The sequence below is a fragment of the Rubripirellula reticaptiva genome, assembly GCF_007860175.1.
GTDB classification, from domain to species: domain Bacteria; phylum Planctomycetota; class Planctomycetia; order Pirellulales; family Pirellulaceae; genus Rubripirellula; species Rubripirellula reticaptiva.
On sequence record NZ_SJPX01000006.1, the window covers coordinates 463,445 to 521,115 of the forward strand.

Below are 57,671 nucleotides of genomic sequence, written 5' to 3' on the forward strand. Positions count from 1 at the left end.
CAGGCCGAGACCGGAAACCGGAACACCGACTGATGAGGTGTGCCGCGAGCTTGGGATTAGCCAGCAGACGTTCGACAGGTGGAAGAAAAGTTCGCTGGACTTGGCACCGAAGAACTTCGGCGTCTGAAGCAGCTTGAAGAGGAGAATAAGCGATTGAAGTCGTTAGTAGCGGACTTGAGCTTGGACAACAGATCCTGCAGGATGTCCTGCCAAAAAAGCTCTGAGGCCTGCTCGCCTTCGTGAATGCGTCGGGGGAGCGAAGTCTTGTTACCGAATTAGCGAGCGTCGAGCTTGCGGTTTAGTTGGCTTGGCTCGCTCGAGTCATCGCTACCAGTCCACGAAGGATGATCAGGCCGCACTACGAATGCGTTTGAAAGAACTCGCCGCCACCAGAGTCCACTACGGCTATCGGCGATTGCATATTTTGCTTCGCCGCGAAGGTTGGGATGTCTCGGACAGCGGATGCGAGGCAAAGACGTGGTCGCTGCACTAGAACGTCTTGCATGTGACCGCGCGTTGCCAAATTCGATTCGCGTCGATAACGGCCCGGAGTTCACTTCGAAAGTTCTGGATCAATGGGCGTACGCCAACCGTGTGACGCTGGACTTTAGTAGGCCCGGAAAACCAACGGATAACGCTTTCATCGAATCGTTCAACGGAAGCGTCCGAGCCGAATGTCTCAACGAAAATTGGTTCTTGTCGCTCGGGCGACGCAAAGGAGAAGATCGAAGCTTGGCGAGTTGACTACAACGAACATCGACCCCACAGCGCGCTGGGCAACCTGGCCCCCAAAGATTTCGCTTCATCTGGCCGGGCTAGCCCGGCCAGATGAAGCCCGGTTTTTCTCACTGTGCTTGATACCGAAAAGGGGAGCAGGTCAGTTAGGCATGAACCATTTCTTTATCGACGAATCGTAAAGAGACGGGAAGGCACCTCTCCTGCCAAAGCTCGACTTAGTGCGTGGCTGAATTCGGTTCTTGCCCAACCGTCAAAGCCTCCGCACCAATCAATCGCCGAGCGAGCGTGCCAACGGTCAAGCCTTGAACAATGATCGAGAAGACAACGACGCCATACGTCACCGTAAGAAATAGGTCGCGATTCATATTCGCGGTCAACTGAAGAGCTAGCGCGATTGAAATGCCGCCTCGTAGACCGCCCCAGGTCATGATCGGGAGCGTATGCGGAACAAAATCGAGGCGTTTGGAAAAGAAACGCACGGGCGCGAGTAATGACATATATCGCGAGGCCAAGACCAATAGAATTGCAATCAACGATGCGTACACGTACGCTGGCTCTACCTTCAAAACGAGGACTTCGAGTCCAATCAGCACGAACAAGATCGCGTTGAGCAGGACGTCCAGCATTTCCCAGAATCGGTCGACATACTGCTCCGTCTGTTTCGACATCGCAGTTCCTCGCATGGTGTCGTTACCGACAATCAATCCAGCGACGACTATCGCCAGCGGAGCGGACAGGTGCAAGTATGAGGCCAGCGAGTATCCACCCATCACGCAGGCCAGCGTCATCATCACTTCAATTTCGTAGTCATCAATGGATCGCAGAGATAGGTAGGTGATCGTTCCTAAGACAAGGCCCAGGAATATGCCGCCAAGAACCTCGACACCAAAAAGCTTTGCAATGTCTTGCAAGGTCGTTTTCCCGTTTGTGTCTTCTTTCGTCGTGGTTTCATTCGACGCACTGCCAACCGCTACGGAATCTTGAACGTCCGCTGAATGGATTTCTAGATCCGGTCCCGCGTTATCGGGCTGTTGCCCACCGGCAGCGATGCTGAAGATTGTCAGGAACACGACAACGCCCACACCATCGTTGAATAGCGACTCGCCAACAATCTTTGTTTCCAGCTTCTTCGGCACATTCGCTTGTTTCAGAATCCCCAACACGGCGATCGGGTCAGTGGGGGAAATAAGTGCCCCAAATAGCAGGCAGTGAATAAACAGCACATCCAAACCCAGCCAGCTGAACGCAAAATAAGTTGAAACACCAACCAAAACAGTCGACGCCAACACGCCAATCGTCGAAAAAAGCAACACAGGCCAACGCTGGACCTTCAACTGGTCAAAGTTTGTGTGCATCGCGCCGGCAAACAACAAAAAACCGAGCATGACCTCGAGCAACACTTCTTGAAAGTCGATGTAGCCCATGAATGTCTGAGCCGCGTCAAGAACTCGGCTATCAACGGCTGAACTTGCCAGCAGCAAAAGCGTGAATGCGATCGCGATCACCATCAACCCAATCGTATTGGGAAGCTTCAGAAACCTTGCATTGACAAATCCGAAAACAGCGGCGAGCGTGATGATGATCGAAGCGACTGCGAACCAGTCCATTGCTAACTCAAATCAGTATGGAAGTGATGATTGATTGGAAAGACGTGTGCAATTTAGCCGATCACTGATAGATCGCAAATGCTCTGTTTAGATACAAGCTGAAAGCTCTTCTCGACGTCGAACTGTCGAAATCGTCATTGCCGGAATAGATTGCCCGCATTTCTTTTGAAACGCAATCGTCAATCGATGCGTTGCCGCGAACTCGAGGTCGTTGATGAGAATGAGTTAGCCTCAAAAACCGAACGAGTAGGCCTACACCTTTCAGTGTGTTGCCCAAAGACTTGTGCCGAACATCACCGTGACTTGTGCCGACCATCACCGTGATAGGCATGTCGGACCTAGATGAGAATTCGTGTTCGCCGCGCCGTACAACGCGTCTCGCGATCGTGTGTTGTTGTGATCACCGAGGCAGGCGCTGACGACGCAGATGTTCGCCAGTTATGATCGGTTGGCGTTCCTGCCACAAATTAGGGCGTGCGGCAAAGTGATGATCTCATCAGACAAAGTTTGGATAACCAAGTAGCCAACCGTGACATCTGCATTGCGCGCGACGTCGATGTAAAGAAGGCTAGCTGTTTCGACCATCCGCGTACCCACAGGCGGTCAATCTTTAATCACAGCGATTGTTGACCGGACGGATGTTTTGAGGACGAGTTAGATGATCATCCAATTCGTACCGGTCAAGCCGTTGAGACCGCCGGATCCTGCGAAGATGGAAGTTGGCTGCCTAATGAAGTCGCCCAGACATTCTTCTCTAGCATTGCGGCAGTGCCGGTTAGAGTAGAGAAAGCTACGTCTGCGGCATCGCGTCCAACGCCGATGCGAACCAAACCGAGCGTCGATGCCAAACGTGTTGGATCAAACAAGTACCAGTGGCCATCCAGAAATGCCTCCATAAATCCGTGGTAGTCCGGCGGCTGCAAATCAACTGCGTATCCGGACACGTAACGAGCCGGAATGCCGATGCCTCGGCACAAAGTGATCGCTAGGTGAGCATAGTCGCGGCAGACACCAGTCCGTTGCAGCAGCACGTCAGATGCGGTCGTCGTCGCAGTTGTGCTTCCAGGCGAATATTCGAGGTGACGATTGACCCAATCGCAAATGGCTTGGACTCGGCCGAAGCCTGGATCGAGTTGGCCAAATTCTTCGAACGCGAATCTAGCCAACAAATCGCTTTCGCAATATCGACTTGGGTTCATGTACGTCAGAACTTCAGGCGGCATCTGGGCTGCTTCGGATTCACCAACATCACGTGGGCGTTCGATCTCTGGGGTTAGTTCTGCCGTCGCCTGATAGGCAATCGACAATTGACATGGCTGAACGACTAGCCGGTGCAGCCGATTGCCTTCCAAGCCGACCTGGCATTGCTCGACGTCGATCTGTGGATCAAATGTCAAACTTTCGTCGCTTAGCACTTGGTGCTGCGTGGATGCCGCAGCGATCTTGAGCAGAAAGATCGTAGGTTGACGAACTTGATAGACGAGTTTGCTACCGATCTGAATTTTTGTCATGGAAAGTCCTTTGAAGTGGCGAAAACCTTCGGTCTGCGATCGGGAAAACCGCAGGTTGGAGTCATGCGCCTCGATTATTGCTGGTAGTCATTGAGAAGTGGTGATGCCCATTGCATGGGCAAATTGTGAACGGAATCGGATAATGACCTGTTCCAGTTCGAAATGGTTTCCGCCAAGTCGGCTTCCGTGTAACGATGAAAGCGTGGCGATGAATCATTGTTGCCAAGTACGGCCACGTCGATCGGGTAATCCACGTCCGTCACGCTTGTCCGAGTTGCATCGAAGGCCAGTAATGCTAGCGCGATGGCCGAGGACAGCGGTGTATCGCTGGTCAACAAACGATCAAGTATCGGTTTACCGTAATAAGTGCGGCCGATAATGAAGTAGGGCGAATCGATAGCAACCTCAACCCAGTTACCTTCGGGATAGACGTAAAACATTTGCGGTTTCTCGTCGGCCGGAAGTCTTCCGCCGATGATCGCATGCAGGTTAAATGTGTGATTAGTGGCCGCAAGGGCTGGTCCATCTTCGGCCTTCACTCGCCGCAACTGGTCGCCAAACAGGTTCGTGAATTGATACAAACGATCACGTACGACATCCTCACCGCGAAGAGCTTCATCGACGTAGGTAAGCGTTTTGTCGCGAACCGAGCGAAGCCCGCTGGTCATCGTGAACAATGCCTGGCCTGCATGCTGAAATTCCGCGAGCTTTCGCTTGTTGACTTGCTCACTGCCGCGAACGATCCGCGTGTCGGCAAGCGCCACGATTCCTTCATTCACTTTGATACCGACACAGAAAGTCATAAGTGTGATTCGCAAGGTAGATGGTTGCTGAACATTTCGTTAACGTCGCAAGTGCCCTGGCGACGCCAATATCGTAGCGGTTGGTGGCGAGATTGTTGAAGTGGCAACCAGCGATGCACATCCCGCGCCAAACCCTGCGGCTACCTGCCAATTCGCCAATTTCCGATCCGTTGTAGGCTGGAAGCCTGTGCCACGGATGCTAAATCTCTTCGTCGACGAAGATCACGTGGCGGAAGTAGTTCTGTGACTCGAAACTTGCACCGAGGGCTCCGATCAGCAGTCCGACCGAACCGCTAAAACCGGCCATTTGAAGATAGTCCCAGACCTCGATGTCGCGACTGGACAAGTCCGACGATTCCGCCCAACTTGCAATCAACGGGCGATCAAACAACAGCGAACTGACAACGATGCTTAGCATAAACAGCGACAACCAAGTTACGGTCATCCCGGTTAGCACGATACCCAAAGCAGACGCCGATGTAACGACGGTCTGCTCGCTGCGATTGCTGTTCCGGCGGATCAGTAGTTGTTGCCGGACAATCACATACAGCGTGGTTGCAATCAAGGATGTGGCCGCCAGAGCCCAGACTCGGAATAACGGCTGAGATAAAGCCAAATCCCAGGACTCGGCGGTCATTAACAAAATCGTGACGGTAGAGACCGACGCTAAAGTTAGCCGACTGAGTCGTCGAGGAAACTGCCACGGACGAGCTGCCCAAATCGCTTCGGCGATTTCGCGTCGGTTGATCCACACGGCACGAATGATAAACACGGGATAACTCATGCTCTTCCCGCTGCCTTCCTCCAAACGTTGGTCGGCTATCTCGCTGAGAGCCTCGGTTTGGCGAGCAATCTGATCATCATCCAGCTCGGTCATATCGTCCAAATCTTCTGCCAAGGCGGGATGAAACAGCAAATGATTCGGTCGTGTGTCGCGAGAAAGACCGAGCAAGTGACCGAGACAGTGTTGCATCAATCGAGATACGCGCAATGCAATCCGGTCGACGCGTTCATTCTCAACCGTCTCGGCCCCACCGGCTTGCGGATCTACGAGCGACATCGAAATTACCGCAGAATCGAGCGGGCGACTGATCGCAGCGAAACAAAACGGCGAATAGATACCGATCAGCTCGGATGCCGTGATAACGAACACGAAGTCCCAATGTTTTGCATCGCGGTCCTCCGCGGCTTGCTGCAACAGCACACTCGGTTCGACCCGGCTGCCCTCTGTCAACTCTGGTCGTTTAATCGCACGAAAACGAAACGCAAAGTTTGGGAAACACTTTTCCAACGCCAGTTGCGTCTTCGTGATCGCCATATGCAATGCATCGCGGTCAACTTTATCGAGTGGTCCCGCGACGATGAGGCCAATTTCGATCTCCGTTGATGCTGCTTCGGTCACAGGCGGTAGCTCCCTCACTGAGTGTTGCTTTACAGCAGTCGTTCTACGCACTTTGCGTTCCATCGACTTGACGCAGGCATCGAGAGTGGCATGGGCGTATCCGCAAACCGGAAGCCCGCGGCACATTTTTGGACAGCGCGGATGATTTTCAACCATCGCAAAATGTTTTAGTACTGTTTCAAACCTGAAGCGATGTGTTTGCTCTACGTTACGAGCTTGGCATGCGACTTGCGACTTTGCCGCGACACTTTACGAAAGGTACTCACCGAAGGCAAAGAAATGATCGAGGAACTTAGTGACAGGTACGCAGATATTCGCAACGGGCGATACGATTCTCCCCTCAGAGACGAACCAAATGGAACCAATGACGGTGTCGCCCCCATGGAAAACATGTTGGCATTTGCTGTCGCAGCGGGCACGGCACTGGTTGCTCGCGAATTGCTGAAGGGTGGCTGGCGGGCTGCATTAGGAAGTGAGCCACCGAGGAACCCCGCTTCACACGAAGTGGATTGGCGCGATGCAATGCTCTGGGGCGTGATGTCGGGAGCGATTGTTGGTGCAGCCCGAATCGCTTCCCGCCGCGCGACGTCGTCGGCGTACAACCGGTTTCGAAATTAGCGGCTAGCGGTTCAGGTTTTCATCCGCCATCAACCACCCGCTGGTACCGTCGTGATACTGGAACGGTTTCGCGGACGCCGACTCAATGCCGGGCCCTCCTCGAGCGATAGATTGTAGTGATGCAGATCCGGCTCCGGCAAACAATTGTCCATGTCATGTATCGAGTATTGACTATCGGCGATTTCGGATCCACCTTTTCGTAGGGTAGCTTTTGCGAGTGCGGAATCTATAAAGCCACGATGATCTTCCTAGTGAACCGAAGACATCTTCATGTTTGAAGGATTCGCGGTCGCCTTGAGCGGTGGTCGATCACCGATGCAGTCAGGCACGGTTCAGTCAGGCACGGTTCAGTTGAGAAAACGAAGTGGTCGAACTGGCTAATGCGAAAAAGCTCGCTTTCATTCTCGCGAGTTTTGTTAAGGGAAGTAGTTGTACGGGATCTTTCGACTGATCCGAGTGACGTCCGATGCGGTTCTTCAGCAAGAAGAACTTTGGCATGGAATCTGCGTCTTCGTTCCAGCAATCACAATCACGTACAAAGGGACTAACTGATGGACATTCAAGAGAAACTAATCGATTTGATTCACGACTTTAGTACTGCCATGCTGGTGACGCGTAGCGACGATGGCTCGCTAGACGCTAGGCCAATGGCAGTAGCTCAAGCAGAAGATGACGGTAAAATCTGGTTTGTCACCGATCGCAGCTCGGGAAAAATCGCCGATTTGATGTTTGACTCGGAAGTTGCTGTGACCATGCAAGGGTCAAGTAAATATGTTTCGCTCTCTGGCATCGCCCACCCTGTGGACGATCGCGTGAAGCTAGACGAACTTTGGAGCGAAGCTTGGAAGGTCTGGTTCCCAGAAGGGAAAGCGAGCGAATCGATTCTGCTCTTGATGGTCGAGCCAACGCGTGCTGAATACTGGGACAACTCAGGATTGACCGGAGTGAAATATTTACTGAAAGCTGGAAAGGCCTATTTGCAAGGCGAGCGTCCATCGACCGATGCGTCCACGAACGCGTCGATTTCGCTGTAAGGTTTATCACGAACGTTTCCACGACCTCCTTCGTTGAGATTGACGATGTCCACAGTACGAACGTCCGGTGTACGGTTTCTAGGACGAAAACGACAAGAACCGTCCAATTCTACCGTAACTCAACCGGGCCTCAGAAACATGGTGACGGAGAACGCAATTGTCTTGCGACGAGTCCAACGTGTCGCCCGTTTAATGGACTCGTCGATGACGATTCCGGGTACATCGATTCGCTTTGGACTCGATAGTGCTTTTGGACTGATTCCAGGCGTCGGTGACATTGGTACAGCGGCAGTCGGCGGTTGGATACTCTTGCAAGCCCACCAGTCTGGTTTGCGAAAGCGTCAGCTCGCACGAATGGCCGCCAACATTGCTGTCGACCTCACGATCGGAAGTGTTCCCCTGGTGGGCGACCTATTCGACGTCTATTGGAAATCGAATTTGCGGAACGCCCGTCTACTTGAGGAACATCTCAAGGAAAAACTCGAGCCAGCGAACGCCCAACCATGAGCATAATCGAAGGGGTCGCCACCGGCCAACTGGTGGACACAGACAGTTCGCTGACCGTTTTGGATTTCGTACGCGAATTCTTCAGCAATCCCGCCGAAGTTGCGTCATTGTTACCAAGTTCTTCGTTTCTTCATCGAGAGATCGCGAGGCAAGCCAATCTTAAATCAGCGAAGTATATCGTTGACCTTGGCCCCGGACTTGGCGGCACCACTAGGTCGCTGCTGCAGTGGAGCAACAACCAAGCACGAATTGTCGCGGTTGAGACCAACGAGACTTTCGTCGCACATCTAAGTCAACTCGGTGATGCCAGGCTTTCTGTAGTGCATCGTAGTGCAGCGGACCTACGGCAAATCATCGAGGACAACGACTTACCGCAGGCAGACGTGATCGTATCCGGTGTACCGTTTTCGACAATGGACGCGGCTACTTCCAACGCGATGATTGACGGCATCTATTCGTCGCTTAAACCCGGCGGCTCGTTCATTGCCTACCAACTTCGAGACCGAGTCTGTCAATTGGCCGAACCTCTGTTCGGGCCCGCCTCGATCTCGTTCGTTTGGCGTAATTTGCCACCACTACGAGTCTTTTGCTGGCAAAAGTAGATTAACAAACTAGATAGATAGTGGATCGTGGCATCTCGGTCTTCTAATCACAACGATTCGAACTCGTTTTCGATCTGCGAGACGTAGGTATCAACGTCAATTTTTCGCCTAAGTCCGTCTGCCGACATGTAACGAACCTTGCCAAAGATCGGCCTTTCCTGATGCGCTCGATCATGCAAACCAAATAGCCAGGCGACATTCGCGTAGGAGTTTGCATCGCGTCCATCCAAGAAATACTTGTTATTCAGATCCAACGCGGTTCGGTACGCGTGAGCGGTCGTGTTGGTCCATTGGATAATCTTCTTGCCCCAATACATTCTTAAATGGTTGTGCAAATAGCCTCGATGCTTCATCTCAATCATTGCGGCGTTCCAGGCCGGGTCATGTGTCTCGGCGTTCTCCAATTCAGTCGCCGAGTAATGGTGATTCCGCTTATCGCTCTCGTGTTTGTCGAGAGTGTCCGCCGCCCAACTCGGCAAGCACTTAAGGCTATCGTACTCCTTTTCGTAGTGGACAAAGTTGATCGCCAACTCTCGGCGAACAAGTAGTTCTTCTAGAAAAGCATCTTTGGCATCTGTCGAAACGCCCATCTTCTGCTGCACCTCTATCGCGATTGCCAACGGCGATATTTGACCGAAATGCAAGTATGGACTAAGAAACGAGACTGCGGGATCGAGGACCGAAATCGGATCGTCGTAGCTTCCGAGCGATCGGCTGAGAAATGTCTTGAGTTTCGCTTTCGCTTGTGACGTCCCGCCCTTGAAATCATCGACCGGCCGCACGCTGTCATCGACCGATAGCTGTAGGAGCACGTCATCAATTTTTGTAAGATCGAGTCCATTGACGCTTAGCCTAGTCGAATCTTTCTCAAGCGAAGTCGTCGATAAATCAGTGAAAAATCCTTTTGCGGTCTCGTTAATTTGAGTTCGGATTGTCCGAGCGGCGTACTCTCGTTTATCCGACGCAATTTCAACTGGAACGATGACATCGGATTCAACCTGCCACACTGCACAAGGTGCTTCATTCGCAATGATTTCTCGCCACTCGACTTGATGCCGTAAATAGCCGCGATCGCAAATCAACTCGCATGCGTCTCTCGCCAGATCGGAAACGAGATCGGGTACTTTGCCATTCCGCACGACAAAGGCGATCGAACGACGGTTTAACGCATTCGCAACATTTGCCAGACCTTCTAGCATAAAACGATAGTGTCGGTGGTTCGCGTCTGGGTAGTCCTCCGTCAAACCGAACGCGACAAGCAGCCCGCTCTTGTTTTCGTTTGCTCGCTGTACCGCAAACTCCAACGCATGGTTGCATTCCGATCGCTGTGCCTGCTGCATCCAATACAACGTGTATGCACCTTCCACACAGTCTTTATCGTTAAGCCGCTTGATGCGGTCATCTTGAATTATGCTCGAAGCCACCGGTCAGCCTTCCTCTTCGATCTCGGCGTGTGACTTGAAAATGTGACCGCAAAAGTCGAGAAATACACGCATTTTGGCCAGACATGTTTCAAAGTCGTGTGAATGTTCCGAAAATCCACGCGTCTGCGTTACCTAGTTTAATGGCATCGATCACCAATACGCTGCAAAAAGACTTGCCAGCTTCAGCGGCTCCCATTTTCCTTAGCTAACCTGAGTTACGTTCCAGAGACTCGCCATCAATTGGCGCTGGCTGGTATGACGTCGGTCCTTTCGTCGTCAAGTGCATCTTCGACGACGGCTTCCGCCATCTCGTAGACCCGCCCCTACAAACGGAAAACGAAAATTCGCATCCTCAAGCTTGTCCGATCCCCATTTCGGATCAACCTGTTGCCGTTAGCTGCACTTATTCCGTTCACCCGTTGACCCGTTGCCTCAAAGATACTCAATCGAAATCGTTTGTTAGCACCAAACGGTATCTCGGCGACCCACTTCGCAACTTCTCCATCGCGTCATTGACCTTCGACATCGGAAACTCTTCGATTATAGGCGAGATGCTGTGACGCCCCGCAAATTCAAGCATGTCACGTGTCGTCTGCGGACTGCCGATCGGGGAACCACCGAGCGACTTTTCTCCCATCAGCATTGGAAACCAACTCACCTCGACACTCGGCAAAGCGCCAACGATGTGAATCTTTCCACCCGGCCGCAGAGTATTAACATAAGCGTCCCAATCAAGCGGCGCATTGACGGTGACGAGCACCATGTCGAGCGATCCGGTTGCCGACTTGAGAGATTCGGCGTCTTTCGAGTTTAGGAAACGATGAGCACCCAACTCACGTGCTTCGGATTCTTTTTCTGGACTCGTCGAAAACGCCGTGACTTCGCACCCCCATTTGTTTGCGAATTTGACGGCCATATGACCGAGACCGCCGATACCTACAATGCCCACCCGCTGCGTCGGCTTGATTTCGTTCTTGACGAACGGATTGAACACGGTCAAACCGCCGCAAAACAAAGGGCCAGCAGATTTCGGATCGACTCCCTCTGGCAACGGAATCGCCCAAGATGCTTGACATCGAACATGATCCGCGAACCCTCCGTGTCGGCCGATGATCGTCGCGCCACCGGCTTCTACTTCTTGGCATCGATTGTGATTTCCACTCATGCACTGGTCACAAACCAAACAAGACCGACACATCCAACCCAGTCCAACTCTTTGTCCTGGACCTAAGTGCGACACAGCTGAGCCAACTTGCGAGATCGTTCCGACGACTTCGTGACCGGGTACAAGCGGATAGGAAGTCATTCCCCAATCGTTGTCGAGCATACTGAGGTCACTATGACAAATACCGCAGAACTCGACCTTGATTTCGACTTCATCGGCAGACAGTTCGCCGGGTTCGTACTCGAACGGTTCGAGTGGTTTGCCTTGTTCAAATGCTGCATAGGCTCTGATTGTCATCGGTGTCGTTCTCCATGAGTGACTAAAACTGTTGATACTTGGGGAAGATAGAAGCACCGGAAGGGTTGGTGCTCGCGTTCGATGCCGAGCTAAAAACCTACATGCCAATCATTCTTATCCCGTTTCTACTTCGTCAGTGCCGCCACACGGCGCACTAGGTTGGCGGATTCGACGGGTTTAGCCATGAACTCAGTGCAGCCTACGGCGATTGCGTTTTCAACCTCTTCCGATGTCGCTCCGGCTGTCAGCGCGATGATCGGCATGGTAAAACCTTGGCTTCGAAGTTGTTCGGTTGCGGCTCGCCCATCCAATTCCGGCATTTGCATATCCATAAGGATACATGCAAACGGACGTTCCTCACTTTCAGCTTTCAAAACAGCCCTGACAGCTTCAGCTCCGTTTTGTGCTTGGGCAACTTCAGCCCCGGCACGAGAGAGAATTCGCGTGGTGACCATCCGCACATCGCGAGCGTCGTCGGCGACCAGAACTCGACAATTGAGTTGTTCAAGTTTTCCGGAGCTGGTCGTTTCTGGTTTCAGGTCGGTCGCAGTGGGAGTTATTAAATTCCCCGAACTCTTCACTGGCAACAGCAATGTGAAGCAACTTCCTTTGCCCTCAAAACTCTCGACCGTGATGTCGCCTCCGAGTATTTTCGCTAAACGTTTGCTGATAACCAATCCCAGGCCGGTGCCTTCGACACCTACAATTTTGTCGTCATGGACTTGGCTAAACGTTTGAAACAACCGCGACAAGTTCCGTTGGGAGATTCCGATCCCAGTATCAATGATGCGAAAGCGAAGTTGTTCAGCGGAAGATGGATCCGTATCCACGACGACCTTCACGCTGCCCTTGGGCGTGAACTTAATTGCATTGCCAATCAAATTGACCAATATCTGCTCGACTCGCGAACGATCACTGTGAATTCTTTCGACGACCGGGCCAGCAAATTCAAATGTAAGGGGAATGCCACTCGTATCACTACGGTGCCTCATCAGTTCATTAATGTCCGCCAACATTGGAACCAAGCCGAAACGTGATTTGCGGACAGCTAACTTGCCGGCTTCGACTTTGGATAGATCCAAAATGTCGTTAATGATGCCCAGCAGAAATCGGCCGTTGCGGATGACTGTTTCGAGATGTTCCTCTTCCACCGCCTTGCCTTCGCGTAGGTCTCGCAGCGCGATGTCACTGAAACCAATGATGGCCGACATCGGAGAACGAATTTCGTGACTCATGTTCGTCAAAAATTTGCTCTTGGCCAAACTGGCTTCCTCTGCCGCCGCACGGGCTGTTTCTAAATATGTCTCGGTCTCCTTACGTCCAGTTACGTCGGTCATGTAAAGAGCCGCGCCGCCTTCGACCGGGAAAACCCGAGCGTCATACCAGCGGCTTAGGTGCCGAGAGTAGTATTCCGTCACTTCCCCATGCTGTGAGCGACGAACGCGGTCGAGCGCCGACAGCAACGGGGATTCAAGTTCATCCGCGAACAGGTCTTCATAAGAACAACCGACTAAGTCGCCGGTCTGTTTTGTAAGATTGTGGGCCGCTCGATTGGCCACTTGAATCGTGCCGTCTTGGCTGAAACTGATGAATGGATCATCACTGCGTTGGATCACTTCCGAAATGATTGCGCGTGATGCTGATAATCTCTGTTCGGTTTCCTTTCGTGCCGAAATATCTTCGATCAGCGAAATGCAGCAATCCGGATTCCCATCAACGTCCAACCGCAACGAGGTTGTCAGATTGATCCAGACGATGTGACCGTCTCGATGAAGATAGCGTTTTTCCAACGAATAACCAGGAATCTCGCGGCGTTTCATTTGAGTGAACTGGACCAAGTCTTTGTTCAAGTCCTCTGCGTGCGTGATGTCTTGGAACGTTTTCGAAAGCAGTTCTTCTCGCGTGTACCCGACAATCTGGCATAGCTTCTCGTTCACTCGCAACCAGTCGCCATCGAGACTGATGTGAGCAATTCCGAATGCAGCGTTTTCAAACGTGCTCCGATATTCCTTTTCGCTCGTCTCCAAAATTCGTTTCGCATGAACGATTGGCGTCACATCGTTTTGAGCTCCTACGAAGTGCGTCACTCGGCCTTCTTCGTCGGCGACGGGTGTGATGACCAAATCGTTGTAGAACTCTGTCCCATCGCGGCGAACATTCAGAATCGTCAGCCGGCATTCTCGTTGCTTGGAAATTGCGTCGCGAATTTTCTGGACGTCATCTGGATCGGTACGTGAACCTTGCAAGAAACGGCAGTTCCGCCCAACGATGTCGTCGGGATGAAACCCGGTCAGGTTGTAGAAACCTTGATTTGCGTAAACGATTGGCATGTCTTCTGCTAATGCGTCAACAATTATGAATCCCGTGCTCGCCGCGTCGATCGCTCGCGTTCGTAACCGTAGTTGTTCCTCTGCGGCTCGCATCACTGTGACGTCATAGAGCGTGATCGCGGCGGCGGAGACTCGTTCGTAATCATCCAGTACTGGCGTGACGCGTATCAGCAAGGTGAGCTTCTTTCCGCGTATCGTTACGGCAACTTCTTTCGGAGCAACTTCTCCCTTGCGAGAGAGTTCGCGAACTAACGCATCGCAGGACTGGAATGCCGACTCAGGTAGTACATCCTCAAGCTCGACATTCCTCTCGACGTCCAATTCGGTCCCGAACAGCTTGGTTGCACCTCGATTCCAACTTGTCACGCGACCGGTCAACTCGACACCAATGATCGCGTCCGTACTGTCGGCTACGATCGAGTTCAGTTTGCGCAGCTTCTCGGCTGTATCTTTGACCGACCTAAGGTTTGTGATGGTTAGCAACACGCCAGTGCGGTCACGATACGGAGTCGCTCGCAACAACACTGGGTCACTTCTGCGATCGGAAGCCTCCACCTCCATCGCGTGATTGGTATCGCGGACGCGCTGAGCGATCTCGATCAGATCGATGCCTTCGAGGGCGTGCGCGTAATCCGTTAGCGATTCCCCTTGTGCATCCTTACGGCGGATCAACAGCACGTCTGCCGCGGCAGGAGTAACCCGTCGAATGCGCATCTCCCGATCGACAAGAACCATTCCGACGTCGCTTTCACGCATCACGCTTTCTAAATCATTCGTCAGTTCAGTCAGCATTTGTAGACGACGTGAGCTTTCCGAGTGCGTCGTGTGAAGTTCTTCATTGACGCTGTGCAGTTCTTCGTTCGTGCTTTGCAGTTCTTCGTTACTGCTAGTCAGCTCTTCGTTGCTTGACTGCAACTCTTCGTTGGTCGTTTCGACTTCTTCAATGGTGGCCTGCAGATTCTCACGCGTGTAGTCCAATTCCAGCTCGAGAACTCGAACCTGCTCTCGCAGCATCTCGATCGTTGACGCTTCGCTGCCATCGATGACAGTTAGCTTCGATGCTAAAGACGAAACCTCGGCAACCGACGTTTTCTCCGACTTCTCGGCCGCCGATGGCAAAAGCAACGATTTCTTAATTGGTGGCTCGACTGAGTTAAAACTAAGCAAGCAATGGGTTTCGGAGACATTCACGTGATTGAACATTTTGAGCGTTAGCTCAACTCGCTCACCGTCCAAAACAGTCGACTCACTTTCCGCAATCTTCTCGCTCGATTGCAGTCGTTGCATGAGAACCGTTAATAACAACCTCAGCGGTTCGGCTAACATGTCTTCGACGGTTCCGGTCAACCGTCCTGTCTGGCGGACGGTGTATCGTGTAACGTCGCCGAAGACTTGCAACGGATGCAACGATTGATCGAACAAGATTCCGGGTGGCGCGTACTGTTCCAGAATTCGGTCGTAAGACATCACGAGAGCGGGAGACGGTGACCGCGATGACCGGGGGCGAATCGAAAGAGGCGCGTTGGTCTGGGGCCGCTTGCGAAGCTTTAGGTCCAGTGGCAGTCGTGATTCGCGTTCCTTTTGAAACAGACGCCAGTGTTTGTCGAGTGTCGCAAACTGTTCTTCCACATTGCCGGGTGTTTCGCTCGGACCCAGCCACAAAACTCCCCGTGTCCGCAGGGCGTGCGTGAATGCAGAGAGAACGCGTTCTTGGGCGTCCTCCAGCAGGTAAATCAACATATTGCGACAGGTGACCAAGTCCAGGTTGGTGAACGGAGCGTCCTGCAGCACATCGTGACGTGCAAAGACGATCGACTCACGAACGCTCTTGGCGATCTCGAACCCGTCAGGATGCTGTACGGTGAATTGGTCGCGGAGGTGTTTCGGTATCTCGCTAATCGATTCCGCCGGATAGACACCCTGCTGTGCATATCGAATCGCGTCGGGGTGCACGTCAGTTGCGAAGATCTTTGTGACGAAGCTAACGTTGCGTTTCTGCTTTTCGTCCTGGATTTGCATCGCGATGCTGTACGCCTCCTGACCGGTCGCGCAACCGGCGATCCAAACTCTCAGTTCGTCGCCTTCACTCTTCGATGCAACCAAGGGGCGGATGCAACGACCACACAATCTTTGATAACCGTCTGGATCACGAAAAAAACGGGTCACACCAATCATCAGATCATCGGCTAACCGCGAAACCTCCTTGAGATCACCGTCAAGCAAGTCAATGTAGCTGGCGAGATTGTCTCTCTTGCTTAACATCATTCGTCGCGACAAACGCCGGGAAAAAGTCCCATGTTTGTATTGTCCGAAGTCGACGCCACAACAACTCTCCAGTCGTTTGTAGATCGGCTCGAGATCATTGCGTTCGATCGAAGGGGCCCGGTGCGCAACCACTTCGGCGAGTGATGTTCCCTCCGCGTAAGATGTCAACGCCTCCGCTATTTCTGGAACTGGTGCGACGATGTGGACAGCTTGAGTCTTGATGGCGTTCAGTGGCATGCCGTTGAACTGTGCAGAGTCCTCATCTTGACAGAGCACCAAACCACCTGCCTTTCGAACGTCCTGAATCCCGACGCTACCATCACTGCCTGTCCCCGACAACACTACGGACGCGATTGACCGACCGGACTGCCGGGCGAGCGAACTGAAGAACCGATCGATGGGGAGGTTCAATTCGCCATCGTCGAATCGCTCTAGCAATTTCAAGCGATTACCCTCTAGCTCTACATGCTTACCGGGTGGCATTAAGTAGACGGTGTTCGGCATCAGCGTCGCGCCTTCGGCCATCTGAACCGTAGCCATTTTGGTCCGACGTCCTAATAACTCGGCCATGTGACTTTGGTAGTCCGGTGAAAGGTGCTGTATCACCACGAAGGCTGCACCCGTGTCATCCGCCACCTGCTCGAACAAGCATTCCAGCGCGGTCAGCCCCCCTGCGGACGCGCCGACTCCGATGATGCAATCGGGAGACCTTCCTGCCTTCATAGTCGATCCTGGGTCTGCTGTTTCGGAGGGTTGGATCATTGGGCAAGTGATTTGGGTATTGCGATGTGGCGCAGGCTTCCAGCCTGGACGCCGCAGTATTGCCAAGCTAGAAGCCTACGCCACAGAAGAGCGACTCGTTTTTACACCAGAGCAACTACTGTACCCAACGGAAGGTCGTGTGTTCATCCAGTTGCGTTCGCGATAGTTTAGAGTTCCCGCGATTACACTATCCAGACAACACAAGAATATAAACTTGCCCAACTGGTGCATCGTCAACCAAAGTGGTCGATCGCAGCGCACCGGCTGTATCGACTTGCCCAAAGCCATCATTGGCTGGAAACGGCACACGAGATGCTCGCGTTCATATTCGCCTAACAAGCTTCAACCAAGAATTCACGATATCGCAGGCCAGAAACCTACTCTCATTATGACGGACATCACGATCGCGATCGCTGTGATGATCGCCATTTCGCTCACCTTGGGTCTCTTAACGGCGAAGTTCTTCTATACCGTCAAGGGCCAATGGACGATGCTAGGATTGGCGATGTCGGTGTTGGCGATGGTCTACTTCCTGTTTTACGGGTCGGGTCAGTTGATCTTGGCGAGAATTGTGCCTTCGTCCGCCGCTATTGTCTACACAAACTTCGCAGCCTTCTTTGCGGCGATGGGTGCTGGGTGGGCGTGGCGACTACCCGAGACGCCGATGTGGCGACGAGCAGGACTGAGCCTACTGCTCTGTGGCGCATCATTGGCAGCAACGTGTTGGCCACTACTCTCGATCGCCGTTCGTCCACCACCGAATGGCGGCGACGATTGGGAGAACGGTGTGGCCAGACAGACGTCTTGGGCGACATGTAGTCCGGCGGCAGCCGCTACTTTGTTCCATGGTGAAGGGATCGAGATTAGTGAACGCGAATTGATTCCACTTTGCCTGACCGATTCGAGCGGAACCCCGACGCTCGGATTGTACCGCGGCGTGAGACTAGTCGCCAAAGAATATGGCCGCTCCGTCACAATCGTAGAACCAAGTTTGCAACGACTGATCTCTGATGATGATTGGCCGGTTCTGATCGCTGTTGAATTACCGTTCGGAGTCGAAGACCGTCGCTATGCCGATCAATGGGGATGGATTCCTGGAATGGGCCATTCGGTTGTCGCTCTTGGACGAACCGAGGATGGCGGATTCCTAATTGGCGATCCATCCGTCGGTCTTGAAATCTGGCGCGAAGACGACATGAAGCTTCTTTGGCATGGGAATGGAATTCGAGTTCAGTGACGTTAGTTCGGCCTATGGATTTTCAAGGAATCGTCGTTACGCGTTGAAAGTTCTGCTGGGTTGTCACTAGCTGGGTACTTGAGAGTTGCGATGGCAACATGCCGGAATCGTCGAACGAATTGTCGTGCACGTCACAGCGTGTGATGCTCGTTGGAACGGGCGGAATACAAGCCTACACAACGTGCTCAACGATCTCGTCGTCGGCAACGATCCAAACGCGAGAGTCTTTCTTTGGCTTGACGCAGTGCAATCCGGTGAACTGACCGAAGGCTGGTAAGACAAGGCAACGGTTGTCCATCCAAAAACAAGGCATTCGTCCCAGCGACTGCGTCGCAATCCTGATATTGATTCCAGGGTGAATGTGACCGCACAACACCAGCGTCGAATCGCTGGTTGGCGCACTAGGTTCATGGGTTAGCGTGAACGCCCCCATTCTGATCCCCGGTTCCACAACGTCGATCGGCCATGCCGGCGGAAGCTGACCGACATGAGCATCGTGGTTGCCTCGAACCAGGGTGATGTTCAGCGACGCATGCTTCCGGAAAAAGACATCCATCGACTCGCAGACGTCGCGTGACAGTGACGAACGAGCATGAAATAGATCACCAAGCACAACCAAACGGACTGCGTTTACGTCCGATATGAGGGTGGATAGCGATCGCAACGTTCCATCAGTGCTGCCTCTCGGAACGGGAATCCCGTGTCGTCGAAACGTCGCCTCCTTGCCGAAATGCGTGTCAGCAACAAACAGCGTTTCGCGATCGGGCCAAAAGACGGCACGCGCGGAATGCAGTTGCAATTTGGTTCCGCTAAGCGTCACGTCCAAGATGTGATTCATAGTTCGCCTACGCAACGTTGTCTGCTGCCGTTTCAAGCTGTTGCTGCATTCGTCTGATGCGGTCTGCCAGTGTTTCACTGCTCACGCTTTCGCGAAGCTTATCCACCAGCAGCGGGAACGACAGTGGTGTGATCTTCGGCGGTTTTGTGACTACGATCTCGCTGTTCTCAATTCGATCCAACGCATCAAACATTCGATGCGATTCCAATTGGAATTCCAGCACTTCGCGGCGACTCTGTTGCAACAAAAGATTGTCGGGGTCGTATTCGCAAAACACGTCGAAAAATAAATTACTGCTCGCCTGCACATGGCTGGCACTCTTCCGCTGGCCAGGATATCCCGGATGAATCAGCCCCGCGACCCGCGCGATCTGCCGAAACTGGCGTTTCGCCATCTCAGTCGAATTCATGCTATCCAAGATGTCGCCGACTAAGTTCTCGGTCGAAAAAAGTTTTTGGGCGGCGAGTTTCTCGATGTCAACCTGATGCGGCGATTGCAAAACGATCCCGTAGTCATTGCAGGCCATCGTGAACGTTGTCTTCTGCGATCGAGAAATTCGATACGCGAGCAAAGCCGCCAGTCCCTCGTGAACCAAGCGTCCCTCAAACGGGAAGAGAAACAGTTGATGTCCTCCGCGCGTCTCGATCTTCTCAATAAGAAGTTGATTACTGCGAGGCAGTTTGCTCCAACGCGACTGGATCGCAAACAGACGTTTCAGTGACTTCATTTCTCGTCCAATTAGTTTACCATTGGCCGCTTCTTCCAACTTCTTTCGCAACGCCGCACTCAGTTCGCTCGACAACGGCATTCGCCCGCCCATCCATCGCGGCACTGAATCGGGGGCCCCAGTCGCCCGTCTTACGTAGGCCACGTTGTCCTTGACGCGTACCAGCGAAACTAGCTTTCCCGCAAACAGAAACTTGTCGCCGGAATTCAACTTTGATAAGAACCGCTCTTCAGCCGATCCGAGTGTTTTCCCCTTCAAATACTTCACTTTCATCGAAGCGTCCGAAACAATCGTGCCAATGTTCATTCGGTGCATCGTGATAGTCCGCCTCAAGCTGACTTGGTGGCGACCATCGACGATCTCAACACGATGGAACTCAGGGTACGCCTCCAACGAACTGCCACCTTGCACCACGAAGTCCAATACCCATTGCCATTCCTGCTCGCTCAGCGATTGATAAGAGCGACAAGTGCGAACTTCGTTTAGCAGTTCGATTGAATCGAAGCCGCCGCCGATTGCGATCGTGACTGTGTGCTGGGCCAAAACATCCAGCGGCTTGTTCAGCAATGGTCTCGCCTCCAAATGTCCGCTACGGATGGCATCCTGCGCGGCAGCCAATTCAACCAGCTCCAATGCATTGGTTGGAACGAATGCCAAACGGCTTTCCGCATCCGGTTGGTGACCGCTTCTCCCGGCTCGCTGCAGCAATCTCGCCGCGCCCTTGGGACTGCCAATTTGAAAAACCAAGTCAACCGCAGTGAAGTCAACTCCCAAATCGAGGCTGCTGGTGCAAACGACAGCGCGGAGTGAGCCGTCTCGCAAGGCGTCTTCCACCCAGCGACGAACGGACGTGTCGAGTGATCCATGATGAAGCGCGATCTTGCCCGCCCAATCGGGACGATGCTTTAATAGATGCTGGTACCAGATCTCGGTTTGCGATCGGGTATTGGCGAAGATCAACGCACTGTTGACTTGTTCCAACCGTTCCACAACCTGCGGTACCATTTTCGTGCCGATGTGACCCGACCATGGAAATCGTTCGATCATCGCCGGCACGATCGACTCTAGCTTCAGTCGTTTCTTCTTGTAGCCCTCGACGATACAGGTTGGACCGACCGGTTCGACACCGACAAGAGACTCCATCGCTTCAGGCAGATTCCCAAGAGTCGCCGAGACACCCCAAGTCCGCAGATTCGGATTAAGTTTCCGGAGTCGTGCCAAGGCCAACTCCGTTTGAATGCCACGTTTCGTTCCCAGTAATTCATGCCACTCGTCAACAATCACGCTTTCGACATTCGCTAGTTGATCGAGCAGTTTTTCGTGAGTCAACATCAACGATAGACTCTCGGGTGTCGTCACGAGCGCGGTGGGCAGTTTCTTGAGCTGCCGCGTCTTTGCACTCTGCTTGCTATCCCCCGTTCGCGATTCCAATTGCCAAGGCAACCCGAGGCCATCAATCGGTGCCCGAAGTGAAGCTTCGGTGTCACCGGCGAGCGCTCGTAGCGGGGTGATCCACAGCACGCGACAAGCCGGTGGCCGCTTCGGATTCCACTTCGATGGGTCGGGGTTCTCTTCCAGCCACTTCAAGATCGGCCCCATCCAAACAGCCAGAGTTTTCCCGGTCCCCGTAGCCGAATGAACCAAACCGCTGTTGCCGTCCAAGTAAGCACGCCAAACCGATCGCTGGAAAGGAAACGGTTTCCAACCGATGGAGGAGAAGTACCTATCGACGGTCTGCTTGGAAGTTTTCACTTTGGAACCAACTTCCGTTGCGACTTGTGTTGTATCACTCACTAGGTAACAACTCCATCAGATCGCTCAACCGATTGGCGTCTTGGATTTGCTTGTCATGACGCCAACGCAGGATTCGGGGGAAGCGTGTGGCAATGCCGCTCTTGTGTCGCTTGGAACGTTGCAATCCCTCGAAAGCGAGTTCCATCACCAGCGTTGGCGTGACACTTCGCACGGGGCCGAACGATTCCTTCGTGTTCTCACGCACGAAGCGATCGACTTGCCGAATCTCTTTGTCGTCCAATCCACTGTACGCTTTCGCGAACGGAACCAATTTGTCTTCGTCCCACAATGCAAACGTGTAGTCGGTGAAAAGACTCGCGCGGCGACCGTGACCTTTCTGTGCGTAAATCAAAACGGCGTCGATCGTGTATGGAGCAGTCTTCCACTTCCACCAAGTTCCTCGGACGCGGCCTACATCGTAGGGAGCGTCCTTTCGTTTTAGCATCAAGCCTTCCGAATTCATCTCGCGCGACCGCTCTCGTATTTTCGCAAAGGAATCCCAGCTGTCACCGTTAATCAGTTCGGTAGCAGCTAGATTCGCGTGATCGTGAACGGAAAGCAGTGCTTCGAGTCGCTGTCGTCGGTAGGCGAACGGCATTGCCCGCATGTCTTCTCCATCACACTCCAGCAAGTCGAAAGCATGAAAGACCACGGGCACTTCGGTAAGCAGCTTTTTGCCGACTGTCTTCCTGCCAATCCGGCGTTGCAACTGAGCGAACGGTGAAACTTCGCCCTCATCCGAACACGCGAGAATTTCTCCGTCGATCACAGTCCCATTCGGTATCGTCTTGACGGCAGCTTCAATTTCTGGCCAACGATTTTCCATCAACTCTTCGCCTCGCGACCAAATGAACGTTTGATCGGATCGGCGAATCACTTGTCCGCGGATCCCATCCCATTTCCATTCGACTAAGTAGTCGCTGCAATCCCCAAGTGACTCCGGTCCTTTCTCGGTGTCGAGCGGGTGGGCCAGGCAAAAAGGGTACGGCTGGCTAACGACCGCGTCATGGATGTCGGGGTCGATCAATTGCTGGAAGAAGTGCGAGTTGGGTTCCCAGTTGCCCATCAGTCGATGCGAGATCACGTCGGCACTGATGCCCGAGGTCTGAGCGATCGCACGGGTGACCAACCGCCGACTGACGCCGACTCGGAATGCTCCGGTCACCAACTTCATGATGACGAAACGCATCGACGCAGGCGTCTGCCGCCAGATTTCGATCACGTGCTCTCGTTGCTGCGACTCTTCCATCTTTCGCAGTGGCAGCAATCGCTGTTCGACCCAAGTCGTCAGCGGAACATCCTCAGCAAGCTCACCGGGAGGCACGACGAGCGAGAGCGTTTCGGCCAAATCACCGACCGCGTGATAGGATTCCTCGAAAAGCCAGGCCGGAACGCCAGCTTCCTCAGCCGCCCAGGCACGCAATAGCTTGGTGGGGACAAGTTGCCGGAGTTTGTTGCCAGACAAGAAGTACGTCGCCCAGGCCGCGTCATCAGTCGACACGTCGCCAAAGTAGCTCGCCATCGCAGCGATCTTTTCGTTGGTCTTGGTTGTCGAGTCCAACGCGATATAGAGTTCAGCAAATCGAATCATTGTGCTTCTTCGTGGCGTAGGCTTCCAGCCTGGGATTGTCGGTGCAGTCGGCAGGCTGGAAGCCTACCCCACGTCGTCATCCTCGCTGCGAACACGTGAGTCGATCGCTTGAGCGTCGCGACCACATTCTTGCAAGTAGCGTGCCACGGTCGCACTGTAGCCGTGTGTAACCCAAACCGTTTCTGGGTCGCACAACTCGACCGCTTCGATCAACGAGGGCCAATCGACGTGATCGCTGACAATGAAACCGCGATCGACACTGCGACGCCGACGTGCTCCGCGCACTGCCATCCAACCGCTGGCCATCGCTGTTCGCACCGAACCGAACTTACGCATCCAAGGCGACCCGTGGGCGCTCGGAACCGCAATCACCATCGCGCCGCTCCAATCGTGCTTGCCCTCGATCGAGCCGACATAAGTTGTCTCAGGAAGTTCGACACCCGTCTTTCGATAAGCTTCATTTCCCTTCTCGACCGCGCCATGTGTGTAGATCGTTCCGATGCTTGGATCGAGTCCGGCGAGCAACCGTTGACTTTTGCCGACCGCGTAGCCGTACAACACGCAACACTTACCCTCGTCGCGTGTCGCTCGCCACCAATCGTTGATCGAATCGGCCGTCATTTGCTCGGGCTGCCAGCGGTAAACCGGCAGTCCGAACGTTGATTCAGTCACAAGCAGATGACACTTTACCGGCTGCCATGACTCGCACGTCGGATCAGGCCCGAGTTTGTAGTCACCTGTCACCACCGCAACTTTGCCGCGATATTCCAGTCGCACTTGCGCCGAGCCGAGCATATGACCAGCCGGGTGAAAGCTGACCTCAACGCCGTTGATCGAGATCGAGTCGCCGTACTTTAAAAACTGAAACTCGGCGTCATCACTCATTCGCATTCGCAACAAGTGTTCGCTTGGTGCAGCGGCCAAGTAATTCTTGCAACCCCAGCGGGCGTGATCGGTGTGCGCATGAGTGACCACGGCCCGGTCGACGGGACGCTGAGGATCGACATAAAAACCCCCGGCCGGACAATAGAGTCCGAGGGCGGTCGTTTGCAAAAGTTCGTTCATGTCATGGGGTGCTTTTCCCGTATGCCGCCCGAGGATTCATCGCAGGCTGGAAGCCTACGCGACGGAAAGCCTACGCGACGGATAATCGTAGATCGCCGACTAGTTGCTGCTCCATTTGCTCTCGTCTTGATACGTCGGGCATCCGCAGGATTGCCGCCGGGTGCCAAGTCGCGACGGTTCGCTTGCACCAATCGGTCGCCAAGACTTGGCCGCGACTTTTGGAGATGCGAAAGTCACGCCCCAAAAGTGCTTGAGCGGGCGTTGCCCCCAGGCAAATGATTGCTTCTGGCTGGATCGCTGCCAGTTCGGCTTCCAACCATGGCCGGCAAGCGAAGATTTCTCTCGAATTAGGTTTCTTGTGCAAGCGTCGTTTACCACGCTCGGTGAACTTGAAGTGTTTGACCACGTTGGTGATGTAGACCTCGTTTCGATTGACGCCCGCACGAGCCAATGCGTTATCCAACAGCTTGCCAGCAGGTCCGACGAACGGCCTGCCTTCGATGTCCTCTCGATCTCCGGGTTGTTCGCCAACTAACACAATCCGAGCGTCTTTTGCTCCTTCGCCGAAAACCATCTGGGTCGCGAACTGGTGCAAGTCGCATGCGTGGCAACACTTCGCTGCTTCACGCAGTGAGTCCAAGTCGGACTGTTGTGGCATGTAATGCGTTGCCGTACGGTCGAAACCTTCGTTCTGCTCGATCATTTCGTTGACGCGTTTGGGGGCTTGCTGCAACAAGCCTTCGATCAATTCAGCTTCGGGCAACGTTGGCCAGTGTCGAACCGGCATTTCTCGCTTCATCATCGCGACCTTGACCCGTGCGGGATTGAAGATTGACGCATAGTAGGTTTTCCAAAGTTCCTCCAACACGTCTCCGTCAGGTGCTTCGCTCGCCGGAACGCCAGCACCGTACTGCAATTCGTGCTGATCCCAGGCTACCGATTCGTCCGGCGTCAGGATCGTCCAGTTCATGCCGTTGAATCGTCGAGCGAAAAAGGGTGCAGCTAGGCGAACGATGTGATGATCGGGGCGGTGCCAGGCAATGTAGTTTTCCGATTCGTCCACCGACTCCACTTTACGGAAACGCACAAACGCTTTCATCTTGTGCACATCGCGTTTTACCGCCTTCTGCATTTGCAACAGTTCGTGAATGTCGTCGTCTGTTGTGATCTGTAGCAGGCTTCGCTCGCCATGGGTCAATCGCCACAAGGTGCGGTAAAGCAATTCCCAGCGGTTCGCTTTCCGGTGACATGCAACGTTGCGTGCCAAATCAAGGAACAGCTTTGGAACGTTGTGCGTCGTATTTGCCGGTGACGCTTCCTGTCGATCGTCTGCAAACAACAGAGGTTGATCGCGCGACGATAAGAAGTTGATGTCGAAAGGTTCAACCTCTTGGGCCAACAACAGCCGCGCCTCGGTACGCCACTGGTCAAACGTTTCGATATTTAGGAAGTGTGTCATACGACTCTCATGGCGTCGGCTTCCAACCGGTGGAAATTGCAGATACTGGCGGGCTAGAAGCCTTCCCCAACAATTAGACCTCGCCACTAGCCGCTGAACTGGCCGCGTCGAACAACATCCGTTGCTGCGACTTCGGTTTCACTCGTTTCGCCAAATCGAGCTTGTCCAAGTCAGCTAGGCTGGGATTGTGATCAGCGGTTAAAACAAACACCTTTGCTCGATTCCAGGCAACACGGAGTTTACGCAGATCTTCGCTACGCAGGTTATTGTGCTTGCGGAGACTCAAGATGCGTTTAACGTTTCGCACGCCGATGCCCGGAATTCGCAGCAACTCCTCGCGGCTGGCGCGGTTGATATCGACGGGAAAAAAGTGGCGGTTCGCGATCGCCCACGCGAGCTTCGGGTCAATTTCAAGTGAAAGATTGTGGTCCTTTTCGGCAACGATTTCATCGGCAGAGAACCCATAGAAACGCATCAACCAATCAGCTTGGTAGAGACGATGTTCGCGGATTAACGGCGGCGACTGTCCGGGCAACCGAGCGTCGGCGTGGGGAATGGGGCTGTAGGCCGAATAATAGACACGTCGCAACCGCTGCCCAATGTAAAGTTCCGATGCGGTTTTCAGCACGTCCAGGTCCGGAGTCGGCGTTGCACCGACGATCATCTGAGTGCTCTGGCCGGCGGGCGCGAAACGCGGTGGTTTGAAACCTGCGGCTTGCTCCTGCTTAGTCTCGTCGATCTTCTCGCGGATACCGCTCATCGCTTTGACGATTTGAGGCTTCTTCTTTTCGGGAGCCAGTTGGTGGAGGTCCGCGTCGGTCGGCAGTTCGATGTTGACGCTCAAGCGATCCGCCCATCCGCCCGCTTCGTCAATCAGACCTTGCGAAGCGTTGGGGATCGTCTTCAGGTGAATGTAGCCGCCGTAATGATGGTCGATTCGCAACTTCTTCGCGACCGCGATCAATTGCTCCATCGTGTAATCCGACGTTTGGATGATGCCGGAACTTAAAAACAGCCCTTCAACGTAATTCCGTTTGTAGAACTCCATCGTCAACGAGACGACTTCGTCGATAGTGAAGCGAGCGCGAGGCGTGTCGCTAGAAATTCGATTGACACAGTACTGACAATCGTAAATGCAATAGTTCGTCAGCAGAATCTTAAGCAACGACACGCACCGACCGTCGGGCGTGTAACTGTGACAGATTCCCATTCCCTCAGTGCTGCCAATCTTGCTACCTGCTCGCGTTCCCTTGGAACCGCTGCTTGCACACGATGCATCATACTTGGCCGCATCAGCCAGGATCGCCAACTTTTCTCGCACATCCATTCTATCGGCAACCAATCGTAGTGTGCTTCTAGCCTGCACTGAATATAGATGGCAGGTTGGAAGCCTACCCCACTTGTTTACTTTGCCGCGATCGCTGTTATTTCGGCAACTAAGTCGTTGAGTTCCGACCGATGGCGATCGAAGCTCCTCTTTGCCTCGACAACTCCGTCTCGCCTAGCCATCTCGAGCATCTCATGTACTTCGACGGTTACGCCACCAGTTTCGAAAGTGCTTAGCATGCCTTTCAATTTATGCAAGCCAGATGCGGCTTGTTCTGAGTCACCGACCTGCAACGCCTGATCAGTCTCGTCGATGACCTCAGGTAGGTCCGCCGCAGTAATCGCAGCCATCTCACGAAGCAGGCTTTCGTCCCCATCCAATCTCGCGATCGCCTCGCCGAAGCGAGACGCGAGCTCTTCTGATTTATTCACCGATTGTTCCTCCATAATTTACTCGTAAGTTTGGACTTCATCATAATCCAAGGCTATCAAGGCTTGATCTTCCAGCCCACGATCATTCCAAGCCCGAATGCCCAGACCGTGGCTACTTCCGGATTGTCCCTCGCGTAGTCTTTCGCCAGAGTAAGCAAGTCTTTAGCGGGCTCCGCGATGTAGTGGTCTCTAAAATCACGAGCACCGACGGAGAGGTTGCCGGTCGTGTCGCTGACGAAATCTCTAGCGACGCCCTTGAGCTGTCTGGGGGATTGAGTTGATTCAGGCATTTTTCAGTTTCTGAATGAAGGTAGTAGTTGATCTTGGCTTGCAGCCTAGCCACCTAAACCGCAGGACTAAAGCAGCTTGGATGAGAAAGACGTCTACATTGCGGATAGACAAATTCGCGACCGTACGGAATGCCATTGAAGCATCCGCACCGTCCAATACTCCCTACGCGATCAGCATCACCGCCGATGCTTGGACGCCGATACTTGGGCGACAATTCCTGTGCTGTATCAGCAAACTGCAAGTGTGTACGGAAAATCCTGCCCACGCGATGGTGCTTTACTACTAACGCATGCGAACGGTTCAAAATATTACAGCAAAGTGCGTGCCGAATACCGTTGAAACAATTTCTGTTTCGGAATTACCGGGTGCGGCCATCGCGGCGACAGTTTCTCTGTCAACGTGGTCGACTAGCGACCAACGCTAAAACAACTCGGTCGCACGTCCACCAAATACCGAACCGCACCACCGTAGATGCGGCACTTGATGCCGAGACGACTCTCTTCACATGCAAAGTATCATCCCTCACCCATCACGCCTGCCTCCCTTGTCGACGTGACGGTAGATCTTACTTCAAAGCCAACGCCCTAAGTTTCGCACGACTGTCTTTGACTTGTTGGCTTGTTATTTCCGAAGTAGCACCAAGTTAGGAAATGACAACTGCCCCACAAAAAAACGACCGATCTGAACGATTCAGATCGGTCGTCATAGCCCCAACTGCTAACTCGTGCCCTTACTTTCTAGGCACGAAGCCACGAGTAGACAGACTTTAGTTGGTTGGCAACAAAACCTTGTCGATCACGTGAATAACGCCGTTGCTACACATGACGTCGGCCTTGACAACCTTTGCGCTATTGATCATCACGGTCCCGCCCTCGGTCTTAACCTTGACCATGCTGCCTTCGACGGTTTTCGCTTCGCTGATTGTCATGACCTGCTTTGCGACGACTTTGCCCGGGATGACATGGTACTTCAGAATCGCTTGCAGTTTTGATTTGTTCTCTGGCTTCAACAAGCTTTCCAGCGTTCCTTCTGGCAAAGCCGCAAACGCCTCGTCCGTAGGCGCAAGCACGGTGAAAGGTCCTTTGCTTTTCAAGGTTTCGACTAGGTCGCCGGCCTTGACGGCAGCTACTAGCGTGTTGAACTTCGCTGCGACCGCCGTGTCGACGATGTCCTTCGTTTTCTCGTCGTGCTGATCTGCGTTGACGAATGGCATACCTGCGAAGGCGAGCACGGCGAAACAGGTGAGAAATGTGAAACGGTTCATCTGAAAGTTCCTTGGGAGAGAGAAAGTGTTACTTGCTTCAACTGTAGGCATTGGTCAACACGTCAATCCCGAAAAATTGATTTTTCGCCGGCAAGCATTCAACTGAAAATTCGCCCGGCACAAGTTGCTAGTTTTGCGATCAGCGTGAACGAAAATTGATCGCTCGGCCGGAACGCGAAACTTGGATTAAGAGTCGCATACCGTTTCCATCATCCGCATCGTTTGGCAATTCGACGACACCGGCTTGTTGCTCTCTATCTTTGGTCGACTACTCCCTGAAACCAGGACGCATTCGAATGCGTTACGAAACAAGGACAGAGTTGAAAGTGGTACACGTTCGTTGGATCGGCCAGAAGAAAGCACAGAGAGGTCCCGGATCACCGACTGGCTAGCAAGATAGTGACGTCAGCGAGGCCTCTAGTCTATTTCGTTCGAAGGCTGGCCAATCGAGAGAATATTTCAAAGTGCGTTTGAACGGGTTTTGCGATGTGTGGTTCGTGGATCAGATAAGTGGATCAGATAAGTGGATCAGATAAATAGCAAGACCGAGAACGCGACCAGTCGACCTGCGAGGGCATGGAGCAGGTCTGCGAAGCCACGTTACAGCTCGCCGACTATTTGGCGACAAGCAGGTCACGTCATACCCCTTAGTAGATTGCGGGGTACGCTGGCAATGGACCGCCGTTGGACGTCTTACCAGACACTTTGAATAGGGCACGCCGTGAACTCTAGATGACGTGCCGCAAGCCTTGGAATCGCTGAGTGTTGGACGGAAAGCATGACGTGGGTATTTAGTCTGTCATTATTGCTGGCTATGAATTTCGTGTGGGTCGACTAATACTCGATGAGCCGTTGCACATCCAGCGGAACTCATACAGACGCATGCATTACGCATCGACGGCGACGACGCCGCGAAGGAATCTTGGTGCTGTGCAGCAACATCTGTCAGAATCCGTAGACCAGGCGATGAGCCTAAGGATTGCTTTCTAAACGGAATCGTCGCGATCGTTAAATCGAGCCGGAGGGCTGGTTGCCTCGATCGCAATGATCGGCTCAACGATTCGGTAGCGATGGAGCGTGCCTGCCGGCACTAGCCAAGAGTCGCCGCGAGCAAGCGTGACCGACTCGCCATTGAGATCGACATCCATCAAGCCGCTTAATAAGTAGCCGACGGTCTCGTAGTCGCGGCGCCGCGGATCGCCAAAATCACCCGGGCCTTCTTCCCACCTCCGCAGCGCAACCTGCTTTCCAGTTGCAAGATAAGCTTGGCCCATCTCGCCCGTCTCCGCATCTAGTTTCGATGTGACTTGGGGAATATCCACGTGGTCTCCTTCTCTGTGATGTGTTCGCGGTCGGACAATTCAAATTTGCAATTGAAACATGACTAAATTCCGCGATATAATTGCAGTAGCCACAAGTTGCTAACCTGTGGCCACGTCTGTTCTTCATCCTGCCTATTCACACGTTTTAGCAGTTGCAAGACGACTCAAACTCTTTCACCTGTTTCTCAGCTTCATCCTTGGCGATGCCGTATCGTTCCTGGACTTTTCCGACGAGCTCTTCTCGCTTTCCGTCGACTTTATCAAGGTCGCTATCGGTGAGGTCACCCCATTTCTGTTGGACTTGACCTTTGGCTTGCTTCCACTTGCCTTGAATTTGATCCCAGTTCATCGTTCAGTTTCCTTTAAGTAAGAAGATTTTTGCTCTCGTGAGCGTTGCAGCAGAATTGAGGAAGCAAGTGGTGCGCCAACGCCTATCAGTTGGCGAAATCTGATATCAAAAATCGAAGTTTTCGCAGTCGGCGCGGCAAAGTACTTAGCTACAACTGCGAATGACTTCGGAACGGGGTGGTCGGTTGGCAGCCGCGACGGCAGTTTCTCGTTCATTGCGTCACGAGTGTCAGCCCTGCTCGGTAGCAATTTGCTCGAGTTCGATTAAAGATGCCGTGACCATTTCAAATGGTCGGATTGCAATGGGTGTCACGATCATCAATCTGAAAAACAAGCGTGTCCAGCGGCATGCATGCAGTGTGAATACGTTTCCATATCCGATGTTGGAAATCGGACATCTCGTCAGCGGAAATGTCGCCAGGCAAAGTTGCCTTGCACGCGATCGGTGGTACTCAATTGCAAAAATCTGTCCCGTTTCGTTGCAGTCAGAGTCACGTCGCTGTTGCCGTCGCCTTCGCGTACGCCAACGATCGAAACGTTCAGCAACCTGTATCGACGTTCAGTCGACTGCAACAAAATTCTTTCGAGTAACGGTTTGAAAGCGTGACCATGAAACCAGCACTCATTACCCGACGGATTCTGACCGCACGTCTGATTGACCATAAAAGGAAAGTCGCGTTCAATCACGAGTGTTGGGTTGTTTGTAAGGTTAGCACGGAGAGGACGTATGTCAGTCGACGAAAGGCAAGCAAAGCCGCGTTTCATAGACATGCTGCGAGTGGGCGAAGCGGCGGATTTTTTGGGCGTGTGCAAAGAAACACTTCGCAACTGGGATCGCTCTGGAAAGCTGGTGCCGAAACGCAATCCGGTCACCGGCTACAGGTATTACAAGCAAGAAGACTTGGAAAGGTTCTTCAAGAAGGTCGTGGAGGAACGCGGCGATGCTTAGCAACCTTGACCACCTGTGCCACAGGAATCCAGCCTGCGTGTTACTTTCGATCGCAGCCTGGAAGCGTACGCCACTTGTTACAGAGGTACACCAATGAATCATTCTCCGCTGATTGTTGCAGTCGGTGCCTCGTCTGGTGGAATAAAAGCGTTCTCCGAATTCGTCAAAGCTATCGAGGATGCACCTGGGCTGGCGATCGTTTTTGTGCACCATCTCGATTCGCGAACACAATCGGTGCTTTCTGAGACGCTTGCCGATTTAACGTCCATGGCGGTCGTCGAAGTTGTTGGTCGCATGCAAGTCGAAGCAAATACGATTTACGTTTGCCCTTCCTCGAAACTGCTTTCACTACATACTGGTTCGCTTGTCTCCCAAGACGCCCCAAGCAAACAGCACCAAACAACGTCAATCGACTATTTTTTTCATTCGATCGCCGAGAATCAAACCGACCGTGGGTTGGGCGTCGTTCTGTCGGGAACCGGGAGTGACGGGACATTAGGATTGAAGGCGATCAGTGATAGCGGAGGAATCACGTTCGCACAGGATTCAGATTCAGCCAAATACGATTCGATGCCTCGCAATGCAGCAACGACGGGCGTCGCCGACCACGTCTTGCCTCCGGCAGAGATCGCAGCCGAATTGTTAAAATACGCCGTCTATCTGAATGCCGCGACGATGCAACAGCAGGGCAAGCCGATCCTGGAGCATGTCGAGCAAGCAATCTCTGAAATTGCTGATCGACTGTTGAAAGTGTCGGGGCACAATTTCCAGCATTACAAGCTCAGCACTCTTGGACGTCGCATCCAACGTCGCATGCAGGTACTTAGAATTACTCGCATTGCTGACTATCTCAAGTTGCTTGATTCGGAAGACGACGAGCCCCAGAACTTGTTTCGCGAACTGCTGATCGGTGTAACTGCATTTTTTCGTGATCCGATATCGTTCAGGCGGTTGGCTGAAGAAGTTCTGCCGAGACTGTTCCAAAATCGCAGACCTAACGATCCGGTGCACATTTGGGTATCGGGATGCGCGACCGGCGAAGAAGCTTACACGATCGCCATCTTGTGCCAAGAATTCCTCGATACCTGCGAGCCGACGGCGTTGGCGGCGGGTGGCCCGTCAACTGCAGATGCAGGTTCTAGCGTCAACGGCACCCGTGCAAAGCCTACCTTCCAAATTTTCGCCACTGACATTGACGAGCATGCCCTTTCAATCGCTCGGAGAGGCATCTATCCCATTGGGATTTCTGAGAATGTCAGCGAAGAGCGATTAGAAAAGTTCTTCGTTATGAAGAGCAAACGTTATCACGTAAAAAAGGAAATTCGCGAAAGGGTGCTGTTTTCGACGCACAACCTGATTAGCGATCCCCCATTTTCGCGACTGGACCTGATCGCGTGCCGCAATCTGCTGATCTACCTAGGTCCGCACTTGCAAAAAAAGCTGGTGCCTTTATTTCACTACTCGCTTAGGCCGAACGGTTATCTATTCCTTGGTCCCAGTGAGAGTATCTCATCGCACGGAGAGCTATTTCGCGCGGTCGACGCGACGCATTGCATCAGTCAGCGGAAAGGCACAGCGATTCCACGCAGCAAACCTCTCTCTCTGCATACTCCAGCAGGCCGATTGATTCAAACACCGGGAAGCTCGCCAATAGACAACGACATGACGGATGTCGTCCAAGTCATGCAGCGGATCATTCTGGACGAGTTTGCGCCCAAGTCGGCGGTTGTTGACGACGACGGAAAAGTGATCTGTTTGTCGGGCGAAACCGACAGGTACCTCTCGACTGGCGAAGGAGCTTACGAAAACAGCATCGTGAAGATGGCGCGACGAGGATTACGGATTGGTTTGCGAGCGGCGCTGTTGGAAGCGAAAACGAAACGCCGCCGTGTGACTCATGAAAATGTTTCGGTCGAAACCGAGGATGGCAGGCAGCGGGTCATGCTGACCGTACAGCCGATGATGCGACTGGGGGAAGACACAGGGCTATTCATCGTCGTCTTTCATGACGTCGGTTTGCCACTAGATCTAAGCGTCAATCCACCAGGTGTAGAGGATGAATCGCCAGCAGACGGAACGAACATCCGGCAAGCCGGGTTGATGCTTGAACAACTTGAACGAGAACTGGCAACCACGCGAGACGATCTTGACAACACAATTCAGGCGATGGAGACGGCGAACGAAGAGCTAAAGTCGTCAAACGAAGAGTTGTTGTTGATGAACGAAGAACTCCAATCGGCGAACGAAGAACTTGAAAAATCCAAAGAAGAGATTCGCAGCGGGAGTGATGCGATTGCGCGAGCCAATAACGATCTGGAAAATCTGCTCCGCAGCACCGGTATTGCGACGATATTTTTAGACGACGATCAAACGATTCGTAGTTATACGCCTACCGCATCGGAAATCTACGGATTGATCCCAACGGATGTGGGGCGGCCATTGACGCAGATTGTTCCCAATATGGACGAAATTCCAGAGATGCCGCAAGGCAAGTCGCTCAGCGGCGACGAACCGGTCGAAGACACGATCATTGCGGACAACGGCAGAGCTTACATCCGTCGCGTCTTGCCATACCAAACTCATTTGGGCGGTCACGAAGGCATCGTTGTTACATTCACCGATATCACGGAGTTGCAACAGAGCAGAGAACAACTGGCTCAGCGAGAATCGCGGCTATCCTCGATCTTAAACTCCACCGCCGAGGGGATTTACGGCATCGATTTGGACGGAAACTGCACCTTTGCCAATCCAGCCTGCGTGCAGTTTCTTGGCTACGACAGCCCCGATGAACTTATCGGACGCCAGATGCACGATCTGATTCATCACACTCATGCCGATGGATCGCGATATCCGCATACGGAATGCCCGATCTACAAGGCGTGTCTAAAAAGCGAGCGGGTTCATGTCGATGACGAAGTCTTTTGGCGAGCTGACGGAAGTTGCTTCGATGCAGAATATTGGTCGTCCCCCAAGATGCGCAACGAAGAAGTACTTGGTTGCGTCATCACGTTCCTAGATATCTCGGCGCGAAAAAAGACCGAGTTGGAACTGGCCGACGCGAGAACTCGCCTTGAAATTTCTTTGCAGGTCAGCGATGTGGCACCCTGGGTTTGGGACGCTCAAACAAGTGGCCCAGCTCCTCATCCGACGCTCAATCGGCTGTATGGATTTGAAGAAAATGCTCATCCAGCGTTGGACGATTTCCTTGGCCGAATCGACGATTCGGCCCGCGAAAGAGTATCGGCGGCAATCGCACGCTCGATGCAAACCGGCGAAGTCTACGACGAAGAGTACCCGGTCCGTTGGCCTAGCGGAGAACAACGCCACGTTCGCGCTCGAGGTCGAGTCCGCACGAATCATCAAGGCGAGGTCGAGGATTTTTTTGGTGTTGCGCTCGATATCACCGAGCGAAAGGTTCGTGAACTTGACATTGCCGAACGAGAAGCCCACTTACGCCGCGTGATTGATAACCAGCTCGGATTCGTCGGTGTCCTGGACTTGGATGGAACGCTTCTGGAAGCCAATGCGACCGCGCTGCTTGCAGCGGGCCTTAACCGAGACGAAGTGATCGGAAAAAAATTCTGGGACTGTTATTGGTGGAACTACGACGAGGACGTCACAAAACGACTGCACGACTCCTGCCAGCTAGCTTTGGCTGGTGAAGACGTTCGCTACGATGCAGTCATTCGTGTCGCGGGCGATGCCAGAACGGCGATTGATTTCATGATTCGTCCGGTACGCGATGCGGAAGGCAGGATCACGCATTTGATCCCTTCAGGTGTCGATATCAGCGAACGCAAGCAGACCGAGATTGCTCTGCAAGAAAGCGAGCAAGTGTTACGCGTAGGCATGTCGGTTGCCGAGTTTGCGTTGGCCCGAATTGAATATCAAAGTGGAACCATTCATCTAAGTCCTGAGGCAGCCCTGCTGTACGGCATCGGCAAAGAGGCAGTCACCGTCACACGCCAAGAACTTCATGACACGTTCCACGAGGACGACAAGCCAATGGTCAACAATGCAATCAGTGCTTGTATTGCCAATCAAAATGACGGCCTGATGTCCTGCGAACACCGTGTCGTCTTAGCGGACGGAATCATTCGTTGGCTGGACGTCCGCAAACAGGTCTATATGGACAACACGACCGAGCCACCGACTCCAACCCATGGGATTCTTGCTGCGCAAGACATTACTGCCTCCAAATGGCTCGAGCAATCACTCAATGAGTCACGCGAAGCGGCTGAAGCGGCGAACGAATCGAAGAGTGAGTTTCTGGCAAACATGTCTCATGAAATTCGCACGCCGATGACAGCGATCCTAGGATACGCAGATCTTGTTTCCGATCTTGTCGACAACCCGGAAGCTCTCGAGCACTTGCGAACCATTCGCCGCAATGGCGACTTCCTGTTGGATATCATCAATGACATTCTCGACTTGTCAAAGATCGAAGCGGGCAAGTTGGACATCAGCGAGGAACGTTTTTCACCACAACGTCTGGTCGAAGACGTGCGAAGTATCATGGAGGTCCGTGCAACCGAAGAAAATTTGCGTTTGGATGTGGAGTATCACGGAAAAATTCCGTCAGTGATTCAGAGTGATGCCAAACGCTTGAAGCAGGTTCTGATCAATTTAGTCGGCAACGCGATTAAGTTCACCAAAGAAGGTGGCGTCAAGGTGGTCGTTCAGTGCGAACCGCAGCAGTGTCAAATACGATTCTCGATCGTCGATACGGGAATCGGAATGAGTGAAGAGCAGCAAAAAAACCTGTTTCAGCCGTTCTCTCAGGGCGATGGCAATGTGAATCGAGAATTTGGCGGAACCGGGTTGGGGCTAGCGATCAGTAAACGATTGACCGAATTGCTTAGCGGTGAGATTAGCCTGGAAAGCAATCTTGGCGAGGGCAGCACGTTCGTCGTTACAATTGGAACAGGAAGCCTTGATCATATTGACATGATCGATCAGTCCAGCGAGATCGATGCAAAGCACCCCGTTTCGATTCACGATGAAATCCGACTCAGTTGTCACGTATTGGTCGTCGACGACCGACGCGACATTCGTTTCCTCAGCAAGCGTTTCCTAACCGCTGCCGGCGCGACCGTAGCAGAGGCCGAGGACGGCGAGTTAGCGGTCGAGGCAGTAAAAAAGGCCCAGGAAGCAGGCAAGGCGTACGACCTAATCCTGCTTGACATGCAAATGCCGAAATTGGACGGTTATGAAACGGCAAAAGCCTTGCGTAGACTCGGCTACACCGGTCCGATCATCGCACTGACCGCCGACGCAATGCAAGGCGATATGAATCGCTGTATCGAATCAGGCTGCAACGATTACCTTAGCAAGCCGATCGACAAACGACTCTTGCTGCACAAGGTAAAAACCTACGTTGCGATTTAACCGCAACTTGGCGGGTTGTGACTAAATGCGACATTGCAGCGAACGTCAGATAACAGGTTCGCCGCGCCCCAGCACCAACCCGATGATGAACAGCACCAAGAACACGACAAACAGAACCATGGTAATCGCAGTCGCAATTCCGGCACTTACACCAGAATGAACAAGTCAGCCGCCGGCGTAATTACGAAGATTGTCAAACCTCAGCTTGACAATTTACGCTCCCAAATTTAATTGGTGTGCCTCGTAGCCGTGAACACCGCTGTCTAGTGAGCGACGAATTCATGGAAGCGATTGTCGTGCAATGATCGATAACAGGCAACGTTTCGTTGCACGACTAGGACTTCGCGGAAAAGTGTCGATCCGTTTCTGCAGGGCGGCCGCAAGCCGAACGTCAGTTTTGGTTTGTCGAATTCGAAGCCGCGTGAGATGTGCTACGTCTACCGTAGTGCTGCCGCGTTAAAACTTACGTTATTGCCCCCCCAAACTGCGTGAAACGGCATGTCGTTTGCTTCACGTGGTTGTGTCTAAAGCCCTTCACCAAACGCGAGTATAGAGATGAGCGAAACTAGAAAACCATTGAAGATCGGCGACATGTTTCGCTGTGCCAAGTGCGGGTTAGAAATTCACGTTACCCAAGGCTGCGATTGCAAAGACTGTCGAGCTGATTTCCAGTGCTGTGGTCAGCCGCTTGAGAATGTCACGGCTGTGACCGTTCGAAAAGCGCAGTCCGAACTGAACTAAAAGTCCTAAGCAGAAAACGATCGCTGGTCGCGGAAAACGGTGTTACCACCATGCGACAATTGTTTCTCGCGAGTTCGACCATTTGGCTTACGACAAGATTGATGAAGTGCTTATCGATTTGGCCAGCACATTGCCGAGCCAGCTTGGTCGCGCCGAAGTCGACTTCCAAAACCAATTCAAGCATTCCGAGCAAGCGTGCCCCACGAAGAGCAGACCATTGGATACCCAAGATAGTTTTGACGCCGCTGGCACGAGTGACATCGGTCAGAAGCGTGCTGAAAATCAAGACCATTTTTTAGTCGCAAGTTTGCGGCGACAGATGGTTGTCGATCAAACGGATGTCCCCGCCAAGCAACAGGAAGAACTCTATGGTTGCCAGGAAGGTCGGCTATTGGTGATTGCCGATGGTATGGGTGGGCATCATGGAGGCGAACAGGCTAGCCGGACAGCGGTTGAGTCGTGCGCTCAATACGTTTTGGACATGATGCAATGGTTCTTGAAACTGGCCCCTGGAAGCGAAAAGGACTTCGAGGACGAGCTATCGGATTGCTTGAAGTCCGTTCAGCAGAAGATTTGGGACAACAGCGTCGCCGGAGGCAGGCGAATGGGAACGACGGTAACAATGGCTTACGTGTTGTGGCCGAGAATGTTCGTCGTTCATGCAGGCGACAGTCGTTGTTATCTGCTTCGAGATGGTGAACTCAAGCAGCTAACAACGGATCACACCATCGCTCAGCAGCTGGTGGACTCAGGCGGGATGACCCCGGATGACGCGGCTCTCTCAAACTGGCGACATGTCCTATGGAATTGCGTCGGCGGGGGTGAAGAGCAAGTCCGACCGGAAGCGGTACGATGTCAGCTTAAAGACGACGATGTGATCGTTCTTTGCAGCGATGGCTTGACTGGAATGGTCGCGGATTCGGAAATTGCCTCAATCATCGGCAATGCATCATCAAGCGAGAAGGCAACGCAGGATCTAGTCGACGCAGCCAACCATGCGGGCGGCAATGACAACATCTCGGTGATCGTTTGCCGGATCGTAGAATCTAGTAAATGTGACGAACAAGTTTCTGATGGGTTAGCGACCACCAGAATCTTGTAATTCAGGCACCGTTGTCGCGAACGGTTTTCAGCCTGTGATAAGAATTCCGACTCGGCCGCAAGCTAAGCGATTCACGCTAGGCTGATTACTCCCCATCCTTTTTTACAATCAACTCCGCCGCATACGCCAGAACGTCGACAGCAATGTCGGCGACGATCGCTCGGCCCTTCGCTAACCAGGCGGCAGCGAATGACCAGACCGCAACCCATTCCATCCAAAATAAAAAGTTGTAGTCATTGAAGATTCGTTTCCAATCGTCGCTAAGCAAAAACAAGTAGCCGCCCATCAACACGAGGCTTAACAGAATCACACTTCCACTGAGGCGATATATCCACGTTCGTTCTCTCAGATGCGGCTCCTCTTCCCGTCGGGAGTCACGCGGGAAGTGATAGAGAGAGTAGAACGCGAGCGTCACGAAGAACACACCGCCACTGAAGGTATGCAGATAACCTGTCAACGATTTTTGAAACAACGGATCGCTATTGAAATCCAACGGGAAAAGAGCGACGCCAAGGGCAGAGACGCAGCCAAGGTTCGCCGTCCAGTTTTCGATGCGATCGTAGCCACGGTAACAAAACAAGAAGATTCCGATCGCGCACAGGGTACCAACAAAGATGTCGCGCATGCCTGTGTGATAGTAGCTGCTCATGTTGTCTTGCACGGGCACTCCCGAAAGCAGACCGCCAATCAATAACAACACGGGCAATAGCAATCCGCTTACCCCGATCGCCCGGCGAATGGTGATATAGGAAACGACGAGGATGCTAGAGTTGTCAAGCACAAGTTCACTTGTTATCGGATCGGGTTCGGAGAAGGTGTCATCGAGTTCAGCCTCGGGATAAAGGTCACAAGCCGGAAGCCTATTTACTCCATGGATTAGTCGATGAACTTCCCTCGACGAACTGAGATCGCGAGCAAGATGATCGCTCCCAAGATGGACCCGATCCAACCGCTGGACTGGATGATCGATCCACCTTGAAGTAGGTAGCCGATCGCCCCGCCGACAAACGAACCTGAGATACCGAGAATGATGGTTCGCATACAGCCCATCGGCTGTTGGCCCGGAACAACTCCCCGAGCAATCAGTCCAACCACGAAGCCGAAAACAATCCAACCGAGAATCCAAAACATTGCGTGTGACCTATGAGTGGGGCGTCGAGATATATCGTGGCTCAGGCTTCCAGCCTGCGACGGTGAAGATCGCAGCCGGGAAGCTTAAGCCAGGATCGGGTTTTGCAAACCCCGTACCAGACCGACCCCGTCCCAACGCGACCCCGTACAAACGCGAAAGGTACGGCGGTTCCGACATCAGGCTGATCGACATTCGTCCATTTCTGCACATCGATTAAAAATACCGACAATTCGTCAACGCCAATTCCATCCGTGAAAAGCTGAAACCTCAACATTGATGGCTCGCCAAAAAACCATTTCTCAATCCAAATGGTCTAGAACCGTGCCAAGCGTCCTCGTCATCGATGATGACCGTTCCATCCTAACGCTTGCTGAGAAAACGCTGTCGGCAATCGCCAGTGTCGAAACAGCCGAGACAGCTGGCGAGGGACTTGAGAAGCTTCGCAATGATGATTTTGACACCGTATTGCTAGACATACAGCTCCCCGATCAGAACGGATTGGCCGTCTATTGCGAGATACGCGAGCACGATCGCCGAATCCCCGACGTCTTCATGACGATCGAGGCGGCGAGCAGTACGGCAATCGAAGCGATGCAATTGGGTGCGTTTGATTACATTGGAAAACCGCTGTCGGTCGAGCCGCTGCGTCACCTGATCGAGAAAGCTACTGAGCAGCGACAAGTCAGTAGCGTGCCTGTTGCGATCAGTGCCGATGAAGACTTGTCGGGCGGAGACGCAGAGCTACTCATTGGTCGCTCGCCGGCCATGCTGGACCTTTTCAAAGCAATCGAAAAGTCAGCAAGCAGGATGTCCCGATCTTGAGTAGGGGCGAAGGCGGAACAGGAAAAGAACTTGTCGCCCGCGCTCTCTTTTAATACAGCCAACGGAGTGACGAAACGTTTCTCGCGGTGAATTGCCGAACGAGATCACCAAAGGCAAAACCGTCAGTGACTCATCCACCAATAAAGACACCGAACGCATTGAAGGAACGGATCTACCGCAACTCGTTAAACGACTGCTCGCAGGAAAATCCACGGATCTCTATGCCCAAGCAACTCTATGCCCAAGCAACCGAGCAAATGGAAAAATACGTCATTACCGAAGGTTTCAAATCAACCGAAGTCAAGCCGCTGGGATCCTCGGCATTACCCGAGGCAAGTTGCGAGATCGGATCTCGACGTACAACATTTCACTCAGTAGCCAAATTCAAGTTGGCTAATCCTGCATCGCTGCAATGTTGAGAACGCAGCAGTCACAATTCTGCGATCGGCGTCCTGCTACCCGGTCAATTTGCACTTCTTCATGATCGTTTCGTCCTAGAAAATGCCGACAAAAGTCTGCTCCAATTCTCTTACGTTGCGTTGACTCGTATCCTCGTTACGGATCAGGTCTTAGCAGGAAATTCCGTGCTTTTCGATCATGCGGTACAGTTTGCGGCGTTCGATGCCTAGTGCTTTGGCGGCTTTGGATTTGTTGCCGTTCTCGCGCTGCAAGACCTCGGCGATGTGTTGGCACTCGAGCGTGATTAGCGAGCCGAAAAATGGAATTGGGATGGCAGCCATCGGTGTCATCGGAGTGCGGACCTCTTCTGGAAGGTCACTAATTGTAATGTGCCCGTCGTCGGCGAGTATCTTGGCTCGTACCAACGTGTTGATGAGTTGGCGAATGTTTCCGGGCCAAATGTAGGCGACCAGAGCTTGTCGAGCGTCGTCGTCTAGTTCGTGGTCTTTATCCAAAATATGGTTGAGCAAAAGCTCGATGTCACCATTACGCTCTCGAAGTGGCGGCAAGTCCAAGGCCATCACGTTGATTCGATAATACAAGTCTTCGCGGAAACGGCCTTCGGCAACCTCGGTTTTCATGTCGCGGTTCGTTGCTGCGACAATGCGAACGTCAACACGGCGTTCTTTGTGCGATCCGATCCGGCGAAGTGATCCGTCTTCGAGCACTCGCAAAAGTTTCGGCTGAAGTGCAAGTGGCAATTCTCCAATTTCGTCGATGAACAATGTGCTGCCGTCGGCTACTTCAAACAGCCCAGGTTTCATTGCCGTTGCGCCCGTGAACGATCCTTTCTCGTGACCGAACAGTTCACTTTCGACAAGGTTCTCGGGCAGGGCGGCACAATTGAGCGTGACGAGCGGACGTTCGCTACGAGAACTACCAGCATGAATCGCTTGGGCGACCAGTTCCTTTCCAGTTCCGCTTTCACCTTGGATCAGAACCGCTTTGTCCGTTGGTGCGACTCGGTCAATCAACCGTCCGAGACGCTGCATTGGTTCCGAAGTACCAATCATCGCCGTGGCTTGTTTTCTGTTTCGTGTGATGACTTCGCGAAGTTGTAAGTTTTCCTTCCTTAGCCTCCGTCGTTCAATCGCGGCGATGCAACGACGTTCTAAGTCGCCCATCGCGAAGGGCTTCGTCTGAAAGTCGAAAACGCCCAACCTCATCGACTCGACAGCGTTATTGATCGTCCCTTCGCCGGTCAGCACGATGACTTCCGTTTCGGGATTCGATTCACGCATCCGCTGGACTAGTTCGATTCCACTAAGTCCCGGCAGGTTCCAGTCCAAGATGACGGCGTCAAAGTCATGCTTGGAGCATTGGTCGATACCGTCTTGGCCGCTAGTCGTTTGCGAGACCCGGTGCCCCTTCTTTTCGAACCAACGAGAGCACCCCTCGATGAAGTCGATGTCGTCATCGACAAAAAGTAACTCGATTGGTTTGGACATTATTGTGGCTTTCCTGAAAGCTGACGTCACCAAGACCTGCGACTTTCCTTACCGCAACGAAAGTCTTGGCACCTTACGCTACAGTAGCGATGCCCGCATGTGCGCACCAATCGTGCAAATTAAGGCAAACGAATTCCATCGACGCGCGGAAATCGATTGTTTCGATGCCTTTTATGACCAACCTCGCGCCGACGCACCGGTTGATTGTTTGAATGCAGCTAAGCGAGTACCAATTTGCCAATCACACACGAGGACATAGCCATCTCCACCTTTGATCCTCAACCTCCGAAGCCGCACTCACTCGGCGACGATCCTGGTCAGCCCCAACGCACTTCCATCGAATCATCCGAGGCGATGATGCGTGCGATCGTCGACGGTGCCGTCGATGGAATCATTACGATTGATCAACAAGGAATGATTGAATCCTGTAATCCATCGGGCCTTTGCATGTTCGGCTATGAGGCTTCGGAACTGATCGGTCAAAACGTGAGTTGCTTGATGCCGAAGACTTTCGCCGTCGATCACGATCGCCATCTCTCCGATTATGCGCGTACCGGGGAAAAGAAGATCATAGGCGTTGGACGCGAACTGGTCGGCCAAAAGAAAGATGGAACCACCTTTCCAATGAAACTTTCGATCAGCGAGATTCGTGTCAGTGGTCGAAGACTGTATGTAGGCATCGTTCATGACCTGACCGAACGCGACCGCTTGCAGAGTCAACTGCGTGGTCGCAATCGCGTACTAGAGAATCTGGCGAAGGGCCAGTCCCTGGAAGAAGTGCTGGGCGACTTGATCGAGGTTGGCGGGGCATCGCGGCCAGATCTGATCGGTTCCGTTCACGTGCTGGATCAACGAACCGGCTGTTTGCGGCATGGAGCGTCACGACGTCTGCCCGCATTCTATTTGGAAGCGATCGACGGCATTGTCCCCGGCCCAAAGGTCGGTTCGTGCGGAACGTCAGCGTTTACCGGCCAGCGAGTGATTGTCGAAGACATCAATACCGATCCGTTATGGGAAGATTATCGTGATTTGGCCGTACGCGCGAACTTGCGAGCGTGTTGGTCGGAACCGATATTTGATTCAAGCAAAAAGATTGTCGGTACGTTTGCCATTTACTATACCGAGCCTCGGACGCCAGACACCACCGATCTCGATTTCGTCCTAGACTCCGCGAAACTGGCAGCGATCGCAATCGAACGGGCATGCTCAGACGACATGCTACGTCAGATGGCGACGATCCTCGATTCAACCGAAGATGCCATCATTTTGAAGAATCTCGACGGCGTTATCGAGAAATGGAACGAAGGTGCCGAACGTCTCTACGGCTTTTCGAACGACGAGGCCGTTGGCCAGTCGATCAAGATGCTTATACCGGAAGACCGAACCTACGAACTCGACGCAAACGCCGAGCGGCTTCGGCAGGGCGAAAGAATCGAGCACTTTGAAACCGTACGCGTGACCAAGGATGGGCGCCGCATCCATGTATCGTCGTCAATCTCGCCTGTTCGGGACTCCGCAGGAAACTTGTCGCACGTCGTAGAAATTCAAAATGACATCTCGTATCGCAAACGCTCTGAAGCAATCATTCGAGAGAATGAACGCAAGTTATCGACTTTGTTAAACAGTCTGCCGGGCGCGGTTTTCCGCGTCGCCAACGATGGCGACTTTACTTTTGAGTTCGTGAGTGACGGATGTTTGGAAGTATTTGGATACGCAGCATCCGAACTGACAAATGCAAGAATGGTCATTCTTCCCGAGGACATGCCCAAAGTGTCGGATACGATCGCTCGCAGCCTAGAAGAACGCAAACCTTTTGATTATGTCCACCGAATTCGTCATCGAAACGGCGAAATCCGATGGGTTTGGCCGAAGGGACAAGGTGTATACGACGACAACGGTGAATTGTTGGCGATCGAAGGGTTCATCTCCGACGTAACCGAACTGCATGAATCTCGCGAACAACTTGTTCAGTCTGGTCGACTCGCCGCAGTCGGACAAATGATTTCCGCCATCGCGCACGAAAGCCGTAACGCGCTGCAGAGAATCCAAGTCGGAACCGACATGCTTGAATTAGAGTTTGGTGACGACTCCGACGCGCATGATGATCTCCAGCGAATCAACCGCGCCAAGGATGACTTGCTTCATCTCTTTGAAGACCTTCGCACCTATGCAGCGCCCATCCAACTTGACGTTTGCCCAACGAACGTCGCCGAAGTATGGCAACAAGCCTGGACCAATCTGGAGGTGTCACGCGCAGGCCGCAACGTAGAACTTATTGAGGAGTCGTGCGATGTTGACTTGACATGTTGTATTGACGCGTTTCGTATCCAACAAGTTTTTCGCAATCTCTTCGAGAACGCGTTGGCCGCATGCAGTGATCCGGCACGAATCATCGTTTCTTGTCATGATTCAGATCTCGAAGGTGCGCAGGACGTGTGCATTACCGTGCGCGATAACGGTCCCGGATTATCGGACGAACAGAAAAAGCGGATATTTGAGGCCTTCTTCAAGACAAAGTCGAAAGGCACTGGGTTAGGCATGGCAATTGCTCAACGTATCGTTCAAGCACATCAGGGGAAAATTGCGGTTACAGAAGCCAAGGATGGCGGAGCCGAGTTCCTGATCATTTTGCCACGGATATTTAAGTGATACCTCCCTTACGAATTGCCATTGCCGACGACGAAGCCGATATACGGCAGTACTTTCGTCGGCTCTTGCCTCGACTCGGCTATCGGTTGGTTGGTGAAGCGCAGAACGGTCTCGAGCTGGTGAAACTTTGTCTTAGTGAAAAGCCCGATCTCGTCATCACCGACGTGATGATGCCTGAGATGTCGGGTATCGAAGCGGCAGTGGAAATCAATAAGACGCAAAACGTTCCTGTCATCATTTTGTCGTCCCACGAACGACCGAGCTGCGAAGACGAAGGACAGACAGAAACCACCGGCATCATCGACTATCTTCAAAAGCCCGTGAGCCTATCCGACCTGAAAGCAGCCATCCTACGGGCCTGCCCCGCAGCGTGAGTGACTAGCATGTCTGACTCTTGTGCGCACCCGTCGCAAAAAATTTCCACTATCCGGCATGTGAAACGAAATTGATGCGTGGACAAGAAATGTTTTGCGTTCAACAGACAAGACAGTTCGAAACGTCTACTGCTCGATGATCCTTTGAACTATTTGCTTTCTCTTCTTCTGTACTTCGCGACGTATCGGAAACGTCGACTACTGCGGCGGTTCAACAGATAAGGATTTCCTTCTCGTTGTAGCTAGGCATTCATGATTCGTTTCCACCGTTCCATGACTCGATCGCTGGCACGTTGCTGTCTTCGTGTTGGTAACACAGGATGCTCAGCGATGCTGTGTTAAGAATCAGATGCTCGCCGACTTGAACAGGCAATTCGATCCATCTTGCCCCCAGCACTCGCCCGATGTGGCTGTGTGCAAACAAGGCAACGTTGCCATCAAGTTTCTTGAGTCGCCTGATCAGCCGATCAGCACGAGCAGAGACTTCATCAGGCATTTCGCCACCGGGACATCCATCGCGAAAGAGATTCCAATCAGGCCGTTGCGTGTCGACATCTGCATGCGTTTGCCCTTCATAGTCGCCATTGTCCCATTCAATCAGATCGGGCTCCGTCTCGGCGCCTTCGCTGCAAGCAGCCAGTTCGCAAGTCTGGCGGGCTCGCTTAAGCGGACTGACTAATACGTGGTCAAACGTGATCGAACGAATTCGCTCACCAAGTCGCCGGGCCTCTTGTTGGCCGTTTGCGGTCAAAGGAATATCAGCACGGCCAGTGTGCTGACCTGACTTGGACCACTCCGTCTCGCCGTGTCGCATGAAATATAGTCGTAGTGTCATTGTTCATTCCTGTTGTCTTCCAAACAAACCACGATCGCTTCGACGACCCGCTTGGTTTGCTGTGGGTATTTGACTTGGATCGATACCACACCAGCCTATTTTGCTGGGTAGTCATTTGCGTCTGGAAACAGGGCATCGCCGACGAAGATCATTTCGCTGAATTGAACGCCAAAAATTTCGCGAATCTTCCGGATGCTATACGCTTTGTCGGTGCCCTTCTTGGTCACGTCAATGGACGAGATGCCTCCGAGCCAGATAGAGTACTGAGGCAACGATTCATCCAGTTTAACTTTCATCTATTTTCGTTTTGCAAATTTCGCATCGCAATGCTCTTTCGCTTCGATGCAACCGTAGTTGGATCTTCCATCGCCGATGGTGATGACCGCGAGCCACTTGGCAATGCCAGCCTCGTCTGTGCGCACACTGCCAGCCGTCTTCGTTAACCGTCCACCCGTTCCGTGATCTTCTCACCCGAATGCCGAGCCAAGTCTTTGGTGCACGTGTCCACTTTAATGCCAGGAATGATGCCGGTTACGGCGAGGGCTTTGGCAAAACGGAGTTTCGTCGGTCAAAGCTGGCGGATGGTTTATTCATCGACGATCATGCCACTAATGCAATCACTCAAACCCCGGGTCGTGACGATCATATCGCGGTAGTCATGACGGCGTTTCTCCATTTGCGGGATGCCTTGTGCCGAAAATCGTTTGCTGCAAGTCGCATCATTTTCATCCATCGCCAGCATTCCCTTGCCGTCGGCGAACATCGCTTTTGCGGTTTCAATCCGCCGTTTGACAGTCATTGATTGCAATTTCCTTGCTCCATTTCCACTCGCGAATCTCCGGCATGTCGAGGCCGTGTTTGCGGATATACGTGTAGTGTTCTTGCAGCTTGTCGATGAGTTGTTTTTTCAATCGAGCGCCCGCATTGCCGGTCTGCGGCAAGCGGTCGATGGTGTCCATCACCAGATGAAACCGGTCGAGATCATTCAGAACAGTCATGTCGAAGGTCGTCGTGATCGTCCCTTCTTCCTTGTAGCCGCGAACATGTAAATTTGTGTGATTGGTTCGTCTGTAGGTCAGCTGGTGAATCAATGACGGATAACCGTGAAAGGCAAAGATGATCGGCTTGTCGCAAGTGAACAACGCGTCAAAATCTTTATCACTCAGCCCGTGTGGATGTTCGGATGCCGGTTGCAACTTCATTAGGTCAACGACGTTCACAACGCGAACTTTCAGGTCGGGCAAGTGTTCCCGCAGAATAGAAACCGCGGCCAAGGTCTCAAGCGTCGGCACGTCACCACAGCAAGCCATGACGACATCCGGTTCGGCGTCGCCATCGTTGCTCGCCCAATCCCATTTGCCGATGCCAGCGGTGCAGTGCTTGACCGCGTCCTCCATTGACAACCACTGAGGTGCTTTGTATTTACCCGCAACGACCACATTTACATAGTCTCGACTCCGCAAACAGTGATCCCACACGGACAGCAAACAATTCGCGTCGGGCGGCAGATAGATACGAACCACTGACGCTTTCTTGTTCGCGACGTGGTCGATGAATCCCGGGTCTTGATGCGTGAAGCCGTTGTGAGCTTGCTGCCAAACGTGCGAAGCGAGCAGATAGTTCAGCGACGCAATCTTTTCACGCCACGGTATTTCGGCTGTGATTTTGAGCCACTTTGCGTGTTGGTTGAACATCGAATCAATGATGTGAATGAACGCTTCGTAACTGTTGAAGAGCCCGTGTCTGCCCGTCAGCAGGTAGCCCTCAAGCCATCCTTCGCATTGATGCTCGCTGAGCATTTCCATGACACGCCCGTCATTGTCCAAGAACTCGTCATTGTCTTTTGTGCGAGCTTCCCACTGCCGATCTGTGACTTCAAAGACCGAGTTCAAGCGATTGGAAAGAGTTTCATCCGGCCCGAAGATGCGAAAGTTTCGTTGCTTGCGATTGAGCTTGACGACGTCGCGAAGAAACTCACCCAGGACGTGCGTGTCAGCGGCTTCTACAGCACCAGGAGCCGGCACCTCAACCGCATGCTTCCTGAAATCTGGCATGATCAGATCCTTTAACAGCAATCCGCCATTGGCGTGTGGATTGGCTCCCATCCGCCGCGCTCCAACCGGAGCCAATTCGGCTAGCTCCTCAAACAATCGCCCCTGTTCATCGAATAGCTCTTCCGGTCGGTAGCTCTTCATCCATTCTTCAAGTTGTTCCAGATGTCCCGGGTGATCATCGTCAATGTGCAGTGGCACTTGATGTGCCCGGAAGGTTCCTTCGACTTGCAAGCCATCAACGAATTTTGGCCCGGTCCAACCCTTAGGCGAATTGAGCACAATCATCGGCCACCGTGGTCGGGACGCATCGTCGTTATCGCGTGCATTTGATTGAATGTCGCGAATTTCTTCAATCACCTTGTCCATCACCTGTGCCATCTGCTTGTGCATCGTCTCAGGATCGTCGCCTTCGACGAAATACGGCTTCCACCCACAGCCCTTGAAGAACTGTTTCAATTCCTTATGAGGGATGCGGGCAAAGACCGTTGGATTCGCGATCTTGTATCCGTTCAAATGCAAGATTGGCAGGACAACGCCATCGGTGATCGGGTTAAGGAATTTGTTCGAGTGCCAAGACGTGGCAAGCGGCCCAGTTTCCGCTTCGCCGTCTCCTACCACACAGGCCGCGATCAAATCCGGATTATCAAACACCGCCCCAAAAGCATGGCTGAGCGAGTAGCCAAGTTCGCCACCTTCATGGATCGAACCAGGACATTCGGGCGAAACGTGGCTGGGGATACCACCAGGAAATGAAAACTGTTTGAACAGTTTTTTCAGTCCAGCTTCATCCCGCGTGATCTCGGGGTAGACTTCGCTATAGGTCCCTTCGAGATACGTGTTCCCAACGATTGCTGGCCCGCCATGCCCGGGACCGGAGACGTAAAACATGTTTAAATCGAACGCTTGAATCACACGATTCAAATGCACATAAATGAAGTTCTGGCCCGGCGTCGTCCCCCAGTGGCCGAGCAGTGTTGGCTTTACATGCGATCGCTCCAGCGGTCGCTTCAGCAGCGGGTTGTCGTACAAATAGATCTGGCCAACCGACAAGTAGTTTGCCGCGCGCCAGTAGGCATCCATCTTGTGCAGCAGTTCGGGTGTGATTTTTCGTTCTTGTTGCAGCGCAGCCATGGTTAGGTTCCCTGTTTTTGATACCGGAGTTCGTTGTGACTTTCGACGTCAGTTGACTGATACTCGTTTCGAGTCGTGCAACGCTTTGTCGGTTGATAGAATTCGCCACTCATCGCTGCCACCGGATCAGATCGAGTTCCAATGGAACACTAACGCTGTCATGGTTCGGTACAATGCGTGGTGTGAAGTGGGCGGGCGGGCGTGTTGCTCTGACGGATACGTGATAAGTCGCCCAGTGTGACTCTGTTTCATCGGGCGTTTCTGTTCGAGACATCGCTTGTCGAACGGATGCTTCGTCAGAAACTGCGTTGGCGTATATCTCCACTCGCACAGAGTTCGGATCCAGCCCATCGAAGAAAACATCGACTTCAAAAACATGCTCTTCATCGGTGGACTCTACTCGCACGTCGCCGAACTTCAGGGAGGACCACTTGTCACGAAGCGAATGTTGCCAGTGAACAATATTGGTCCCTACGGTGCCGCCGAGTGCCGATCGGTTGCGATAGTCGAAGGCCGCAGGTAGGTAGTGCTCGTCGGTGTATTCACGCACTGTGCGGACGGCTGAGAACAGTGGCGTCAATTGCGACATACTGGCCCGCATGCGTGAGAGCCATCGAGCTGGGATTCCTTGTTCGTTGCGGTCGTAAAATTCGGAGACGACTTCGTTTTCGAGCAGGCTATAGAGCTGTTCGGCCTCGAAGGCATCCCAGGCTGGATCGTCACCGTGTTCTTGACCATCGCCTATCGCCCAACCAACTTCGGGCGTGTAAGCTTCGGCCCACCAACCATCTAGCTCGGACAAATTGATGCCGCCATTGACGAGCACTTTCATGCCGCTAGTTCCGCTGGCCTCCCAAGGACGACGAGGCGTGTTGATCCAAACGTCGACGCCTTGAACCAAGTGTTCGGCCAGCAACATGTCATAATCGCTCAAGAAGATCACGTGACTGCGCGCAATCGGGTGTCGGATGAATTCGATCCACTTGCGAATCAAGTCCTGTCCGGCAACGTCCGCAGGATGAGCCTTGCCAGCGATGATAAGTTGAACAGGACGTTCGGAGTTGGCGAGCAAACGCAATAGCCGATCGGGGTCATGCAACAACAGGTTGGGGCGTTTGTACGTTGCGAACCGACGGGCAAAGCCGAGCGTCAAGGTGCTTGGGTCAAGCAGATGCTTGGCTGCTTCGACTTCTTCGGGCGATGAACCCGAAGCCGCCAATTGCCCCGACAATCGTTCGCGGGTGTATTCGACGAGTGAGTGCGATGAATCAACGCGGAACCGCCATAGTTGTTCGTCGGATACGCGATAGATATCGCACTCGAGCGTTTCGCTCATTCCAAGCCAACGATTCTTTCCACACGAATGAGTCCAAAGCGCATCCGCCGCCGCCGAATCCCAACTTGGCATGTGGACGCCGTTCGTTACGTGCCGCACAGGAACTTCTTCTTCGGGCCATTTCGGGAACAGAGGCTCAAAAATGTGGCGGCTGACTTGTCCATGCAAACGACTGACACCATTAACGCTACCGCTGCCACGGATCGCCAAGTAGGCCATGTTAAATGGCTCCGAAATGTCGTTGCGATTCTGTCGACCGAGTGCGAGCAGTTCATCGACGGAAATACCCAGCCTCTGCTCGGCGTACCGACCGAGATACTGCTTGATCAAGCTTGGAGAAAACCGATCAAAACCCGCCGTCACCGCAGTATGCGTTGTGAAAAGATTTCCGGCTCGCGTCACCGCAAGTGCCACCTCGAATGACTGTCCCGATGCATCCATGTAGCTGCGTGCGCGTTCCAAGATGGCAAAGGCGGCATGGCCTTCGTTCAAGTGACATACTTCCGGTGCGATCCCAAGTGCCGCCAGCAATCGCCAGCCGCCAATGCCGAGAATCATTTCTTGTTTGAGACGTAACTCTGGTCCGCCACCATACAGTTCGCTGGTAATGCCTCGGTGTGCTGGGAAGTTTGCGGCATCATTGCTGTCTAGCAAATACAGCTTCACTCGACCAACCTGAACTTGCCAAGCTCTTAGCCACACCGAGTAGCCCGGCAACTCAATTTTCAAACGCAACCATTCGCCGTCCTCGCCCCGAAGTGGACGAATCGGCAACTGGCCAGGATCGTTGTAGGGATACAGTGCGTGCTGTTGCCCTTCGATGTCAATGGTTTGCCGAAAGTAGCCTTGTTGATAGAGCAGCCCTACCGCGACAACCGGCACGCCCAGGTCGCTGGCTGCTTTGAGTTGATCGCCGGCGACATTGCCAAGACCACCGGAATAGATTGGCAATGCTTCACTGAGCATGAACTCCATACTAAAGTACGCGACGCAACTGAGCGGCGAGTCAGCATGCGTTTGTTGAAACCAAGCTGGTTGCTCTGCCGTTTGTCGGCGAATGCTGAGCAATCCATCAACCTTTGCACGAAAATCAACATCGCCAAGCACTTGCTCCAGTCGCTGACGTGACACCGTTTGCAGCACCACCCACGGATTGTGCGTATTCTTCCACAATTCGGCATCCAATCGACGCCAAACTTCATCGGTCGCGTGATTCCATGATGACCGCAAGTCGAGCGCCAACTCGGCCAGCGAATCGACACCGTCAATTTCGATGGGAAAGAGATCATAGATCGGATGCACATGACGCGGGTTAACCGTCATGACTATTCCACAAGCCATTGGCGAGCTGATTCGATGTCGCTTTGGTCAAAGTACTTGATTTTCGCAGTCGTGAATGGCTTACAGAAAACGGCCATGCCATGTTCCCACTTCGTCTCACCAACGATCGCTAGACGTTCAATGTCGTTAAAGTGCTTTGCATCAAACTTGATGTCTTGCCACATCGCACCTGCATCCCATCCATGAAAATCATGCATGGAAAACAGTATCCGAATCTTCCCGAACTCTTCGATCTGGCGTTCGACCGAAGGCAAGAACAATTTGTAAGCTTCTGTATCGAGCTTCCCGGTAATTCGAATCTCCAACACGTTTCCGTTTTGGACTTCGCTCAATTCGACAGACATCTCAACACCTTCCGTTTCTTAGCGACAAATGATTGCGTCCGCTTGAACGCTGCAGAAGACTCTTGCAAGTTAAGTGCCAAGAATCGAATGTCTTACTTTCAACCGTTTGCTGACGCTGGAGGGCATTTCGCTCTCTGATTCAATGCAAGCCAATTGCTTGCTGGAAACGATGTCATCCATCGCACACTCCTATGCCCATATGTGCACGGTTGCCCCACGTTCCAAAACGTCATCTTGGTCGACCTTCATTCGATAGGTCTAAATGCCGCGTCCCGTGGATGCGCCCGACGAGTCTAAGTTACTTCGTTGTTAGCGGATCGCTTATTCAGCAGTGCCTTTAGCCAAGTCGAAATGGCGAGCATCAGCACAGCAAGGACTGCCGCTCCGATCATCAGCTTCGGGTCGACTTTTGCCGCCGCGGCACCGAGTCCGATAAAGACCACAGAGTTCATCACATGGCAGAACCAGACAATGAACATGTAACGCCGAAACGGCAGGTTTGTCAGTGCCAAAGAATACAGCTTTAATGCATACGGCAATCCCGGCACGGTCACAAACAAAGCGGTGAACCAGATCTGATGCCGCTCGGGAATTGTCGGCAGTTCGAAACGAGTCTGGCTAAGCCATGCTTCCAAGCGTCGACGATGATTTCCATGCGCAATATGCCACGCAACGAATGTGTGAAACGCCATACCCACAAAAGCAATCAAGATGGACAACGCAAATCCGTATTTCAGGCCACTTGCCAGCAGGGCGACACTGATTGGAAATCCGAACAGCGGCAGAACGAGATAAGCGGGAAGAAACAACCAAGTCGGTAACGCGGCCCCGAATTGTTTTAGGCTCTCCTGAGTCAACTGGTCTTGCCAATACAAATAGGCCATCAGCGTCAGAATGCTCCCTGCAAAGAGCATTCGCAATTTTCGGTTGACGGAACGCGACGGTTTAGCATCAGCAGATTCTCGTGCCTGAACATCTTTTTGTTCGAGCGAAGTGTCTGCCTCGGCAGTTGTCATCAGTTTTACTTTTCGATTGCTGCGTTCGGATTGACGTCGGCGGGTAAAGCCGAAAAAGATCCTTCCTCATATTTCGGCGGATAGCTGTTCTCGCCCGCCGTACGAGGATTGGTTTCGAAGAAGCCACACTCGCCACCGATCGATCGGCTAGGACCTACCATTCGTCACGACTTCTCCCGATGTAAGGCCGCCTGACAAGAGATTTCCAGCAACTCTCATGGTTTTTGGGTGGGAACAATCATCGCCAAACAAGACAAGTTCCGCGCACACTGGCAGGTGATCAGACGCCACGACCGCCGTATGTGTCTTTGGTACGTTGACGCGTTCCACTCGAAAATGGTGACTGACCAAGATGTGGTCGATGCGTCGCATCGGCATGACGGAGGCAAACGTTTTTTGAGGTTGATGGTCTTCGGCCAGCGTCTGAGCACAATGCATCAGTTTCGTCAGTCGCTTCATTGTCTGTGACGTCGGACCAGCGTTCAAGTCACCGGCAAAGATGACGGGTTCTTTCTTCGGCAGGTCACTCAGCCACCGTTCGCTGAGAAGCTCGTCAACTTGTTTGCTGCGTTCCTTCTGCGTCAGTCCCAGGTGAGTATTTAGAACATGGACGCGACCCGCGTTGGTTTCAATCGACACCCAGATGGCTCCGCGGGCTTCTCGTTTGTCTCGATGATCAAAGTCGGTGAGAACTTTCTGCTGCACGACAGACATCGGAAAACGGCTGATGATCGAAAGGCCGTATTGCTCCGCATCCGATAACCAGACTGGAAAGAAGCAATGAGACATTCCCAGGTGAGCGGCGATGAAAGCCGTTTGATCCTGCGAACCGGATCGTTGTCGATTCACGTCCATCTCCTGTAACGCAATAATGTCAGCGTCAACACTGGAAATAACATTCGCAATTCGAAGAGGTCGACATTTTCCATCCATGCCGATGCAATGGTGCGTGTTGTACGTCATTACACGAAGGCTAAACTCTTTCTGTCCATCCAGTTCATTCTTCGCAGCAACAACGTGCCGATCTTTCGCCGAGCGATTAGCATCATGCTTCAGTTGGGCCTCATCGGATTCCCATTTTTTTAGAAATCTTCCCGCTCCGTCATATAGATCCACTCCACGAATGTACTTTTCTCCTGCAAAGGTCGTTCTCGCATGGTGTTTCATCATCGTGGGCAACAACGCGAAGCCTCGCGTTTCTTGGGCTCCTATACTGCCGTGAGCTCCATTTTCCCGCACAAACGTCAGTGGTGGCAGTTTTGGATCCCAACCACAGATAACCACGTCACCTGAATTTTCGTTTTCCGTCAGCGCCGCCAGATCGTCGGCCACTTCATGTGCGAATGGATGGCTATCACCGCAAACCTGCTGAATGTCATCCGGCAATATCCACAGGCCTCTAGCGTTCCGCGCCAACACCTTGCCATCGTCGGTTCGATATACAACCAGCGGAACTTGTCCCCGCGTCACGAGATCTTCCGCACAGGTAGCCTTTGCCTCGTCCGGGACGAGCACCGGAAAGTAAACATGTCCGATCGGTCCCTGAGCAGTGACGATGACTTGTTCTGCCAGTTCGCTCTCTGTGATCTTTGGAGCTTCTGTTCGCCCCCGTTTGATTTTCATCAGTTGACGCATCCGCTGGTCCAGGTGTTTTTCACCGTTCGTTGGATCGAGACTTCGAACCATATGATGGCCCAGCGGTCCGTCTCTCAAGGCGTCCGCGACCGCGTTCTGAATGGTCTGACCAGTTTCGAATTCGTAAATACGAGTTTCTTCCTGACCGTGGTCAGAAAACACAACGACTTCGTAGTCTCGCGCGTCCGATAGTTTGGCCGTCTTGAAGATGTCTTCAATCGTCTTATCAATGCCCTTCAAACCCCAGTGTGCGAACGCGGATGAGGGGCCTCGGCGATGGGACTGCTCGTCGTAGCCCAGCAGGTTCGCATAGATGACGATCGTTCCTTGGGCCACCGATAGTTTGACGGCGATTCGCACCCATTCGCGAAGCACGATTGACACGAGCACCCGGGCGGGGACGAACTTGATCTCACTGATCCATTCGCGTCGCGCGAAAATTCCTTGGATCATATCGGCGAGTCCGATGATCACTTCGACACCGGTCAACAAAGCGATCCGCAACAACGTGAAGAAGTAGAGGAAGAAAATGGACATCAATCGCAGGGGATTCAACGCCTCTAAAACGCGAGGGACGTCCGTCGTTTCGAAACAGCAACGAGCCTCCTTGGCTCCACCGGAATAGATGTTGGAATAGCTCGCTCCGCTCTCTAACAACGGCTTTGCATCGTCCAGAAACTCCTCGACGACCGTTTTGACGGCGTCGTGGTCATACATTCGAAACACTTTACCAGACTTCCGATGCAGAAACTGAAACGCCGGTACAGCTCCCTTCACTCCGTACATGACTTCCGCCTGCACGGCTGGCGTCGTTGACGGGATACCCGAATAGAAACTCAGACGGTGAAAATAGCGGCGCTCAATCAGTTCCTTCAGAAACGGCAAACGCTTCTTTTCAATTGCGGCCTCGAATTGTTGACGCGATAGACCATCGAGCTGCAGGATGATTAGTCCGGGTTTGTGCGATTCGGATTTCGCGACACCATACCCCAACCACCGACTGAGCAAATGACTTCGGCTGAGCCCGCGACGAAGGCGGCGATAGGTTTTTCCGAGTTTGGTGAGCATGGTAGACGGGATTTCTGGAGCTTGCGCTATGTCGGTTGACCTGTGACACTCGGTTTGTGGGGTAAAAGAAGGAGTTCTACGTCAGCGTTGCTCTTGTCGCTTCTGTTTCGATGACTGCTGCTGACAACGCCGACGCTTTCTCTTCCATCAGATTCCATTCCGCTTCCAATCGTCCTTGAATCAGCTCCCACGTCGTGAGATCGTGGTCGTGCTTGGATTCGTACTGACCAATCAGCGTCGTGTACAATTCTGCTAGCCGATCGGCACAGGACTTCAGTCCGTAAGACTCGACCGACAGCCGAGCGTCCTCCGCGATCCGTCGCAGGCGTTGTCTGTTTTCGGAGAGCAGCGTCAACGCTTCAACGAAATCGGCTTCCGTCGCATCACCTGCCAACAGTCGACCATTACGTTCGTCGACAATTTCTCGAATGCCCGGCCCGTCCAAGGCGACCACGGGAGTGCTCGCGGCCATGGCTTCGGCAATCACTAATCCCTGTGTCTCCGATTGCGACGCGAATGCAAAGACGTCCATTGCGGCATATGCGTCGGCGAGATCCTGACCGGTTTGTCGACCAACGAAGACAATCTGATTCGGTGCAGCGACCGATTCAAGAATCTGCACCATTTCACGGCGTGCGGGCCCATCACCTACCACCACAAACACAGCGTGTTCATGGTCCGCAAGATATTTGCCAAGGGCATTGGTCAGGAAGGTTAGATTCTTTTCAGCCGCCAAACGGCCAACATGCCCGACCACCAGTGCATCCTGCGGGATACCAACTTTCTCTCGAAAACGTTGCTGGTTTCCGCCGCCAAAGAATTTCAGGTCAATGCCCGTGGGAATGGTCGTAATCGGCACGTTAACACCGCGTTTTCGCAGCAATGCTTCGATACTTTCGCTGGGAGCAATCACGTGATGACACAGATTGCAATATTCCGTCGCCATCTGAATGGCCACGCGTTTCATGGCATCCGAATCCAGCGGTACGTAGTGCGTGTACTGTTCGTACATGGTGTGATGAGTAAATACCAGCGGCAACTGACGTTCGTAGGCGGTTCGTAGCGCCGCATCGCCCAGCAGAAATGGG

46 protein-coding genes and 1 pseudogene (2 of these 47 running past the window's edge) are annotated in these 57,671 nt (G+C 52.9%); 16 read left to right on the forward strand and 31 right to left on the reverse strand.

Annotated elements, in window-relative coordinates; all coding sequences use genetic code 11:
* Positions 1-832, forward strand: a pseudogene (locus Poly59_RS27380) (integrase core domain-containing protein); it begins 48 nt to the left of the window's first position.
* A gap of 121 nt (positions 833-953) precedes the next feature.
* Here the strand turns inward: Poly59_RS27380 and Poly59_RS27385 are convergent.
* The 4 genes from Poly59_RS27385 to Poly59_RS27400 form a co-directional block, all read right to left on the reverse strand.
* Positions 954-2,345, reverse strand: coding sequence for a cation:proton antiporter (locus tag Poly59_RS27385; RefSeq protein ID WP_146537265.1), 1,392 nt, complete (start codon positions 2,343-2,345; stop codon positions 954-956).
* 680 nt (positions 2,346-3,025) lie between these two features.
* Positions 3,026-3,856, reverse strand: coding sequence for a transglutaminase-like domain-containing protein (locus Poly59_RS27390; protein ID WP_146537266.1), 831 nt, complete (start codon positions 3,854-3,856; stop codon positions 3,026-3,028).
* Between the two features lie 74 nt (positions 3,857-3,930).
* Positions 3,931-4,659 (reverse strand): proteasome-type protease, encoded by a 729-nt coding sequence (locus Poly59_RS27395; RefSeq protein WP_146537267.1) that lies wholly within the window; start codon positions 4,657-4,659, stop codon positions 3,931-3,933.
* Between the two features lie 199 nt (positions 4,660-4,858).
* Positions 4,859-6,061 (reverse strand): hypothetical protein, encoded by a 1,203-nt coding sequence (locus tag Poly59_RS27400; RefSeq protein ID WP_246151978.1) that lies wholly within the window; start codon positions 6,059-6,061, stop codon positions 4,859-4,861.
* Between the two features lie 192 nt (positions 6,062-6,253).
* On the opposite strand from Poly59_RS27400, the gene Poly59_RS27405 reads away from it, so the two are divergent.
* The 4 genes from Poly59_RS27405 to Poly59_RS27420 all read left to right on the forward strand — a co-directional run bounded on the left by Poly59_RS27405 (position 6,254) and on the right by Poly59_RS27420 (position 8,822).
* The gene (locus Poly59_RS27405) at positions 6,254-6,679 is read left to right on the forward strand and encodes a DUF4235 domain-containing protein (protein ID WP_246151979.1); all 426 of its coding nucleotides are present in this window, start codon (positions 6,254-6,256) and stop codon (positions 6,677-6,679) included.
* A gap of 551 nt (positions 6,680-7,230) precedes the next feature.
* Positions 7,231-7,713, forward strand: coding sequence for a pyridoxamine 5'-phosphate oxidase family protein (locus Poly59_RS27410; protein ID WP_146537268.1), 483 nt, complete (start codon positions 7,231-7,233; stop codon positions 7,711-7,713).
* 45 nt (positions 7,714-7,758) lie between these two features.
* Positions 7,759-8,220, forward strand: a complete 462-nt coding sequence (locus tag Poly59_RS27415) for a DUF4112 domain-containing protein (RefSeq protein ID WP_222436183.1) — start codon at positions 7,759-7,761, stop codon at positions 8,218-8,220.
* A complete protein-coding gene (locus Poly59_RS27420) occupies positions 8,217-8,822 on the forward strand; it encodes a class I SAM-dependent methyltransferase (RefSeq protein ID WP_146537269.1) in 606 nt (201 codons plus the stop codon). The genes Poly59_RS27415 and Poly59_RS27420 overlap by 4 nt, the downstream gene beginning before the upstream one ends.
* A gap of 47 nt (positions 8,823-8,869) precedes the next feature.
* Here Poly59_RS27420 and Poly59_RS27425 read toward each other — a convergent pair whose 3' ends face one another.
* From Poly59_RS27425 to Poly59_RS27435, 3 genes are all read right to left on the reverse strand, one after another.
* A complete protein-coding gene (locus Poly59_RS27425) occupies positions 8,870-10,246 on the reverse strand; it encodes a deoxyribodipyrimidine photo-lyase (protein WP_146537270.1) in 1,377 nt (458 codons plus the stop codon).
* Positions 10,247-10,688: 442 nt separating this feature from the next.
* Complete coding sequence (gene ahr / locus Poly59_RS27430; RefSeq protein WP_146537271.1) at positions 10,689-11,708, reverse strand: NADPH-dependent aldehyde reductase Ahr; 1,020 nt, start codon at positions 11,706-11,708, stop codon at positions 10,689-10,691.
* A 125-nt stretch (positions 11,709-11,833) separates the two neighbouring features.
* Complete coding sequence (locus Poly59_RS27435; RefSeq protein ID WP_246151980.1) at positions 11,834-17,065, reverse strand: PAS domain S-box protein; 5,232 nt, start codon at positions 17,063-17,065, stop codon at positions 11,834-11,836.
* A 388-nt stretch (positions 17,066-17,453) separates the two neighbouring features.
* On the opposite strand from Poly59_RS27435, the gene Poly59_RS27440 reads away from it, so the two are divergent.
* Complete coding sequence (locus Poly59_RS27440) at positions 17,454-18,302, forward strand: cysteine peptidase family C39 domain-containing protein (RefSeq protein ID WP_146537272.1); 849 nt, start codon at positions 17,454-17,456, stop codon at positions 18,300-18,302.
* A gap of 172 nt (positions 18,303-18,474) precedes the next feature.
* Here Poly59_RS27440 and pdeM read toward each other — a convergent pair whose 3' ends face one another.
* The 8 genes from pdeM to Poly59_RS27480 all read right to left on the reverse strand — a co-directional run bounded on the left by pdeM (position 18,475) and on the right by Poly59_RS27480 (position 27,824).
* A complete protein-coding gene (pdeM, locus tag Poly59_RS27445) occupies positions 18,475-19,140 on the reverse strand; it encodes a ligase-associated DNA damage response endonuclease PdeM (RefSeq protein WP_146537273.1) in 666 nt (221 codons plus the stop codon).
* Between the two features lie 7 nt (positions 19,141-19,147).
* On the reverse strand, positions 19,148-21,619 hold the full coding sequence (locus tag Poly59_RS27450) for a ligase-associated DNA damage response DEXH box helicase (RefSeq protein ID WP_146537575.1): 2,472 nt from the start codon (positions 21,617-21,619) through the stop codon (positions 19,148-19,150).
* 34 nt (positions 21,620-21,653) lie between these two features.
* The gene (locus Poly59_RS27455; protein WP_146537274.1) at positions 21,654-23,252 is read right to left on the reverse strand and encodes an ATP-dependent DNA ligase; all 1,599 of its coding nucleotides are present in this window, start codon (positions 23,250-23,252) and stop codon (positions 21,654-21,656) included.
* 63 nt (positions 23,253-23,315) lie between these two features.
* Positions 23,316-24,317, reverse strand: a complete 1,002-nt coding sequence (locus Poly59_RS27460; protein ID WP_146537275.1) for a ligase-associated DNA damage response exonuclease — start codon at positions 24,315-24,317, stop codon at positions 23,316-23,318.
* A gap of 70 nt (positions 24,318-24,387) precedes the next feature.
* Positions 24,388-25,776 carry a UdgX family uracil-DNA binding protein gene (locus Poly59_RS27465; protein WP_146537276.1) on the reverse strand — a complete coding sequence of 463 codons (1,389 nt, stop codon included), beginning with the start codon at positions 25,774-25,776 and terminating at the stop codon, positions 24,388-24,390.
* A 73-nt stretch (positions 25,777-25,849) separates the two neighbouring features.
* Positions 25,850-27,118: a putative DNA modification/repair radical SAM protein gene (locus tag Poly59_RS27470; protein ID WP_246151981.1), complete on the reverse strand. Its 1,269-nt coding sequence runs from the start codon at positions 27,116-27,118 to the stop codon at positions 25,850-25,852.
* Positions 27,119-27,180: 62 nt separating this feature from the next.
* On the reverse strand, positions 27,181-27,534 hold the full coding sequence (locus Poly59_RS27475; RefSeq protein WP_186776558.1) for an Hpt domain-containing protein: 354 nt from the start codon (positions 27,532-27,534) through the stop codon (positions 27,181-27,183).
* A 56-nt stretch (positions 27,535-27,590) separates the two neighbouring features.
* A complete protein-coding gene (locus Poly59_RS27480; RefSeq protein ID WP_146537278.1) occupies positions 27,591-27,824 on the reverse strand; it encodes a hypothetical protein in 234 nt (77 codons plus the stop codon).
* A gap of 80 nt (positions 27,825-27,904) precedes the next feature.
* On the opposite strand from Poly59_RS27480, the gene Poly59_RS27485 reads away from it, so the two are divergent.
* Positions 27,905-28,111, forward strand: a complete 207-nt coding sequence (locus tag Poly59_RS27485) for a hypothetical protein (RefSeq protein ID WP_146537279.1) — start codon at positions 27,905-27,907, stop codon at positions 28,109-28,111.
* Positions 28,112-28,591: 480 nt separating this feature from the next.
* Here Poly59_RS27485 and Poly59_RS27490 read toward each other — a convergent pair whose 3' ends face one another.
* The 3 genes from Poly59_RS27490 to Poly59_RS27500 all read right to left on the reverse strand — a co-directional run bounded on the left by Poly59_RS27490 (position 28,592) and on the right by Poly59_RS27500 (position 30,760).
* Positions 28,592-29,089 (reverse strand): fasciclin domain-containing protein, encoded by a 498-nt coding sequence (locus Poly59_RS27490; protein ID WP_146537280.1) that lies wholly within the window; start codon positions 29,087-29,089, stop codon positions 28,592-28,594.
* A gap of 986 nt (positions 29,090-30,075) precedes the next feature.
* On the reverse strand, positions 30,076-30,411 hold the full coding sequence (locus Poly59_RS27495; protein WP_146537281.1) for a cupin domain-containing protein: 336 nt from the start codon (positions 30,409-30,411) through the stop codon (positions 30,076-30,078).
* 145 nt (positions 30,412-30,556) lie between these two features.
* Positions 30,557-30,760, reverse strand: coding sequence for a CsbD family protein (locus Poly59_RS27500; protein ID WP_146537282.1), 204 nt, complete (start codon positions 30,758-30,760; stop codon positions 30,557-30,559).
* 726 nt (positions 30,761-31,486) lie between these two features.
* Between Poly59_RS27500 and Poly59_RS27505 the strand changes: the two genes are divergently transcribed.
* The 4 genes from Poly59_RS27505 to Poly59_RS27525 all read left to right on the forward strand — a co-directional run bounded on the left by Poly59_RS27505 (position 31,487) and on the right by Poly59_RS27525 (position 38,939).
* On the forward strand, positions 31,487-31,708 hold the full coding sequence (locus tag Poly59_RS27505) for a MerR family transcriptional regulator (RefSeq protein ID WP_146537283.1): 222 nt from the start codon (positions 31,487-31,489) through the stop codon (positions 31,706-31,708).
* 93 nt (positions 31,709-31,801) lie between these two features.
* Positions 31,802-37,096 carry a chemotaxis protein CheB gene (locus Poly59_RS27510; RefSeq protein WP_146537284.1) on the forward strand — a complete coding sequence of 1,765 codons (5,295 nt, stop codon included), beginning with the start codon at positions 31,802-31,804 and terminating at the stop codon, positions 37,094-37,096.
* A gap of 555 nt (positions 37,097-37,651) precedes the next feature.
* Positions 37,652-37,837, forward strand: a complete 186-nt coding sequence (locus Poly59_RS27520; RefSeq protein ID WP_146537285.1) for a hypothetical protein — start codon at positions 37,652-37,654, stop codon at positions 37,835-37,837.
* Positions 37,838-38,054: 217 nt separating this feature from the next.
* Entirely contained in the window at positions 38,055-38,939 is an 885-nt protein-coding gene (locus tag Poly59_RS27525; protein WP_186776559.1) for a PP2C family protein-serine/threonine phosphatase, read from the forward strand.
* A gap of 85 nt (positions 38,940-39,024) precedes the next feature.
* Here Poly59_RS27525 and Poly59_RS27530 read toward each other — a convergent pair whose 3' ends face one another.
* The gene (locus tag Poly59_RS27530; RefSeq protein ID WP_246151982.1) at positions 39,025-39,720 is read right to left on the reverse strand and encodes a hypothetical protein; all 696 of its coding nucleotides are present in this window, start codon (positions 39,718-39,720) and stop codon (positions 39,025-39,027) included.
* Between the two features lie 95 nt (positions 39,721-39,815).
* A complete protein-coding gene (locus tag Poly59_RS27535; protein ID WP_146537287.1) occupies positions 39,816-40,070 on the reverse strand; it encodes a GlsB/YeaQ/YmgE family stress response membrane protein in 255 nt (84 codons plus the stop codon).
* Positions 40,071-40,392: 322 nt separating this feature from the next.
* Between Poly59_RS27535 and Poly59_RS27540 the strand changes: the two genes are divergently transcribed.
* The 3 genes from Poly59_RS27540 to Poly59_RS29855 all read left to right on the forward strand — a co-directional run bounded on the left by Poly59_RS27540 (position 40,393) and on the right by Poly59_RS29855 (position 41,312).
* Positions 40,393-40,893 (forward strand): response regulator, encoded by a 501-nt coding sequence (locus Poly59_RS27540; RefSeq protein WP_246151983.1) that lies wholly within the window; start codon positions 40,393-40,395, stop codon positions 40,891-40,893.
* A complete protein-coding gene (locus tag Poly59_RS30310; RefSeq protein ID WP_246152023.1) occupies positions 40,890-40,946 on the forward strand; it encodes a hypothetical protein in 57 nt (18 codons plus the stop codon). The genes Poly59_RS27540 and Poly59_RS30310 overlap by 4 nt, the downstream gene beginning before the upstream one ends.
* 168 nt (positions 40,947-41,114) lie before the next feature.
* A complete protein-coding gene (locus Poly59_RS29855; protein ID WP_186776560.1) occupies positions 41,115-41,312 on the forward strand; it encodes a hypothetical protein in 198 nt (65 codons plus the stop codon).
* Positions 41,313-41,462: 150 nt separating this feature from the next.
* Here the strand turns inward: Poly59_RS29855 and Poly59_RS27545 are convergent, their stop codons facing one another.
* A complete protein-coding gene (locus Poly59_RS27545) occupies positions 41,463-42,800 on the reverse strand; it encodes a sigma-54-dependent transcriptional regulator (RefSeq protein ID WP_146537288.1) in 1,338 nt (445 codons plus the stop codon).
* Between the two features lie 234 nt (positions 42,801-43,034).
* Between Poly59_RS27545 and Poly59_RS27550 the strand changes: the two genes are divergently transcribed.
* Together Poly59_RS27550 and Poly59_RS27555 are read left to right on the forward strand one after the other, a co-directional pair.
* Entirely contained in the window at positions 43,035-45,449 is a 2,415-nt protein-coding gene (locus Poly59_RS27550; RefSeq protein ID WP_186776561.1) for a PAS domain S-box protein, read from the forward strand.
* Positions 45,446-45,823, forward strand: coding sequence for a response regulator (locus Poly59_RS27555; protein WP_146537290.1), 378 nt, complete (start codon positions 45,446-45,448; stop codon positions 45,821-45,823). Before Poly59_RS27550 ends, Poly59_RS27555 begins: the two co-directional genes overlap by 4 nt.
* Before the next feature lie 250 nt (positions 45,824-46,073).
* Here the strand turns inward: Poly59_RS27555 and Poly59_RS27560 are convergent, their stop codons facing one another.
* The 10 genes from Poly59_RS27560 to Poly59_RS27605 form a co-directional block, all read right to left on the reverse strand.
* Positions 46,074-46,658 carry a histidine phosphatase family protein gene (locus Poly59_RS27560; RefSeq protein WP_146537291.1) on the reverse strand — a complete coding sequence of 195 codons (585 nt, stop codon included), beginning with the start codon at positions 46,656-46,658 and terminating at the stop codon, positions 46,074-46,076.
* Positions 46,659-46,753: 95 nt separating this feature from the next.
* Positions 46,754-46,954, reverse strand: a complete 201-nt coding sequence (locus Poly59_RS27565; protein ID WP_146537292.1) for an HAD hydrolase family protein — start codon at positions 46,952-46,954, stop codon at positions 46,754-46,756.
* A gap of 290 nt (positions 46,955-47,244) precedes the next feature.
* Entirely contained in the window at positions 47,245-47,457 is a 213-nt protein-coding gene (locus tag Poly59_RS27575) for a class I fructose-bisphosphate aldolase (protein ID WP_146537293.1), read from the reverse strand.
* Complete coding sequence (locus Poly59_RS27580; protein WP_146537294.1) at positions 47,435-49,843, reverse strand: phosphoketolase family protein; 2,409 nt, start codon at positions 49,841-49,843, stop codon at positions 47,435-47,437. Before Poly59_RS27580 ends, Poly59_RS27575 begins: the two co-directional genes overlap by 23 nt.
* A 109-nt stretch (positions 49,844-49,952) precedes the next feature.
* Positions 49,953-52,502, reverse strand: coding sequence for an alpha-glucan family phosphorylase (gene glgP / locus Poly59_RS27585; protein WP_146537295.1), 2,550 nt, complete (start codon positions 52,500-52,502; stop codon positions 49,953-49,955).
* A 2-nt stretch (positions 52,503-52,504) separates the two neighbouring features.
* On the reverse strand, positions 52,505-52,864 hold the full coding sequence (locus Poly59_RS27590) for a SpoIIAA family protein (protein ID WP_146537296.1): 360 nt from the start codon (positions 52,862-52,864) through the stop codon (positions 52,505-52,507).
* Between the two features lie 293 nt (positions 52,865-53,157).
* The gene (locus tag Poly59_RS27595; protein ID WP_146537297.1) at positions 53,158-53,880 is read right to left on the reverse strand and encodes a TVP38/TMEM64 family protein; all 723 of its coding nucleotides are present in this window, start codon (positions 53,878-53,880) and stop codon (positions 53,158-53,160) included.
* Between the two features lie 5 nt (positions 53,881-53,885).
* Positions 53,886-54,041: a hypothetical protein gene (locus Poly59_RS29860; protein WP_186776562.1), complete on the reverse strand. Its 156-nt coding sequence runs from the start codon at positions 54,039-54,041 to the stop codon at positions 53,886-53,888.
* Positions 54,028-56,583 (reverse strand): endonuclease/exonuclease/phosphatase family protein, encoded by a 2,556-nt coding sequence (locus tag Poly59_RS27600; protein WP_146537298.1) that lies wholly within the window; start codon positions 56,581-56,583, stop codon positions 54,028-54,030. The genes Poly59_RS29860 and Poly59_RS27600 overlap by 14 nt, the downstream gene beginning before the upstream one ends.
* 76 nt (positions 56,584-56,659) lie before the next feature.
* Positions 56,660-57,671: the 3' portion of a glycosyltransferase gene (locus Poly59_RS27605; RefSeq protein ID WP_146537299.1), read on the reverse strand. It continues 275 nt past the right edge of the window; the window shows 1,012 of its 1,287 coding nt (coding positions 276-1,287); its start codon lies off the right edge, out of view; its stop codon occupies positions 56,660-56,662.

What these genes read in the sequence shown, in the direction of transcription:
- Poly59_RS27385 (WP_146537265.1), bottom strand. Translation starts at nt 2,345, where the DNA reads ATGGACTGGTTCGCAGTCGCTTCGATCATCATCACGCTCGCCGCTGTT.
- Poly59_RS27390 (WP_146537266.1), bottom strand. Translation starts at nt 3,856, where the DNA reads ATGACAAAAATTCAGATCGGTAGCAAACTCGTCTATCAAGTTCGTCAA.
- Poly59_RS27395 (WP_146537267.1), bottom strand. Translation starts at nt 4,659, where the DNA reads ATGACTTTCTGTGTCGGTATCAAAGTGAATGAAGGAATCGTGGCGCTT.
- Poly59_RS27405 (WP_246151979.1), top strand. Translation starts at nt 6,254, where the DNA reads ATGTGTTTGCTCTACGTTACGAGCTTGGCATGCGACTTGCGACTTTGC.
- Poly59_RS27410 (WP_146537268.1), top strand. Translation starts at nt 7,231, where the DNA reads ATGGACATTCAAGAGAAACTAATCGATTTGATTCACGACTTTAGTACT.
- Poly59_RS27415 (WP_222436183.1), top strand. Translation starts at nt 7,759, where the DNA reads ATGTCCACAGTACGAACGTCCGGTGTACGGTTTCTAGGACGAAAACGA.
- Poly59_RS27420 (WP_146537269.1), top strand. Translation starts at nt 8,217, where the DNA reads ATGAGCATAATCGAAGGGGTCGCCACCGGCCAACTGGTGGACACAGAC.
- ahr (WP_146537271.1), bottom strand. Translation starts at nt 11,708, where the DNA reads ATGACAATCAGAGCCTATGCAGCATTTGAACAAGGCAAACCACTCGAA.
- Poly59_RS27435 (WP_246151980.1), bottom strand. Translation starts at nt 17,065, where the DNA reads ATGATCCAACCCTCCGAAACAGCAGACCCAGGATCGACTATGAAGGCA.
- Poly59_RS27440 (WP_146537272.1), top strand. Translation starts at nt 17,454, where the DNA reads ATGACGGACATCACGATCGCGATCGCTGTGATGATCGCCATTTCGCTC.
- pdeM (WP_146537273.1), bottom strand. Translation starts at nt 19,140, where the DNA reads ATGAATCACATCTTGGACGTGACGCTTAGCGGAACCAAATTGCAACTG.
- Poly59_RS27455 (WP_146537274.1), bottom strand. Translation starts at nt 23,252, where the DNA reads ATGATTCGATTTGCTGAACTCTATATCGCGTTGGACTCGACAACCAAG.
- Poly59_RS27460 (WP_146537275.1), bottom strand. Translation starts at nt 24,317, where the DNA reads ATGAACGAACTTTTGCAAACGACCGCCCTCGGACTCTATTGTCCGGCC.
- Poly59_RS27465 (WP_146537276.1), bottom strand. Translation starts at nt 25,776, where the DNA reads ATGACACACTTCCTAAATATCGAAACGTTTGACCAGTGGCGTACCGAG.
- Poly59_RS27480 (WP_146537278.1), bottom strand. Translation starts at nt 27,824, where the DNA reads ATGCCTGAATCAACTCAATCCCCCAGACAGCTCAAGGGCGTCGCTAGA.
- Poly59_RS27485 (WP_146537279.1), top strand. Translation starts at nt 27,905, where the DNA reads ATGAGAAAGACGTCTACATTGCGGATAGACAAATTCGCGACCGTACGG.
- Poly59_RS27490 (WP_146537280.1), bottom strand. Translation starts at nt 29,089, where the DNA reads ATGAACCGTTTCACATTTCTCACCTGTTTCGCCGTGCTCGCCTTCGCA.
- Poly59_RS27500 (WP_146537282.1), bottom strand. Translation starts at nt 30,760, where the DNA reads ATGAACTGGGATCAAATTCAAGGCAAGTGGAAGCAAGCCAAAGGTCAA.
- Poly59_RS27505 (WP_146537283.1), top strand. Translation starts at nt 31,487, where the DNA reads ATGTCAGTCGACGAAAGGCAAGCAAAGCCGCGTTTCATAGACATGCTG.
- Poly59_RS27510 (WP_146537284.1), top strand. Translation starts at nt 31,802, where the DNA reads ATGAATCATTCTCCGCTGATTGTTGCAGTCGGTGCCTCGTCTGGTGGA.
- Poly59_RS27520 (WP_146537285.1), top strand. Translation starts at nt 37,652, where the DNA reads ATGAGCGAAACTAGAAAACCATTGAAGATCGGCGACATGTTTCGCTGT.
- Poly59_RS27535 (WP_146537287.1), bottom strand. Translation starts at nt 40,070, where the DNA reads ATGTTTTGGATTCTCGGTTGGATTGTTTTCGGCTTCGTGGTTGGACTG.
- Poly59_RS29855 (WP_186776560.1), top strand. Translation starts at nt 41,115, where the DNA reads ATGCCCAAGCAACTCTATGCCCAAGCAACCGAGCAAATGGAAAAATAC.
- Poly59_RS27545 (WP_146537288.1), bottom strand. Translation starts at nt 42,800, where the DNA reads ATGTCCAAACCAATCGAGTTACTTTTTGTCGATGACGACATCGACTTC.
- Poly59_RS27560 (WP_146537291.1), bottom strand. Translation starts at nt 46,658, where the DNA reads ATGACACTACGACTATATTTCATGCGACACGGCGAGACGGAGTGGTCC.
- Poly59_RS27565 (WP_146537292.1), bottom strand. Translation starts at nt 46,954, where the DNA reads ATGAAAGTTAAACTGGATGAATCGTTGCCTCAGTACTCTATCTGGCTC.
- Poly59_RS27575 (WP_146537293.1), bottom strand. Translation starts at nt 47,457, where the DNA reads ATGACTGTCAAACGGCGGATTGAAACCGCAAAAGCGATGTTCGCCGAC.
- Poly59_RS27580 (WP_146537294.1), bottom strand. Translation starts at nt 49,843, where the DNA reads ATGGCTGCGCTGCAACAAGAACGAAAAATCACACCCGAACTGCTGCAC.
- glgP (WP_146537295.1), bottom strand. Translation starts at nt 52,502, where the DNA reads ATGACGGTTAACCCGCGTCATGTGCATCCGATCTATGATCTCTTTCCC.
- Poly59_RS27590 (WP_146537296.1), bottom strand. Translation starts at nt 52,864, where the DNA reads ATGTCTGTCGAATTGAGCGAAGTCCAAAACGGAAACGTGTTGGAGATT.
- Poly59_RS27595 (WP_146537297.1), bottom strand. Translation starts at nt 53,880, where the DNA reads ATGACAACTGCCGAGGCAGACACTTCGCTCGAACAAAAAGATGTTCAG.
- Poly59_RS29860 (WP_186776562.1), bottom strand. Translation starts at nt 54,041, where the DNA reads ATGGTAGGTCCTAGCCGATCGATCGGTGGCGAGTGTGGCTTCTTCGAA.
- Poly59_RS27600 (WP_146537298.1), bottom strand. Translation starts at nt 56,583, where the DNA reads ATGCTCACCAAACTCGGAAAAACCTATCGCCGCCTTCGTCGCGGGCTC.